The sequence below is a fragment of the Filobacillus milosensis genome, from assembly GCF_004402015.1.
GTDB lineage: Bacteria > Bacillota > Bacilli > Bacillales > Alkalibacillaceae > Filobacillus > Filobacillus milosensis.
The window spans coordinates 111,329-158,246 of sequence record NZ_SOPW01000005.1 but is presented as its reverse complement, the minus strand read 5'-3'; the positions used below and the strand labels follow the sequence as shown (position 1 = coordinate 158,246).

Below are 46,918 nucleotides of genomic sequence, written 5' to 3'. Positions count from 1 at the left end.
TCACTTCTTCAGGATAAAATCGATTTTTACCCATAAAGAAAAACACCTCCTAAATTGTCGAATACTTTTACATACGACATAGGGGGTGTTTTTTCCTGTCTCATATTATTGGGTCACTCTACATTTATGCTTGGGCTTTAAATTTTATTTTTTTGTAACTGGAAAATGAACTTCCAAAATTGAATCAGGGTTGTCCACTTTGAAGCCTTTACCGTAATACTCGCATTCAAATGCACCAGATTTCTGATAATCCGATTTTGGTAACCACTCATTATAAAAATAGTTAAAACCTTTACCAATTTCTTTAGCTTCGCCTTGATACCTTATAATGCAATACTCTTGTTCAGGCAGCTCTTTAACCACCATGCCTTCAGGGATTTCACTAGTATCTGATACAGCCACAGCTACCGTATAATGAAACCGATTCCCCAATTGCCAACCTTTTGGAAATTCAATGAGCCCATACTCTTCATGCTCGTTTACACGGTTTGAAATTTGATCCGATACTTTATTAAACTCTTCCCAAAGCCCTGGAATAGAGTTCGGTACATCCTTTTTCATGATTCCGTACGTTTTAATTTCCATGCCGATTAATATGACTTTGCTGCGTTTTTCTACTTTTACGTCCATATGTACCTCCCGTACCAAGTTTACCCTTATTATATCAGTTCTAAAGTTTTACTATAACTGGTAAACTAGAATTATCAGTAATAGGAGGGATAACGATGGGATTATTTGATGGCATGATGGGAAATGCATCTGAAGTTGATACTCAAGAGGTCCAGGAGGAATTATCCGAACTACTCGCTTCAAGTGAACAAGTCGAGCACGCTTATAAACTGATCCGTGACTTATTTGTTTTCACGGATAAACGCTTAATTCTAGTAGACAAACAAGGGATGACTGGTAAGAAAACGGAATATCATTCCATTCCTTATAAGAGCATTACCCACTTTGCAGTAGAAACAGCCGGTACATTTGATCTCGATGCTGAATTAAAACTTTGGGTATCGGGGAGCTCCACTCCAATTGAAAAGACATTTAATAAACAGCTTAATATCTATAAAGTTCAAGCAGTTTTGGCAGAATACGTATCATAGAGCGGGGATTTCATGTCCCTGCTTTTTTATGGGGAATTTTCTTTATTTATGAGGAATTTCAGAGGACTTATGTGGAATTTAAAAATTTTATGGGGATTTAATCAATTTACTAAGATTATACCTAGTTCCTTTCCCCACTCCAGTGCGTGGTAGTTGGAGATTCTTAAATATTTGCTTAATCACTTCACGATTTTTCACCGCTAAAAAATCCTGTGCTTCTGAATTAGATATCGTCTCATTGACTAGTAATGAATAGTCTCTAAGACCACCTATATGAGCATTTCTATCCCCTTTATCACACCTTAAGCAATACCACGTCCCCCACTTCCTATCCACCGGCAAATATCCACACCCCTTACAACGCACACCTTTCTTTAAATCTTCATACACCAATCCAAACTTCTTCATCAAGTCCTCATTATTGGGTGTATGGTCACGTAAAAATAAGTCTTTCATTCGTACCATTTCTTCACAGGATAATACCCTGTCAGTGACAGTACGACAGAGGTTTTGATATTTAAAAATGAATTCTTGGATTGGTACAACCTTTCCTAAATGAAAGGTATCATTCGCATCAATACGTAAAATGCCATTGCGGCTGGCAGATACGACTAACGAATAGATCGGAACATCTAGAAATCCATGAAGTTGCAAATAATTCTCGAGTTGAAATTTATGATGGGAAACTTGAAGGAGAGGGTTAGGGAAGGATTCGGAAACATCTTTCAGCACGCGAATCATCTGTTTGGTGTCTTTATTAAAATATAGGTCTCCGGATATATTTTTCACCTCAACAATTAAAATGAACTGTGGCCTGAGTAAAACAGTATCCATTTGGAAGTAGTAGCTACGCCAAGGTAACCTCAAATCATAAAAGCACTGCAGTGTTTCATCATCAACCAAATTAACATAGTAATCCATCGAGCGTTCACCACGATCGCCGATACTCACAACTCTTAGTTTTTCCTCTATGTCTGAAAGACTACTATGGGTCTCTATACATCGTCTACTTAATGCTTCTAGCCTCCACAACTTCACTGGTAAATCATGATCTTTAGCGATCAATTACATCAGTCCTTTACTTTATAATACAAAATTATAAAAATTTTATAAAAGTTTGACAAGTACTTTTGACCCAACACTAAAACACGAAATTCGGCCCTCTTATCTCACGTCTAAAAGCCGATACAACGCATAAACATGTAAGGCAAACAAATTTTAGGAGGTATTTATGCTGAAGAAAATTTCTTTGTTAAGTCTGTTGTTTATTCTTATTTTTGGCAGCTTGTTCACAACCGTCAACGCCAAGAACATCTCAGACCCTAGACCTTCAAGTGAAGCTGAATTAGATGGGTCCATTTCAATCATGGGTAAAGCGACAAATGGAAATGAGGAGACACCAGGTGAATGGTATATAGGAGCCACACCATCAAACTTGGATCCAGCTAAACCGGTTCTCCTTTTCGTTCATGGGTTAAACAGCACAGCCCAAGTCTGGTGGGAGGACAGTGATATGTATTCCACGGCTTATAATGCTGGTTACCAATCAACTTTTATTCAGCTGTATGACGCCGGTGGTCAAAACGAGGATATGTGGGACAATGGTCAACTGCTTGCCGACAAAATCCAAGAGATCTTCAGCCATTTTAACGGAAGGCCCATTACAGTTGTTGCCCACAGTAAAGGTGGCGTCGATACACAAACAGCGCTTACATATTACGGCGCGAATCAATACGTAGATAATGTGATCACCTTATCGAGCCCACATCATGGCTCACAATTAGCTGATTTATCCTATAGTTCATCAGCAGGTTGGCTAGCGGACCTTATAGGAGCTAAAGGTGATGGAACTTACTCCATGCAAATGGCAGAGATGGAGGCATTCCGTAATCAAACCGATGTTCAACCTCTTGCGTATTACAATGATTACTATACCTTAGCAGGAACCGCCTGGGGATCGATGTTTACTTCTACTTTCTACGGAGGGATGTACTTATCACAATACGGTTCGAACGATGGTGTCGTTACCGTTGATAGTAGCCGACTGCCTGGAGGTCAAGAATTAGCAGTAGGTGATTGGACGCACACAGAAATCCGATCTGGCATCACCTTCCCTGTGTTTGAAAATTATTTAGCAGATGCACAGGTGACAAACCTAACGTCATCTAAGGAGAAAAAGAAAAACAAGAACATTAAAACTAATCAGTGGGTTGATGGTGGAGAGTTAAAAGGAAATAATCAACTTTCCATGTTTGTTGAAGATGGAGTTGAAGAAATAAATATAAACCTAATGACAGCAAAACAACCTGAATCAATCACACTTGTATCACCATCCGGCCAAGAACATCCTGCAAGCTTCAAATCTACTAAACTTACAGAAGGAATTTTTGTTAATGCAATTAACCACCAAACAGCTATTAAATGGCCTGAATCTGGTGAATGGCATATCGAAGTTAAGGCGCAACCAGATGACGCGTATCTATTATTAACCGACTATAAAACAGATAAAAAATTCAGCTTAAATAAAAGTATTAAACGTAATGCAGCGCTTGACCTAACTTACAATTTAAAGAGTGATTCAAGTAAAGTTAAACCTCAAACCATAGAAACAACCTACCACGTCACAGCTTCAGCTAATCCGATCGAAAGCTATACCTTTTCAAAAAAAGGTAATGCGATACAGCATATTAAACTTGATCAACCTGACCAAGTTTACAATATAACTATTGAGATTGAAGGGCAAACCCGATCTGGCGAAACTTTCAAACGTACGATTATTGAGTCTGTTAAAGTTCCAGGCCCTCCTCATAGATAACTTGAAATCCCCGTTTTTCGGGGGTTTCTTTTTGTTATACTGAAAAAAAGTTTATTAAACTGCAACAATCCCTCCGTTAGTTCGTTAGTTAAGTAGAAACAAAATAGAAAGGAGCGGGCTCGGTGAACGATGAAGCAAAATTTCAAATCAATCAATGGTACGAAGAATACAATAATGACCTTTACCAATATATCTTTTACTTGATTCGCGACCATGACCAAGCCAAGGACCTACTACAAGACACGTTCCTCAAGGCGTATAAAAAATACGATACGTTCAAGCAAGACAACACCAAGGGCTGGCTATTTCGTATCGCAAGGAACGTTACCATTGATTTTGTTAGGAAAAAGCATCCTGTCAGTTACTTAATGGATACACTTCCTGCGAAACAAAGTCACGACAGCGCCCCTGAAAAACACCTTGCACTAAACGAGTCCGAACAAGAACTCTATCAAGCACTCGGCCACCTTAAGCGCTCTTATAGAGATGTCATTGTGCTAAGAAAAATTAAAGAGTTCACTGTTTCTGAAGTCGCTGACATCTTGGGATGGAATGAACAAAAAGTAAGAGTTACCCTTACCCGTGCACTTCAAGCCCTTAAGCGACAGCTCGAAAAGGAGGGATACGAGCATGAAGCATTATAATGACAACGAACTGATCGACCAGCTTAAGAACATTAATGAGAAAATTTATTTGAATGATAACGAGAAGCGTGATGTACTCTTAAATATTAATGAGAAAATCGACACGCAAAAAACTAGGCATGGAGGTTTTTTAGCTAAAACTTTGACCTTTGCTATAACTGGTTTAGCCATCATGTTGTTTATGTTTTTAGTACCTCAATTCATACAACATGACTCGAGCCAAGGTTCACCAGAGGAAACAAAAGCGATCATCCCTGAGAATATAGCAGAAGTACAGCAGCCTCCTTTTGATTATATGTTGCCATCTTACATTCCTTTTTCGGTGGAGGAATCGAATGCTCAATATCAGGTGTTTATCTCCACCATTGAAGAGCGAAAACGAGGCATTTCAATCGATTATATAGCGAATGATAATGAGTCTATTCAAATTCACATAGAAGAATCGGGTACGGATACACTTGAGAACGCAGAAGTTATTGAATCTGACTCTGGCAGAACGTACAAATACTTTGAAAACCCTGATACAAACAGACAGTTTATATCTTTCCAGGACGGTGAACAAACTTACAGGGTCATTGGTGAACTGAGTTCAGAAACTGGGGAGTATCCTTACACCAAAGATGAATTAGTGAAAATCGGAGAGTCTTTTGTACCATTTGAGATTCCTGAAGAAAATAACCAGCACTCAGAAAAATCAGCTATACTGCCAGAGAATTTCGATGAAGTGCAAAAACCTAATGCGGATTATAAATTACCTTCATACCTGCCAAATGAGATTAAGAAATCAGAGGCAACTGTTGAAAATTTAGAAGATCATAAACCGCTCTACCTTAATCAATTCACGGTCAATTACTATAATGATATTGGTGATAAGATTGTCATGGATATCCGTGAAACTGATGCAGGAACCATTGATTATGGTGGCGAAAAAATAGAACGACCTAACGGAAATGTCTATGAGTATGAAAAACATGACAGCCAAAACCATGCGCTTCACTTTACAGAACAAAATGTAGCATACATTGTTTATTCTGTACCTAACCTTGAAACAGACAGTGATTACAATTTATCAAAAGAAGAACTCATCAGAATCATGGATTCACTCGTACCCGTAAACACCCAAAACCTATCGTCCCTACAGTAATTTAACTAAATGGCCTAAGAATTGCAGTTAAAATTCTAGGTCATTTATTATTTTTACTGAAACATGATCGCTATTGATTCGTTAGTTAGGTGGAAGGGAAAAATTAACTAGGAGGTAGTCATATGAAAAAATTTATTTTAATCATATTCGTTTTATTGATATCACTCTTGATTGGATGTGGAACAACTCAAAGCCAAGGAGATCAACAATCATCAGATGAAAAGAATGAAGAACAGAACACAGGTGATCCATCTAATAAAGAAGAAAAATCCAATGAAAACACAGATGAAAAAACAGCAATTTTACCGGATAATAGAGACCAAGTAGAACAACCACCTTTTGAATATAAGTTACCGTCAGAATTACCATTTAAAGTTGGTGAGGCTGAAGCACAAATGTTAAACAATCCTGAAAAATCAACATATCGATACAGTGTCTTGTATATTCCTAAAAATGGTGGAGGGGCAGTTGAAGTTGAAGTTTATGGCGAAGTTTCTGAGGATATCGAACTTAAAAACCCTGAAACCATTAATGGTGTCGAATATGGATTCGAAGAAACAAAAGAATCTCGATTATTGGAGTTCCAGGACGTTAATAAATTCTACTCTTTATATGCAGGGGCAGACCCTGATACTCGTGAATTAAGCATTTCAAAAGAAGAACTTGTTGAAATCGCGGAATCATTCGTTCAAGTTGAAAAATAGTCCCTTTTAAAAAACTTGGCTTATTGCCAAGGTCTTATAACCTCTAATCAAGATGTGCAAAAAAACTTCCATGTGAGAACATACGCTCCATGGAAGTTTTTTTAATAGAATATACGACCTTTCTTTTTGGCCTTCTTAGCTAACATCCCACCTATTAACAGGGATATACCACCAAAGACCCATGCGACTCTTGCTGAGGATTGAAACAAAACATATGTAACCGTTTGTTGCCAATTAGTCATATTAGGTGGTTGAAAGAGTAACGCAATTACGCCACCTACTACAATCAATACACCAACGGTAATGAGAAATCGAGAAAAGAACCTCATTCTTAATCCTCCACAATTCTAATTATTCCGACTTTTGTATTATTCTAACATAAAATCTTGTCGAATAGAATTAAGAAGTTAAAATTTAGCAATAGAAACTTGAATCTATATATTAATTACACTCATATTTCCTTTTAATTTCGGTCTTGAAACCTTTTTTCAATTTTCTTCATCTTTACTCTCTAAATGCTCTGTACAGTTAAACAACTCCAACATCCAATCCTTACCGAGGTATTGAAGTTTTGTTAGGGATGTATTCCCTAAATGGAAATACTCTTCCACATCTTCAACTAATGCATTTAATACTTGTCTTATAAAAGATCCATGTGAAATAATCAAAACATTCTCATCTGGGTGTTTTCCAACTATTTCTTGGAGAAATTCCATTCCACGCTTGACTACACTGTCATAACTTTCAATACCTAAATCCATCTGACGCCAGTTTTCTCCCCATTTTTCAATGCGTTCTGCTTTTGTTGTTCCTTCAATCAGACCACCACTAGCTTCACGAATTCGAGTATCTTCAATAACCTTTGCTCCAATTTGTTCAGCAATAACATTCGCAGTCTGTCTAGCACGCTTTAGGTCACTGGAATAAATGACATCCCAATCTTCTTCTTTCAGTCGTGCTGCTAATTTAGCGGCATCCACTAACCCTTGCTCATTTAAAGGAATATCAGAACTTCCTTGTGCTCGTCCAGCTACATTCCAATCTGTAATCCCATGACGAACCACACCGATTAAAGTCATTAATCACACCACCCAATTCATTAATTGTTATTAAATAATAACATAAAAAAATGCCACTAAATAGCAGCATTTTATATACTAATTTCTGGTACATACCACATCAATTTATTTTTACCTGAATTTTTTGCTTGATACAATGCACGGTCAGCTTTTCTAATTAAATCATCCACTTTAATTCCATCATCAGGTGCAATAGCGACACCAATACTTAATGTCACATGATAGATTTTGCCACGAACCTCCCAGGGTTCAGCAGATGTTCTAATTAATCGCTCTGCAACTTTTATGACATCATCTTCAATGCTAATTCCGTTGATTAGCACATTGAATTCATCTCCACCAATACGAGCAATTAAATCATCATTGCGCAAACTGTTGTGAAGACGTTTAGACAGATGTTGCAAAAATTCATCACCTGCATCATGTCCTAAATCATCATTAATCTGTTTGAAATTATCACAATCAAGATATAAAACCGCTAATTTATCTTTTCCACTAAGCTGCTCGATGCTCTTCTCTAATTCTTTTTTAAAATATCTACGATTTGGAATGCCTGTTAATGGATCATTATTAGCTAAATAGAAAACCTTCTGCTCAGCTTCTTTTCGTTCTGTAATATCTATTAGCACACCTTCAATATATAACAGATTTCCATAATCATCACGTGTCACAGTCGTTCGATCGTCTATCCAACGTACCTTACCGTCTGCAGTAATTAATCGGTACTCTTGTTTATATTGATCCACATGATTCTCTAAATATTCTTCAACTTCCGCCTCAACTCGAGGTAAATCATTTGGATGAATAACCATAGAAAAATCAATATTATCTTTTATGAACATCGCAGGTGTATATCCAAATTGATTAACATTGTTTGATACATAATCTATCGGCCAGCCTTTTTTAGCTTGCCATCGAAAAATGACGGCCGGACTATTCTCAATGACTCGATTAGCCAGCTTTAACTCATCTTCTGAACGCCTTTTATCGATAATGACAGCTGCCAGATTACCAAACTGCTTAAGGAATTCTAACTCATCCTCAGATGGTTTACGACTTTCTTTTGAATGAAAAGCCAACGTACCAAACAACTCATCATTTGCAGAAATGACAGGAATAGACCAACAAGCGTGTAAGCCGTTTGCTTGAGCAATTTCTTTATAATCTTCCCAACGTGGGTCGACCATTATATTTTCAACGATTACTAGCTCTCTATAGTACGCAGCAGTACCACATGAACCAGCAAGCGGTCCAACTTTTAAGCCGTCCATAGCTTTTATATAGGACTCTGGTAACTGAGGCCCAATTGGTTTTTCAAGACTATGTAATTGCTCATTATATTCACAGAAAGATGAATATATATTAGGCATCACATAATCTATGGTCTCAGTTAGTTTCTCTAATATGTTTCTAAGAGTCATGTCCTCAATTGCTAGCATTTCTATTATTTTACTTTGCTCTTTTAGAAAATGTTGAACATTTAGCTGGTTCATGTAGGTCCCCCGCTACAATAAAATTTGCTGTATCGTTATAAAAAATATAACGATAATTATATAAAAACTATACCACTTTTTTAACAGAATGGAAGGTATTCGACAAAAATTTTACAAAAATTTGGATAAATCTAACTTTTTCCATTTTTAATTAGTTACTAAATGGGTATTTTAATAGAAGAGGTGATTTCAGATGTCAGTAAAAATTAAAAGAATCTATGAGGACGCTTCAAAAAATGATGGAAAAAGGGTATTGATAGACCGGGTGTGGCCAAGGGGCGTCTCTAAGGAAAAAGCGCAGCTAGATGAGTGGTTGAAAGAAGTCGCACCAAGTTCAGAATTGCGTAAGTGGTTCGATCACGATCCAGATAAATTTAATGAATTCAAGAAAAAATACAAGAAAGAAATAAAAGAAAATCAAGAGCAAAAAGATGCTCTTGATCAACTTATTAAATGGTCATCTAAAGGAAACTTGACTTTACTTTTTGCTGCCAAAGAAGAGAAGTATAATCACGCGCAAGTTCTAAAAAAATTAATAGAGAAGGAATAAATTATTCAGTCAAAAATTCAGAAATCCCTTTTACTAACCCTTCAGCCAGAGGTAAATTCGGGTTAGAATAGGTTTGCAAATTACCTACTCGATCTTTTGGTGACTCTTTCAGCACGTGATTCATTTCCTCAACCTTCAGTAGTTTTGCATTCGGTTGAGCTGCAGTTAAGTGTGAAGCTTCTTTAACTGAAACTTGTAAATCATGTTCACCTTGCACTACCAAAATTGGTAATTCCAATTCAGAAATTACTTTTTTGGGGTTATATTTCATCCAAGACATCAAGAATGGCTGTATACTTGGTGAGAATAAATTTTGAAGTTTAGGACTCACATCTTCAACCACGTTACCTTGCTTTAACTGCTCAAAAATTTTCTTAGATTCTTCTAATAACTCTTGGTTAAGTTGCTCTTCCAATTGATCAAGCATAACTTGATCAATTGGTTGACCTGCACCAGATAAAGAAACAAAACGATCTGCTCCAACTTCTTGAATTGCCAGCATCCCAACTAATGAACCCTGGCTATGACCCATCACGTATACCTCAGAAAAGCTGTCATTATCCTTTAATTTGTTTAGCCACGCCTTAGCATCATTAACGAAATCCTCAAACCTGATTTCTTCATTTGGAATAACGGCCGCCTGATTCTCACCCGCTCCACGTTTACTATAGCGAACGGAAGCTATTCCTAAATTTGCTAACTCTTCAGCTAACATCTTCAGACTATTATTTTCACCTGGCATTGTTGCTGAATTACCATTTCGATTGGTTGGCCCTGATCCAGGAATAATTAATGCAACTGGGTAAGGCCCTTCCCCTTCAGGAATTAATAATTCACCTTTTAACTCACCGTTTTTCGTTTCTACAGTTAAAAAGTTTGTTTCATCTCTCTCATCTGGTTGTTCTGCAACTTGACCACGATCTAAGTAAAAAGAAAATGATTGACCTTGTTGTGTAAATGTCCCTTCAATCCGGTCCTCATTTTTAAACGAACCGTCAAAAGCTATTTCTTGTCCTGATAAATCCATTTCAAAAGAAACATATTCTTCATCCAACTGAATCTCAGATAAAGAGAAATCCATCAAGTTTTGAACTGGAATACTAATACTGCCGCTCAATTCATTATCATTTTTAAACTTAATAATAATATTTAGTGGTGTATTAGGAACTTCTATGGCTCCGTTCCACACGCCTTCTATTTGAAATTTTTTTTCAGAACTTTCGCTTTCCTTTTCTTTGTCCAAACAAGCCACTAACATTATAACCATTAACAGCAATAACCCCACTACTATTTTTCGCATACTATAGTCCCTTTCAATGTTATTTACTAACAATAACGAAATAGATGACTATAAGGTTTCAAAAAAATTCACTTTTGCTATTGATGTTTTGACTAACAGGTAACCAATTAATCCTCCTAAAGTATTTAAAATCAAATCATCGACATCAAAACTACCAATTACAAATAAAAACTGTAGGCATTCATAGGTAAAACTAAGACAAAAAGCAGCTAACACTGTTTTCTTTAAGTTTCTGAAGCTATTAAAAACTAATGGCACCAAGATACCAAATGGAATAAAACCAATTATATTACCTGCTAGATTTGAGATAATGGTATTTATATGCACTTCCGCTTCAAATAAATAAAAATAGATCGTGTCGAATGGAACAAAATTACTGAAATGAAGAGCCAAATCAAAATCACCGAATCTCTCCACCATCATATTTATTTGATATTTAAACAAAACCCGTTGCGTCAACATTATGATATAAAAACCAAAAACAATATATAAGAATGGTCTTGTTAAATTCTTCATTCGTTACTCCCTTTATATTCTTTTTGAGTAAGAGGATAAATAGATAAACTTTGAATGATCATGGACAAAATAATAGCTCCTATAGTTAACGATAGAATAAGCTCATGATCTGATCCAGAATACTTGTCTTTAAACATGAGTAATAACGCAACAGACACTGTTCCTTTGATTCCGGACCATGTAATTAAATGAACATCCTTAGATTTGAAGTTTTTCTTAAGATTTGGCACAACTTTAAAAATGATTAATAGGACAAGTTCACGCGCGATTAAAGATAATACAAAAATCGCAACCATCCAGCCAAAGTGTTCTATTTTAATTAGATTAAACGCTTCAATCCCCATCACTATAAACAGAATCGAAATAATGACTGGATTGATATTTTGCCAGAATCCATCCAGATAATCTCGATATTGGTCTTGTTCTGAATAATTTTTAATCTCATACGACAACATGAACCCAGCTACCACTGTTGCTAACACACCTGATACTCCAAAGTGCTCAGCCAATAAAAAGCTTCCATACGCTAATACGATACTAACCATAACCTGATATTCACGATGATTTAACCAAAATATGATTTTACTAAGTATAAACCCGAAAATCGCACCAATAGCTACGCCACCTAAAGAAACCAGAAGAAATTCTCCTAAAAATGACAGTACACTGAAACTTTTCTGCTGCGAAAATATCCCTGCTACCACAGTAAATAGCACAATACTCGTCCCATCATTGAGCATGGATTCCCCCTCGACCACATCAGCTAATTGGTCTTTATTGGTGGAAGTTTTTAATATGTTAACGACAGATACTGGATCAGTCGGTGTTAAAATTGAGGAAATCAACAAAGCAGATAGAAAACTTATAGATAATCCGATTCCAACCAGGCCATAAATCATCACAGATAAGGCAAAGGCAGTTAAAAGCATTCCCACCGTGCTTAAAATAATAAATGTACGATAATATTTTTTAAGATCTCTTAAAGGAAATTGATATGCGGAAATAAATAATAATGCCGGTAAAAACCAATGGAAAATCATTTTTTCCGTCAACTTCACATCAGAAAAATAAGGAATAAACGATAATATAATTCCGACTAATAATAGGATTACTGGTACTGGAAAGTATTCTTTTTTCCTATCTATAGCAAACACAATAAAACCTATTAGTATGAAAAATATAATATGGTAGGCACTCATACATCTCACTCCCTACCTTAACTATACCCGTTTCCTTAAAATGAAATCGTAAAGAAAAACCAAATAATCATGGCGAGCTGAATCACAACTTTTGCTACTGAACCACTTAGGAATCCAACAAACGACCCAATCGATGCTTTCAAAGCTTCTTGAGACGTTCGCTGCTGAATCATTTCAGTAATAAATACAGCGATAAATGGTACAAAAAGGATTCCAAAAGGCGGAACAATAAACGAGCCAACGATCACCGCAACCGCTGCGATCTGTTCTCCACGCTTTGATCCACCAAACTTTTTTACAAAATAGCTATTGGCTATAATATCAGCACCTATTAAAATCACGGTAAAAATAATCATAATCGAATAAAAGAACCAAGTTAAATCAGCACCCTCTATGAAAAAGTGATACGTTACAAAACCAAGCCAAAGTACGAGAACGGATGGAATGATTGGAAATATAATGCCCACGAAGCTTAAAATAAAAAATGTAATAATCAAAATCCATATAAGTATATCCATTTAATGTTTTCTCCTTCTTACTTAAATTTTTGAAACGATATATCGAACGATTATGCGTGATAACACACAACCAATCAAAGGTATAAATAGAATTCCCCAAATACCTAATGTCTTAAAACCTAATGCCACACTCAAAATTAGCCATGCAGGTGCCATTCCTAATAAAAATGATTGCTTAGCGACGGGTTGCATGTTCATTTTCTTCCAATTAAATAAATCAATAAAACGATGGGTCATCACCTTTCCCCAGTAACTTTTAAGTAAATTACCTGTCAGCATTAACATTCCAACCCAAAACAATACCTTAAACACATTAGGAAATGTTAGGATTCCAAACAGCCCTACTCCTATAATTTGTACATATAATAGAACCCAGTTTCTGTTCCTTAAAAGTGATTTAAAATAAACTTCCCGATACCCACTTTCAGGCAAATACCCATTAAATATTTTTCTTGAGTTAGGGAAGAGCCAGGGTTTTTTCCTCGTACGACTTGGCGATTCTGCTAAAAACTCTGGTGCGCCTACATAGGTTGATTGTGCCAGAATGATATGCGTCAATTTGCTTCGTTGATTAGCATCTAGCTCAATCTCTTTATAAAACTTAGGTTTAAGTTTTGAAGCTAGATTCAAATAAAAGATATTGATACTGACTAAAAGGATTAGTGAACACAGCGATCCTAAGGTGGTTGTAGATATGAATAATACTGAACTCCCAACAGCATATAATCCAACATATGAAAGTGCACGAGTCCACCTATATTGGTAAACTTTTAAGTCTCTCATAAGTGCGTTCGCTAGATTATGCAGTAAATAACTTACACCACCAAATAAAACTATGTGTATAGGTCCCCATTCCAAATATAAAAGTAATATAGGTGAAAGTATCAGAATTAAAATTACGGTTCGAATAAAGGATATGACTAAATAGTACTGTAATCGATAACGTATTAACTTACGAATTAAACTTTTTTTCTGCCACAGATAAAGCACATCTGCTTGATGTAGAAACGAATGTTGAAAGCCAAGCAATAACAAAAATCCAATAACTAAAGCTAAATTTATCTCATTCACACTATGAAGCCAATCCGCTTCCAACGACCACCAGCTATTATAATGCAGGAAAAATACGAAGAGTATCGGAAGGATTATATAGATTATGACTGCCCAATCAATAGCAACTCGTTGCAAACGACGAAAAAACTTAAGATGATGTTTTAACCTTAGTCTAAACAAATCTTTACCAGTCATAGCGATCGCTCCATCAATACTTCAAAACTATCAAATAAATTGGCACTTTCTAATTGAGCTGTTTCTCTAATATCCTCTAACGTCCCTTGAGCAATTATTTGTCCACCAGACAATAAAATAAACCGATCACAAATTCGTTCTGCCGTATCAAGCATGTGAGTCGACATTAATACGGCCGCCCCTTGTTCTTGTTCTTTCTCTAGCAACTTTAAGAAGTCATTCATTGCCTTTGGATCCAGCCCTATGAATGGTTCGTCAATAATGTACAACTGTGGTTGAGTAAGAAAAGCTAAAACGATCATAAGCTTCTGCTGCATGCCTTTAGAAAATGTACTAGGTAATTGATGGATGACTTGATCTAATCGAAACATTTCAAGAAGAGGCTTAACCCTATTATTCAATGTGGTTTCATCTAGTTCACAAATTGAGGCCGTAAATTGAATATGTTCCCATAATGTTAACTCTTCATAAAAAACAGGTTGTTCCGGGATATAAGAATAGCGCATCTTTTCGTCACCAAATTGTACTGAACCATTTATGTGATCAAGTGTCCCTAGAGTTGCCTTAATGGTTGTGCTCTTGCCCGCGCCATTTGGTCCTATTAATCCTACTAATTCACCTGATTGAATACTAAAGAAAATTTCCTTTATTATAATTTCATTTTTTCCATAACCTGCATCAAAGATCTCAACATCTAAAACGTTCATCATAAGCCCCCTACCATTTAGCCATTTAACTCCATCCTTACAAACTCATATGTACTACCATTTGTCTCTTGCATAAATGTATTAACCTGTTTGAAACCCGTTTTCTCATAAACCTTTATGGCGCGTTGATTAAATGTAGCAACAGATAAACTGAATTTACTAGAGTTAAACGTAGATTTTGCAAAATCCATGCCTGCCTGCAGAAATTCTAATCCATTACCACTTCCAGTAAGGTCCGGTCGCATCCCTAACCCTATATCAATGAATTCACCTTGTTTGTTGAAACTAAAAAATCCAATTAAGTCGTCATTTTGTATAACAGCATAATAATTTTTTCGCTCATATGGATTGATAAATTCATTTAAATCCTCTTCATCTGCTTCCATGTCATAAAACGAATAATCTCCATCGTAATGCCAGTTAAAAGCTATTTCATCAGCTTGATCCTGTGTCATTTCCTGAAACTCATAAGTCATGCTTTTTCACCCGAACTTCTTTCATAAATTCTTTTACGTCTTTTCTAGTTTTTAATATGTACACTTGTTTATTAGGATAGCGACTTAACTTTTCATAAATTAATGGACGTTTTTTTTTCCGAAAATCCCAAACAAACTTGATAAAGTCCCAGTTCAACCGTTCAGTTCCCGCATTCATGTCTGGACGTTTCTTGTTTCGATATTGCCAAACTCTTTTAAAAATACGATACATACAAACCCATCTAGGTAAGTCAAAGAAAACGACAAAATCAGCCCTCTCCAGCCTCAAGTCCAGTGTTCCTGCATAATTTCCATCAATCATCCATGTTTTCTGGTTAACCAGTTTTTTAGTGATTTCTATTTGTTCGTCACGAGGCACACTTACCCACCCCGGTTTCCAAAATATATTGTCCAAATGATAGAGTTCTAGATTTAAAATCTCTGCTAGCTCTGTGGACATAGTTGATTTACCAGACCCTGGTGAACCAATTAATATAACTCTTTTCAAAAACATCACCTCATTAAGGTCTTTGATCCCATGGTTCAAGTTGTCCGATGATATGTATATTCTGTCCGCTTTGAATGGCTTCAATGACACCGTTTGAAATTTCCTTATGTGTCAACCATCTTGAGTGGTTATCTTCAATTTTGAACCCTAGTTGAACTTGATGATATGTGCAGTTCTTCGGAGTAGAGAGCTTTTCTCTGATTGCATGTAAATTTGTACTACTCCCTAACACATGATAAAGATTGAAAGGCTCATCTTGCTTAGATAACTCATTAACTAATACACACATAGGTTCACCTGGTACATTGTGAATCCAGGCTACCACCAGGTCCCAATCAAACGTTTGATTGATTTTTTGACGAAATAACTTTTCGTCTTGATAATCCACATAAATTGGAGTAATTTTATTAGGTCGCTCAAGTAACTGACTCATTTTCCACTTAGTTCGACCAACCACATATACTTCATAATCATGGTCAGAAAGCCAAACAGAGACATTCGCTAACATACCTGAACCACCAATAACTAATGCACGTTTCATCATCTCACCTCTACCCAAAAATTATAACACTAAATTCCAAAATCTTCTTTTAGATTGATAACATGGATTTCGGTTTACTGATACTAATTTTTAATATGAAGAAGCCGCAGCTCCGATCGCTACGGCTTCCTTCCTTTTATTGCTCTAATTCAGTTAAATCAAATGAAATGACTCGGTTTGTGTTAGGGTTGTAAACCACACTACCTCGAACTTGAATGGTTTCTCGAGGAGATTCTAATGTGTATAGATAAGTTTCTTTAGAACGATTAGTAGAAACCTCTTCTTTACCTTCAAATTTATAATTTACTACTCTATAACCGGGATAACCCACTGAAACAATTTCAATCAAATATTTACCAAACTTTTCAGCTTCTAGCTCCGGATTAGCTATTATCTCAACATTAAGAACACCTACATCCGGATTAGCACCTAGTGCTTCAAATGCACGTTTGTGTAAGTTGATACGATTCGGCGGATAACCTTGAACTGTGTCTACAACCTCAACTAAAACTTCTCTTGTATTTTGTGGATTTCTGACTTTAATCGTTTGACCACATTGGAAACCTGCTCTTGGGCTAACTGCCACAGTCATGTATTGATTATCTGACCAAGCGATGTTACATTTTGTTACTTGTCCTCCCTCTGTCCATGTCGCCTGACCTCTTACGACTTGCTGACGAGCGTCAAAAAATGGCGGATATGGAGCTGGTTCAAAAGCTTGATGATTATTGTAATAATATGGATGATTAAACATCATCTTCCTCCTTTAGACCATACTTTTTATAACATATGCCTATGGAAGGTTGACCCGTTACAAATTAATTTCCTACCCAGTCAAAACGTGGTATAATATTGACTGAATATTAAATTATGATGTAACAGGGGGAAAGCAGATTGGGTAAACGTATATTTTATTTCATATTAACTAACATTCTTGTAATGACAACGATTATGATTGTATGGTCCGTCATAACATCGTTTTTTGATATTGGAAGAGTTGGTGGTTACGGCGGTCTAGAAACGCTGGACATCGGCGCGCTTGCTATATTTAGTATAGTTGTTGGTTTTACAGGTGCATTTATCTCATTAGCTATGTCACGTTGGATGGCTAAGAAAATGATGGGTGTACGTGTTATTGATCCGAGTAAAAACATGTCTGCTCACGAACGTGAATTAGTTGAAAAGGTTCACCGTCTATCACGTGCAGCAGGTCTAATGCATATGCCTGAAGTTGGTATTTATAACTCTCGTGAAGTTAACGCTTTTGCAACAGGTCCATCCAAGAAGAAATCATTAGTTGCAGTATCAGCTGGACTTCTTCAATCAATGGATGATGATGCAGTTGAAGGTGTACTTGCTCACGAAATAGCACACGTTGCAAACGGCGACATGGTAACCATGACGCTTTTACAAGGTGTGGTCAACACATTCGTTGTGTTCTTATCACGAATTGTTGCAAGTATCGTATCTGGATTCGTTCGTGAAGAAATGCGTTTTATCGTTCATTTCGCAGCGGTTATTATTTTCCAAATCCTGTTCTCGATTTTAGGATCACTTGTGGTCTTTGCTTACTCTCGTTATCGTGAGTACCATGCCGACCGTGGTGGTGCTGATTTAGCAGGTAAAGATAAGATGATTCACGCACTTGAATCATTAAAACGTCAAGTGAATAACGTGCGTGACCCTCATCAAGATGATAACGCCGTTCAGACACTAAAAATTAATAACAAACGCAGCACGAACATGTTCTCATCTCACCCAGACTTAGATGATCGTATTGCAAGATTACGTGCAAAATAATAAATTAAAAGCATCCTCATAACAACGAGGATGCTTTTTTAGTTGATTAAGCTTTTCTCTCTATTAAATTAACTCCTACACCCATGCATAAAACACCTATTAATACTAAGATGGCTAATGGTTCATAAATATCGGCCAGTCCTTGACCAAACATAGAAACTGCTTTTAATGCCTCCATCGCATAAGTCATAGGAACGACATTAGATATTGCTAATATAATGTCATTACTGACTATTTCAATTGGCCAAAAAGCTCCACCAAGCATAGCCATGCTTACTGTTACGATGGGAACCACAGCATTTAACTGATCAGTTGATTTAATTAGACCTAATATCAACATTCCTATGGCCACTACGGCGAATACGAAGCTTGCTATCGTTAAAATAACTGCACCCATTTGTTCGCCTACATTGTATCCGAAAATATATTTAAACATGAGTACAATCAACACGATCTGAGTAAATCCAATGACATAAGAATAACTCATATGTCCAATGTAAACTTGCCATTTTCTAATCGGTGACAAAATAATTCGATTTAAGGTTCCTGTTCTTTTCTCTTCTGCAATTTTACTCAAACTAAAAATAATGGTATACATTGCAAAAAATAATGACATGCCATATAAGGTCTGAAGCTTTTGATTATAACTTGGTGCTCCTTCTAAAGGACCTGGGGTTACTTTACTAACTATAATCGGAGGCTCTGATAAATATTCTTTAACCTGCTTCCTGAATTGTTCAGGTTCATCTACTTGTGCTGCAGCAGTTGACACACGCTTTTCTTTTAAATATGTCTGAGCTACCACTTGCTTTAGAACCTGTAGATTCTCATCTTCTGCTAACATGAATATTCGAAAGTCGTCTTCCATGACCTGTAATGCATATGGGTACTTTCCAAGAGCGATATCTTCTTTGGATCTATTCTCTTCTGTCGCAAAAAACTCAAACCCTTCAGTTGCTTCATTTAACCTTTCAAGCCAAGCTTTTTGGTTCTGTACAGATGCGTCAAAATAAGTTGGAACACTAACCGCACTACTTACCCTGAACCCACCCATAGCCAATACAAAGACAATCGTCATCACCATCATAGAACCAATCAGAAGGGGTTCTCGTTTTAACCGTTGCCATTGTAATAAGAATAATGCTTTCATTTAAACCACCCTCTTTCTTGGAAATATCATCAAACTTATACTCAAAATAATGATTGTAAATATAAGTAGTTTAATTAATGAAGGTAATATAAAATCAAACCCTAGTCCCTGCGACCACTGAAGGTATGAAGTTAAAGCCAAGCCATTCGGTGTCCAACCACCTAACACACTAATGAATTCCGGTAATTGAGTCTTTGGAACAAAGCTTCCCCCTAAGAAAGCTAAAATACTTACAATCCCTCCAGAGAAGACACCTGTGATTGAACTACTATTTGCACGCATAGTAATGGATGTTAGCAATGCGCCAACACTCCCAATACTTATTGCATAAACAAAAGTAATTAAAGCAATTCCCGCCCACTCTATAATATCGTCCATCATAAACGATCTGAGAACTAGAACTGATATAGTAAATAGAATTACTAGTTGAATAAAGACTAATAACATAGTTGAGATTCCTTTACCTGATAAATACATCATAGGATGTTTTCCAGATAAAATAATTCGATTAAAGACGTTTTGGAAGTTCTCTACGTAACCTTTGTGAGCCATTGTCGATCCAACATATAAAGCAAACATAACTCCCATGGCAAATGTATAATACTGTAGAGGCGACATAGGTTTTTTGTCTGTCACAGACTGAACGTCACCTAGTTCACTACTGTCATTTTCAAACGAAGGGACCACACCCTCTTCCCCTGTTTCTTTTGCTATAGCCGACCCGAGATTCAATTGATTAATGATAATTTCAATAACATCTTCAAAGATACTCGCTGAAAACGAGCTATGGTCGCCAGTCTGAACAATTAACTCGCTACCTTCTCCTTGTTCAAGTACCATTTTCCTTAGAGCTTCATAAGTAAAATCCTCAGGGACAATGAGAATGGCCGATACCTCTTCATTAGATAAAGCACTCAACGCGTCAGTTTCATTCATGCTTTTGATTTGAAACATCTCATTAAATTCATCACTGTTAAATACGTCAGTAATCACATTCACAGGTTGAAATGAATCAACCGCTTCACTTATTTGAGCTTTAGCCTCATCAGGAATTGGTAATTGTTTAACTTCCTCTTTAAAGCGCTTTACGTCTTGTTCGGTTTGACCCTTCTGAACAAACGCTACGCTCGATGATATCCCCTCTGTACTACCAGACATTACACCGCCTAACGCAAAACCTAATATAGAAGTCAAAACAAGAGGCATGAGCAATAAAACGGCCAGCTCTGTTTTATCACGAAATAACACTAGAATATCTTTTTTCAAAAATGACCACATGGCTCATCCTCCTAATCTCTTAATTTTCGTCCCGTTAAATGTAAAAACACATCTTCTAATGTTGGGACTTGAACATTAATACTCGTAATTTGAGCTTCTTCTTTTTCCGCTAAGTTAAAAATCGTTCCTAGCTGCCTGCTCCCTTTCGGAACAATTAACTTAATCCCATTATCAGTTTCCGTTACTTGTAATATGCTTTCATTTTTCTCAAGTTTATTAACTAGGTTCGGATAAGGGCGATCAAAATCTACTATTATCGTTTCTTCACTAGATAGAATGCTTGTTAGTTCTTCTTTTGTACCTGTAGCAATCACTTTGCCATGGTCCATAATGTAAATGCGATCACACAATCGCTCCACTTCTTCCATGTAGTGACTTGTATATAGAACGGTCATTCCTTTTTCTTCTTTTAGTTGACGAACCATTTCTAAAATATAATTGCGTGATTGAGGATCAATCCCTACAGTCGGCTCATCCATGATGATTATTACCGGTTCATGAAGAAGGGCTACTGCAATATTGATTCTACGCTTCATACCGCCTGAATACGTTTTGACTAAATCTTTTTGCCGTTCAGTTAATCCGACAATTTCTAAAACTTCTTGAATTTTTTTATCTAGTTGCTTGCCTTTCAGACCATAAATTTTCCCGAAAAACTTCAAATTCTCAAGTGCCGACAGTTCTTTATATAAAGCAATTTCCTGTGGTACGACGCCTAATACATCTCTAATTTCGTTAGGGTTCTTGATGACACTCTTCCCATGCCACTTCACATCGCCTGAAGTCGGTCTTAATAAAGTGGAAATCATCGATATTGTGGTGGATTTCCCTGCACCGTTTGGGCCAAGTAAGCCAACTGATTCTCCTTGATCTAAATACAGATTTACATCATCTGCAGCCACATTTTGCTTGAACACTTTTTTCAAATTGACTGTTTCTAACATACACGTCTCTCCCTATCTTTCAATCTACTACTAATATATAAAAAATAAGACAGCTGCAACACTGCCTTCAGTCACTAAATATAAAAAAGACCCATGACTTAAGTCATTTTATTTCTATATCACACAATTTTTTTCTTAAACCTTTATTTTTTAAGACGCCATTCCTTACTGGTAGTTAGTATTAATATGAAAACACCGCCAATTAACAATAAAAAAGAAGTAGTGATTGGAAACGTTCCTACTTCCCTTATGGCTGTTCCGAAGATTCCGTACCTACTATCCCATCCTTGTCCAGAAGATCCTAGAACTTGAGAATAATAAGAAGCTGCTATTAATGTCGATCCGTAAACAATGGCACTCATGAGTAATAATGTAGTACCTATAATGGTAAACTTCATTTTGACACTCCCCTTGTTAATTCCTTCTTACTAATTTTACCTAAATGCGTGTATGGTAAAGTATCCATGATTGTTATCTGCTTTGGCATCTGATACCTTGCCACCCTTGTACTTAACCAATTTAATATTTCTTGTTCGGAGATATTCTCCTGTACTGTTACAAATGCATGTAACCTGTGTCCAAATTCATGGTCATCTCTCCCAATTACAGCAACATCCTTTACATGAGGATGCCGATTCAACTCTTGCTCTACGTGAATAGGATAAACATTCTCTCCTCCAGAAACAATCATGTCATCCACCCGTCCACAAACATAATAGTATCCACGCTCATCACGGTAAGCTAAATCACCTGTCCCCATCCACCTTTTCTGACGATTAATCATGGACCAATCGTTTATAATAAAAATTTGACCAATTTCACCTGTATTAACCTCATTCATATGTTGATCAAAGATTTTGATCTGTTGCTTATTTACAGGCTGGCCATTAGTCATAGGTGAATCGTTTAATTCAGTCGGAGTAGCGATTAAATTTAACCCTGTTTCTGATGTACCATAAAGATTGTACAACACAGGACCAAGTTGATCGAAAGTCTCATTTACCAATTTTTCATTCAGTTTAGTGCCACCTGAAGCTATGCATTTAAGATTTTTTATATTATCCAAGTCTGTTTTTAGTAGCCGTTGTAACATCAACGGAACGACGGTCATGAATTCAACTTGATGTTTAGCGATTATGTGACTTGCCTGCTTTGACTCAAAGTCACTACTCACAACAATCTTTTTGCCCAAAGGAATGAACAAAAGCAAAATAGCTATACCATACCCGTGATAAATTGGTGTACCAACATATGCGGTATGATAATCCAATAGTTTTAAACGTTTGATCAGTGCTATAAATGGATTTAAATAATTAAATAATGAAGGTTTATGTACTGCTTCTTTGGAGCGGCCAGTCGTCCAACCTGTTTGAAGAACTAACCTTCCCATTGAACAGCGCTCTAATAATTCTTTGTCATGGTTTAAATGAATGAGTTGTTCAATGGAGTTTTCTATGTGATAAGTTAATAGTTTTTCACCTTTGAAGCTTGAATGTGTAATGATTGACTCAACTTCTTGATCATAAATAAGTAATTTAAATTGCTGTTGTTGTTTTAACAACTCCTCCAATTGATTCTCAGCTATTTCTGCATTAACCAAATATACATCTGCCCCTAATCGTGAAACAGCAAAAATTCCTCTAATTAGTGAGTTATGGTTTTTGCATAAAAATAAGACCTTGTCACCTTTTTCTATGTCATATTGCTCTTTAAGGTGTAAGGAAAGATTTTCTGTTTGATTTAACATTTGAGTATAAGTTAATGTCTCTTTGTCATCTACTAGCGCCACACGCTCTCCGTACTTTTTTTCAGCAAAATATAATAAAGTCATTAAGTTACTACCACTTTTAATTAATACAGTTAATAGATTATATAATGACCTTGGAGTAAATAATCTGATTTTGTATAGAACTTTTATAAGGTTAATGAGCTTCAATTTATCCCACCTTTGAACCAAACCGCTCCCATACACCTCTAAAAATTACTGAAGCTAATTGAGCGAAGATTAACCACCATGGTTGATATTTTCTTCTTTTACTAAAGATTGACTTACCAATAATTTTTGCAACATGCTCAGGAGACATTGCCGGCATATTCTTATAGGCTTTCGTGGGTTTTATCATAGGAGTTTTAACTAAAGGAAGATATATAGATGTAGTCGTAATCCCTGCAGCATTGACTTCAGTTGAAACCGATCGAAACCAAGTATCAAACGCTGACTTCGAGGCCTGGTATGCAGCCCATTTTGGAAAAGGGATGAGTGAATTATTAATGGTTGAAATGTTAATTATCTGACCCTTATTCTGTTCAAGTAAAGGTATTGTAGACAACAATAATTGGACGGGCGCAAAATAATTAATAGCCATTGTCCTTTTGAAATCATGGAATCGATCTAGGGAGTCGAATATGGACCGCCTTATAGATAAGCCTGCGTTACTTACAAAAATGTCTAAACCATTGGGTAAACTATGGAGAAAATGTGTGAAATCCAAAACCTCTTCTTCATTTCTTAGGTCAGCATCATAAACACTTGCTGTTGCAACTTTCTTTTCTATATCGCTCTTTAGCTCTATTAATCTTTCTTTTCTTCTAGCTACCAGGATTAAATGGCAGTCAAAGCCAGCTAAATAAAGGGCTAGCCGCTTACCGATCCCCGAACTTGCCCCAGTAATGAGAATCGTCTTATTCAAAATACTATCACTGAGCTTTTTCCGATTGATTCGTGTATGTAAAAATAATAAAGATTCTAATAAGTTATAGTTATGCATGCTTCCCTCCTGATTTAATTATTGATGTACTTCATGACATCATCTATGTAATGACTTATGGATTGTTTCGTATCAACAACAAAATAATCATGTTTCAAAGGGCGTTGGCTGTTTTTAATGGTATACTGGAAACTTTCTATAGAAGCCGCTTGTGCGATCTGGCTTGGCATCTTTACTCGGTGTTTTAATCGCCTATTAACCTCAATAAAATCGTCTAGATAGCACTCAACATATTTATATTTAATATGAAATTTTTCAGTTAATTCTATTCCTCGACCCACCATCTCCTGATATAAACAAGGGCTATCGAAAATCACGGCATGTCCCTGTGATAATTGGAATTCTATTAATGACCAATCTATGTTATAAGCTATGGGGCCTGACTTTTTCGGATCACCCTCGTAATCTTTTAACAACCCTGATTTAATGACATCATGATCAATAACCACTGCCCCAGTTCGTCTACCAATCTCTTGAGCTAAAGTAGATTTACCCGAGCCAGGAAACCCTGACATTTGTAGGAAAAACATTCTAAACCAACCCATTTCTTATCGCGTAAATTGCTAATTGTGTTCGGTCGCGAAGACTTAATTTGTCTAGTAAAACACTAATATTGTTTTTAATTGTACCGACAGATAAAGCCAGTTCATCAGAAATCTCTTTATTACTTTTACCTTCTCCAATTCGCTTGAGAATGTCTGTTTCACGTGGGGTTATTTGGTGTTGGAGTTTTGGCTGTTCAACCTCTTTTTTCTCTAGTAATCTAGGCATAACTTTCGCCGCCACCTCACCTTGAAGTTGCAACCCACCGGATAAACAACTTTTAATAGATTTGATTAATGACTCTGCATCAGCATCTTTAAGCATATACCCATGAGCACCAATTCGAAGGGCTTCTAAAGCGTACTCATCATCATTAAAAGTCGTTAGCATCAGAACCTTCATCTCAGGCCAACGTTCGCGAATAATTTTAGCCGCTTCAAGCCCATCCATCTCTGGCATTCGAATATCTAAGATTGCAACATCGAACCATTGTTTTTCACAAAACTTAATGGCTTCTGCACCATTTTTCGCCTCACCCGTCACCTCAAGTTCTGAGTCTGTTTCAATCATCATTTTTAGACCCTGCATAACTAAAGACTGATCCTCAGCTAGTAACACGCGCGTCATTGGCTACACTCCCCCTCTTAAGTGGTAATGTTCCTCTTATAATAAACCGATTTTGATAGGTTAAAATCTCTAATCGTCCTTGCACTTGTTTAATACGTTCGCGCATAGATTGCAATCCATATCCTTCATGATAAACATAATTTTCAGTCACTGGATTAGACACTTCAAACCTAAAAACACTTTCACCAGGTGATTCAAATAACACTGAAGCCTCACGCTCTAAACTATGGCGCATCACATTCGTCAAAGCTTCTTGAACAGCTCGATAGACTGCGACAGTCTGATCCACGTCAAGCTCAGCAGAAAACGCACGATTTTTCACAGCAAACTGGATTCGAATGAAGTTCTCTGCTTCTAGTTTTCTAATTAAGCGTATAATCGACGGAAGGCCACCGATCTCTTCATGATCCATAGCTTTAACAGCTTGCCTCGTCTCTTCTAAACTTTCTTTCGCCAATCCTTTTAACATATGAAAGCGCTCTTTAGTATCGGTTCCAACTTCCATTCGAGCTACTTCCAATTGCATAAGTAAATTGGTTAGTTTGTGTCCGACGCGATCGTGAATCTCCCGTCCAATTTGCGTTCGTTCTTCTTGGCGAGCCAGCTTTTCATCAGAGGCTGACTTCAGTTTAATTTTTCTATACTCATGAATTAATGCATCATAACGTGCATCCGCTTCATTGTATTGTTGAAGTTTTGAATAAATAAGTAGTCCAAGCACAATTAGAAAAACAGTATAGATTACTGAAAAAGAAAACGTTACTGGACTTAGTGTCATTAAACAACCTGCAATAATGAGCACTGCCGAGAGTGCATACCATTTCGTTAAACGATAAATCACTTCGCCAGCTAAATATGTAAAAATAATGAGCGCATGTGCTGAGTCACTTATAGAAAAAACAAGAGCTGTTATTATTGCAGCACTACTTAAGGCCAGAGTAGTAGCCAATTGGCTTTTTTTAAATAATGGAAGAAGAAATAACAGACCAAAGAATATTGCACTTCCTAGAAGTTGTAGCGCTGCCACTTGAGATAAATCACCAAGACCGATTGCCCAATTGATTAATAAGAGACCAAGCCAAACCCATACTAAATGTCGTTCCATCCAATCACCTATTAAAGTATTTTTAACTATCATATCATTTATTGGAAGATTTTGAGATAGAAAAAATTAAATAGATTGGCTTCCGCCTCGGTGCGGAAGCCTTTTTTATTTTTTATTGAAGTTGTGATTGCTATTAATTGAGTTGTGGTCGTGAATAATGAAGTTACCTTTGGGATTAACAGAGTTTAATTTGTGAATAATGGAGTTCGTTGGTCGATTAATGGACTAATAAACCTTTTTATTGAAATTTAGCCCAACATAAACTTGATACTTAATATAAGTAGTCCTCCACAAAACTTATAAGCCTTCCTAATTTTATTGAAGTTTTTGTTCTGATTAATGGAGTTGAAGTTTGGATTAATGGAGTTTCATGCTCTATTAATTGAGTTTGCTAATTTATTAACGAACAAATCACTAAAAAACTGCCCGCGTCATTACAGCGCAAGGCAGTTTTTCTCATTCTACCAAATCCACAAGGCAATCAAGGTTGATACGATTAGCCCGAGAATAACTGGTATAAAGTTTTTCCTGGCGAGGTCAATGGCTGAGACGCCACAGAAACCTGCGACAGCTACAAGGGATGACCACGCAACAATGGTTCCGCCACCAGTCCAAATGGATCCCATTTGACCGATCGCAGCTAACGTTGATGGATCAAGTCCGCCATTAGCTAGAGCTCCTGATAAAGATCCTGTTAACGGTAACCCTGAGAAACCAGAGCCATCAAGCCCGGTAATAATCCCGATAACCAAGATTCCAAATGCAGTCAGTACCGCACTTTCAGGAATGGCATTCTGTCCTGCAGCCACCAAGTCAAATAAGAATGCTGGTGGTGTCGCCTCTCCAAGTGATAATATGCTCCCAGAGAAGTCACTACTACCAAGGAAGAAGAATCCTGCTATCGGAATAACTGGACCCATTGCTTTAAATGCAAAGACAAACCCACTAACGATATGCTCACTTATTCGATCAAGCGCTTTAACTTTACCAAAAGCTAGCGAAGCAAACGCAAGTAGGATAACAGCAACCCCACCAATAAGAGCAGCTCCATCTCCACCTTCAAAACCACCTGATCTTCCGCCTTCAAATTTCGTATAAACCATAAAGATCATAACACCCAGCATCGCTAATGGTACAAGTACAGCGAAAAACTTTTTCCATTTTTCACTCGTACTAACAACTTCAGCATCCTCTTGACCTGGAAGTTGCTTTAACGCTTCTAAGTTTTTCGGATCATTAGGTTTCCGAATTTGTTGACGAATCATGAGATAAGCCAAACCAATCGCAAATGCACCTGTAATTAGTGACAAGATTAACGCTTTATCGGCTACTGCAGCTGTTTCAACACCCGCTGCTGAAGCACTCAATGTAGGTGCAACTTGAATGACATAGTCAGAGGCTAAAGCCATCCCTTGCCCAGCGAGCGCCACGACCATGGCGGCTCCCATTACAGGTAAACCAACTCTAACAGCAGCCGGGATAAGTAATGCCCCGATTAACGGTACAGCTGGTGTTGGCCAGAAGAATAATGAAATAACAAATGTAATTCCTACTAATACTAGAAAAGCTACGTGTCCATTTGTCATGATCTTTTGAACGGGCGCAATCATTTGCTGGTCAGCCCCAAGATCTTTTAACGCATGCAACAACGCAACCATGAATGTAATGATTAAAAAGATACTGAATAGTTCTTTTGCCGCGGTTAAGTTCGCATTAAATACGGCGGTAAAGCCCGTGATAATACTACCTTTGTAAATCCAAGCGACGAGAAATGTTCCAAGTAACGTCGGGAGCACAACGCCTTTACGAAACACCATCGTCAAAATTACGACAAGTGTAACAATTGCATACAACCAATGCGACATTGTTAATTCCATGATTGATGTCCCCCTTTTGGAACATCATATGCGCAGACGCCTATGTTGGTGAGCGACCGGCGTGTTGCAACGCAAAAATTTATGATTTAAAAACTGACGGACTATATTTTGCTCAAAGTTGGCATTTCAGTATCTAAAAAACACTCTTTTTTACCGTTCGACAAAAAATTTCTCCATTAATAAAAATTATGTACCCAATACTACTCATTCCTTGCTCAAAGCAGACCCTCAATTAACTCAAAACTAAAAAAGACCTAACCACATTACGCGATTAGGTCATTATCATCCTTATTAAACTGTCACCGCTTCTTTCTTAAAGGCTCTCGCCATTTCAATCAAACGTTTGTTTGATTTCTGTACGGTTTCAAGCTCCTTACCTTCAAGTACAACTTTTCCATCTACCAACTTTTCACCAACGTAGTTACACATTACTCGTGGCTGCCCTGGTACATCTACATTCATGTGGCTAAGAACCTCACGTAAGTGCAACTGCGCTTTAATTGTACCACCTTGACCTGGTGATGCACCCATTACACCTGCTACTTTACCAGCTAATGAGCTTTGGCCACCTGGACGGCTCAACCAGTCAATCGCGTTTTTCAATACTCCTGGCATTGACCCATTATATTCAGGAGTTGAAAACAATACAATATCTGCTGACTCTACCTGATCTTTAAACTTTTTAACACTATCAGGTAGAGGGCTCTCCTGATCTTGATTAAAAAGCGGGACCTCTGAGTAATCCGCATATTCATATTCAATATCTGAAGGTAGCTGTTCAGCTACGAAATCTAGTAATTTTTTATTCACTGAATCTTTTCGATGACTGCCGTTAATACCGACAACTTTTAATTTTTGATCCATGCTCTCACCTCTGTTGTATTTACTAGTTTTTATCTTAAGAAAAATTGTCGTTTAAACGCAAGTGATTTGTTTGAGATGGTAAAATCTACACCCCCAGGTGGATCATTTATTACTTTAGTAACCCCCTAACAAAACAAGCCTCGATTGTACTTTTGGAAGGGCCCTTTTCAAATTTTTACTTTTTAAGATGTTTTTTGTTAATTTTTGACGATTTTGTATAAGAAAATTAAATTTTCTTACCTCTTACTCTAAAAAATTAATATAAAAGCGATGTGACAGTTTTAGAACTCCACTATAAAGTAGTTTTTGAAAAGGGGGGCGTATGCATGCCAGATATGTTACAAGACCAAACCAATGACTTCAGTGAGGTATTGAATCAATATGAAAGCATGATTTACCACCTCATACACAAGCTTAATATTCAGGACCGGGACGGGGAGTTTTATCAAACAGGACTTGTTGCGCTTTGGGAATCTTACCGAAAGTACTACGGTCGTGATACGTTTTCAAAAATCACTTTCATTACCATTAAAAGTCGAATGATTGACCTCATACGCAAGAGAAGTCGCATAATTGAACGGGAAGCAATGGGTGAATTTATGAAAGAAGATGCTGAGTATGACTCATCTATAGAGAACTATGACCCGGAATTTTGGAATGTTGTTCGTGCTTCCTTATCAGAAAAGCAATGGACCTTTGTTAAAAAGAGAATTATACAAGGCAAGTCATTAAAAGAAATAGCTTACGAGGAAGATACTACAATTGATGCGGTTAAAGGATGGGGTAAGGAAGTAAAACGAAAATTACGACCTGTTCTTGAACCGTATTTAACATAGATAATGACCGGCAATCATGTCGGTCTTTTTTTGTGGTCTGAAAACAAAATCCGACTAGAGTTGGAACGCAATTCAACCTTTCTCCCGTTTTGAAAGCCTTCTTCAACGGGTAAACTAAAAGTGAACAAAGAAAAAAGGAGGCGATGAATCATGTTTCTATTTGATACTCAGTTACACAGTATCATGTATAAAGATCGTCATAAACGATATCAAGAGCAACAAGAGCACCTACGCAAAGTACGTAAAAGTCACTAATTAAGTTAGGCAACATTCGTTGATTTTAATTAGAGAGGAGTACAAAATTGGTATCTGTGTTCGATTCTTTAAGATGACAAGAACCTTCAACCCAAATGATAAGTTGAAGGTTCTTTTTTATGACTTTATAAGTTTCTGTTGATATCCCACTCATGAATTTCAAATCCACGCGCACCGTGATCGACATAAGGATCTTGTTTAACAAAAGTAATGGCTTCATCTAAATCTCGAGCTTTATAAATAATCAATCCTCCGTCACCGTCTGTAAAACGGCCATATAGTGGAACGATACCTTCTGCATGCATCTTCTCAATAAATTTCAAATGCTCTGGTCGGTATTGATTGCTTTTTTCTTCGTCTTTCATTGGTAAAAATACTGCGAAATGTTTCATTGTATTTGGTCCTCCCATAATCGATTAACTCTCAGTAAATTATTATCCTCAAATTCTAATTTTAAAACATCAGGCATCGCAAGTGTTTTCCAAAAGTCAAAATCAAACCTAGAATCAAAATATTGCATGATTAACGTCATAATATTTCCGTGCGTTCCTATAACAATACTTTTACCGCGGTACTGATTTAAAACTTGATTCAACGTATTCACACCTCTTTTTTGAGCTGCATGATTGGACTCCCCACCTGGTAAAGATAAAAATTCATCTCTCCAAACCTGTTGGATTGCTGAATCAAAGTCTTTAACAGGTTCTCCTGCTAGACGACGCTCTTTGAATCCATCTAAAACCTCAACTTCCAGGTCACGGTCCTTAGCCACGCCTTCCACAGTTTGTACAGCACGTTTATAAGGACTTGACAGCACAACATCAAATTTATAATCCTTTAAAATGTGTCGTACATCTTGAGCCTGAAGAAAACCTTTTTCAGATAACGGACGTCCTAATTCATCAGGTGTATATGTAGAATGAGCATGACGAACGAAGTAAACTAAAGTCAATTAACTCTCTCCCCTTTTTTTTCGATCTCCTCAATATCTTGCAACAGTAACTTTTTACTATCTTCAACTTTAATTAAATCAGTAAACTCTTTTGCCATAACTAAGTTCTTTTCTTTTTTCTCTGTATTATTAAGTAGCATTTGCGCTCGAGCCATTGCTTCATAACCATACGCGATAAAAAATGGTGGTAACTCTGCTTTTCGACTGACATCAATACAACGCTGTGCGTAGTGTTCAGCCTGCGGGCCATTTCCTACTACTGCGTATACACGCGAAAGCTGCCAATACCCAATTGAAAGATTCTGATCAGTATGATCTTCCACTTGAGTCCAGTGCCAGAATGACGAATGACACATTTGAACCATTTCTTCATTTTGTGCATCCGTACGTTCTGTTAAGTCTAATAAATCCCAAACGTTATTAAAACAATTTACTGCCAGTTGTTTATGTGTATATGTTTCCATATGTATTTCTCCCCTTCTTGCACTTATGGTATGTCAATTATATCCCAGGATGAGATAATCCCCAATAATGATTCATCAGACTTTCCACTGTGCGTAATCAAAATTGCATCAATACGATTTTCTTTATTGACTTGTTCTTTAAAAATATCCTCTGCTTCATAAATGGTTAAATCACGCGACACAAACTGATAATTATCCGGCCCTTCTTCATACCCCAAAATTTCTTCCAGCTTTGTATCTTCTCTCGATAATACATCATCTTCCACCGTTTTAGCTAACCAATTCGTTATTCCATTTCCTGTGATCAGACCTTTAAACTCTTCCCCTTCATATACTGGAAACTGAGAAAACGACGACTCTTTAATCACGATTAATATGTCAGTAAGTGAATCAGATACGCTAAACGATTTAACCTCTCGCGAAAATCGAGGGATGACCTTTTTTGGTTCAGTTAATTCCTGCATGACATTCTCAATTTTCTCAACAGTAGATTCATGGGGTTCTGCAATCACATACTCAGGTTCTGTCCGCTCATGGACAATCGCATTACGTAAAACCGCAAATTCCAACAAATCATCCTTAAACCGCTGCACAATCTTGTGATTTTGAGACACTTTATTTACCGCCTGGCTAAATCCTGTGTGGTGCCCATTTCCGCCTAAATGATCATTTAAATATTTTTCAATTTTATTAAAAGCAAACAAAAAGCGCTCCGAATCCTTCATGTCACGTCCCCTTTCATAGGATTATTGTGACACTAAAAACCAAATGTCATTCTTCCAGCTTCTTCACTTGTATTTTTCATTAGACCACAACTCAACTCCTGTTCACCAAACAAAAATTTACAAATTTTGCAGGATTGGAACCAATGTATATGGAATTAATTAGTTAACTACTCAAGTTGAAAATTTAGTACTTAAGTTTTTTGCTTAGTACTCAAGTTTATATAACTAATACTTAGTTTTAAAGGAGTTTTATCATGAAAGCTTTACTTGTTATAGACGTACAAAACGGGATTGTGAACGCTAAGGACTTTTCAGAAGAACTAAAGAATATTGAAAAAATCATACAAGACTTTAAACACCAAAATCTGCCGGTCATTTTCATGCGCCACATTGATCAGGAAGAAGAAAGTCCGCTTCACCGAGAATCAGAAGGTTCGAAACTGTATCAACCCCTGGCACCTTATGCCGACTACACCATCGATAAATCGACTCCAAGTTCTTTTTATCAAACCGACTTAACAGCGACTTTAGATAAACTGGACGTCGATCACGTGTTCATAACAGGATTTAATACAGAATTTTGTTGTCTATTCACAGCTATTGCTGCCTTTGACCGGGGTTATAAAGTCACTTTTATTGAAGACGCAACTGGCACAGTGAATGATGAAGATACCTATGAAATGAAAGGATTAGACATCAAAGACTTTATTGGAACAGCGCTACATTGGACGAATACTATGGAAGTTTTGGAATATGAAGAATATATAGAGGACTATAGATAAGGAGCAAATCCATGGCCAACACTTACTTCTTTACAGGATTTCCCGGTTTCATTGCTAATAACTTAATTCGCCACCTCATCAGGAAGCAAGAAGTGAACCATATTTACTTACTCGTTTTACCTCATATGATGGAAAAAGCTGAGCAGGTAGTCCAGTCCATCGCAAATGATGAGAATATATCATCTGAGCAATTTCAACTTTTATCAGGGGATATTACACAACCAGACTTAGGGATTGAGGAATCCATTCAACCCTATTTGCAAGAACAAATCACTCACGTCTTTCATTTAGCAGCAATCTACGATTTAGCCGTGCCAAAAGCCATTGCCTATAACGTAAATGTAAATGGCACACGTCATGTTAACGATTGGGTGCAAAAACTTACAGCACTAAAACGATATATTTACTTCAGTACAGCCTACGTTTCAGGCAAGCGTACAGGAAAAATTCTTGAAACAGAGCTCGATCAAGGACAAACATTTAAAAACCATTATGAAAGCACCAAATACGAAGCCGAAGTATTAGTCGACGCACTTAAAGAACAAGTACCCACAACGATTATACGCCCAGGTGTAGTATGCGGCGATTCCAAAACAGGCGAAACCATTAAGTTTGACGGCCCGTACTTTATGTTAAATTTATTTGATTCATTAAAAAAATTTCCCTTCATCCCATACATAGGGAAAAGCCAGGCATATGGCAACTTCGTCCCAGTTGACTATATTTTTCTCGCAACAGTTTATCTGGCTCATGCCGAGGTATCTGCAGGTCGAACATATCATTTAACCGATCCCAACCCATACCCGATGAGAGACGTTTACGCGATGTTGATGGAGGAATACTTGAAGCGAATGCCTAAAGGCACCATACCAACTAGGGTTGCTAAAGCAGGACTTTCACTAAGCTACATGCGTAAATGGCTTCGTGTCGAGAAGGAGTCACTCGACTACTCACGTCTCATCGCTGAATACGATTGTACACAGGCCCAACAAGATCTAAAAGGTTCTGGTATTGAATGCCCTGATTTTAAAGATGTGGCACCAGTTATGGTGAATTTTTATCGCGAAAACAAAAACAACCCAAATTATCAAATTCACATCAGCTAGTTATTCACAGAAGTTGTCGATTGCTGAACTTATGCACAACGATTTTTGAAAGTTTTTGATGAAATAGTGTGAAAAATACTCATTTACACACAGTCTGTTGATAAACCTGTGAATATATGGGGACAAATCTACATTTATTGGGGATAGCTTATGGAAAACTTGCGGATAACTCAAGATAATGTTGAGATAACCACATTTCCGTGTGGATAATTTCGATTTTAATGTTTTTATCTGTGGATGATGTTAATAAGTTGTGTATAAGAAGGTTAATAATCAACACTTACCTTTAATACATTTTTAGTACCACTATTAATTACTATATTTTCACAATAATTACACATCAATAACATATTGTAAGAATTATGTAAATTATGTTAATCTTATAAAGAATTTGTTAATAACACCTTATACATAAGTTTTTCGGTGTTAAATAATTATTTGGGGGAATAAGCACATGAAGATTGTTGGCTTTTTCATGATTTTAATCCCTGTATTGGTCGTCGCTGCAATCTTAGGGGTTTTGTGGTGGGTTTGGATGAAATTTCGCTACAAGACAGCGAAATCAAACGAAGCACTAATTATTGCGGGTCCTAGATTAGGTAACCCGGAAAAAGAAACAAACATATTTACCGACGATGAAGGTCGTTCCATGAAGATTATTCGTGGTGGTGGACATTTACTTAAAATGCACCAAACAGCAACACCGGTAGACTTAAACTCGTTTCAGTTAAAACTAACGACACCGCGTGTCTACACGAATGGCGGCGTTCCAATTGTTGCTGATGCCGTTGCTATGGTAAAAGTAGCCGACACGTTAAAAGGTATTGCACTATATGCTGAGCAATTCCTGGGCAAGAAACAGAAAGAACAAGAAGAAGAGATTTCGGAAGTTTTAAACGCGAATCTGCGTGCGATTTTATCAAAAATGACGGTCGAACAGATTAATGAAGACCGTGAAGAATTTAACCGACAAGTAACAGAGGTTGCCCAACAACAATTAGATGAAATGGGTTTCAAAATCACATCTCTAGGTTTACAAGACTTACGTGATGCTGATGAAGAAAACGGTTATTTAGATAACTTAGGTCGTCCACGTATTGCGGAAGCTCGTAAACGTGCTGAATTAGCAGAATCAGACGCGGATAAAGAAACACGTATTCACCGTGCGACGAACGATCAAGAAGCGAAAGAACAAGAATTTGAACGTCAGACTGAAATTGCTGAATCGAAGAAGTCCAAAGACTTAAAAGATGCAGCAATCAAAGAAGAAACTGAACGTGCTCGTGCGAAATCAGAGCAGTCATACCAGTTAGAAAAAGCTCGATTAGACAAACAAGTTCAGGAAGAAGAATTGAAATTAATCGCTCAACAAAAAGAAGAGGACCTACGCTTGAAACACCTAGAGCGCGAACGCCTAGTTAAGCTAGAGGAAGAAGAAGCTAAGGTACGTAAAGCAAAAGCTGACGCTGATTACTATGAAACAACTAAAACAGCTGAAGCAGAAGCAAGAAAAGCACAAATTGATGGGGAAACAAAAGCTAAAATTAATCGTGAACAAGGTCTTGCTGAAGCAGAAGTTATCCGTGAAAAAGGTGAAGCAGAAGCAGAGGCTAGACGTAAGCTAGCTGAAGCAATCTCTGAACATGGTGACGTTGTCATTGCTGAGAAACTCATCGAAATGCTTCCAGCTTATGCACGCGAAATTGCACAGCCACTTGCTAACATTGATTCTGTTAAAGTCATTGATAGTGGAAATGGAAATGGCGTCAATGCTTATGGACAACAAGTAACAAGCACAATGGCACAAATTCAGGAGCCATTAAAAGACTTAACAGGAATTGATATTTCAAAACTTTTATCAGACCTCGCTAACCGCGGAAACACACATACCGTGATTCGCGAAGCAGATGAAAAAGAAGAATCTAAAGAATCGTCCAGCGATTTATTAACTCTTGAAGAAGAGGAAGAAGCAACACAGCAAGAATCAAATAAAGAATAATCGAAAGATAAGAAATACACATGGGAAGACATTCTCATGTGTATTTTTACATAAGAGGTGTTTAAAATGTTCGAAATCTTACTTGTGATTTTAGTTTTCGCGGCAATGTTTTGTTCAATATTTGCATGGTACAACACAAAAATATTAATGGATGATTTAGAAGATATTAAAGATCATTTAGGGATTGAGAAAAAAGAAATTAAAAGCTTTTTGGATAAAGATTTAGATGGTTAAAAGGAGTGTGCTTTTGTGTATAAGTTACTCACTGCACTGTTAGTGTTTTCATTATTGATGGCAGGGTGTAAGGATGAGTTTAAAGACGATCATTTATCTGATTTAGAATGGTTTGATTCTAAAGAAGAGGCTCTTGATCATCATACCTCCCCTTCTCATGAATTAACTCTCATCCAGACTATTAATGATGAGGAAATTATTTTAGCAAGCTTGAATGGTCACACATTTTATATGGCTGAGATAGTTGAACGAAATAAGAAACACGCAGTAGCCCAAATTACCGCGTCTTACTCTTTAAATAATACAGTTGGTGGAGAAATTGGATTTAGTTCACTTAATAAGCATAGCTATAACATTAAGTTTTCAAAAGACCAAGAGCAAAACCACCTTCCCGCTTCCTCCAGTGAGAAGTTTTACTTCCATATAACAACCGAACAAAAACATTCAGATGATGTCACCGTTATTTTAAATGGTATTGAATCTGTTGAAACATTTAGCAACTAAAAGAAAAGGACTTAGATATATTAAACGATCTAAGTTCTTTTCATACTCTTTATTTAATCACGAACAATCCCGTGACTTGACCCCGTCAATACTTCTTTGCCATGTTGATTCGTATATGTCGATATCATTTCTATCCGTTTGCGACCTTCTTGCTGCTCAACCTTTGTCAATTTCAGCTCGCATGTGATCGTGTCGCCAGTAAATACAGGTCGAATAAATTCGTTAACCATCTCTCGTGCTATGTAATTCAAATCCCCACCAATTTTCGTGGCTATACTGGCTGTTAATAATCCCTGGACCATTAATCTTCCTTTTTCATCAGGTTCGACATGGTGATTACCCTGATCCCCTGAAATTTTTCCGAACTCAATAACATCATCGTTAGTAAATGTTCGCTCCCATGTGAAAATGTCATTTGTTTTTATCATAAGCACTTCTCCCTCCGCTGTTTGTATTAGTATATCAAAACCTCCGGAATTTTCTCACTATTCAGGCTATAAACCCTAATATACCAAGGGTCTGACGCTAAAATCAGCCTTTAGAATGAGCGTAAATCAATCTGCATACCGTTCAGAAAAACCCCTCTACCACGTAAACTATGAGTAGAAGATAACAAATGGAGGTTTTAAAGATGTTTGATATATATAATGCGAATTTAACAAGAATGAATGATATTAGAAATGAATGTATGGATCAACGACAAAAGTTCAAAGAAAACAAAACTCACAAACCACACATTTTCCGAAATGTTTTTACTAAAAAGCCACAGGGTAAACTGGCTTAGGGAAAGAGTATTGGCTCCCCGATACTCTTTCTTGAACAAAATGTGAAAAGATTTCCAAGAAAGTCCAAAAATCAGACTTAAGTCTGAAGCCAAGATTCAATCTCGGTACTATAATAACGTTTGGCTTAAGGAAATTTTAGCCATAGGAGGGATTTTAATGTTTGATATTAGCTCAACAACAACTCGCATCAAAGACATGCGCGATCAATACATCAGAGAACAAAAATTCAACAAGAAACAAAAATAAAATCTTAACACTACTCAATTTTATGACATCATACACGAAAGGCTGAAGGTCGCCTTCACCTTTCGTTTAATATAAATTTTCAAAATATTATAATAAATAACTACAATTCGCTATCCGCTCTATGCGGGTAGCTTTTTTCTTGGTAATCTATAAAAAAGAAACGAGGTTTTACTGTGAGCAGAATCCCATATTATGAGCAAGAATCATTTCATTTCAGACCAGAGGTTCATGTCAAAACACGAATTAAAGAAATCGCTAACTCATCTGATATCGGGGCAAAAATAGCTTTAGGGTGGGAACATAAACTTGAAGAATTGTTGAATGAAAAGTACCCCGTAAATCATCCAGTCGGTAAAGAAACTTTTTCATTATATGGCGATTTCCCTTCTGGTATTTTTGAATATGCCTTAGATATTGATGGAGCAACAATGTTAATTAAAGAAAAACAAATGACTCCAACGATATTTAACCCTGGCGATATTATTCACGCCGTCGATCAAGGTAATGTTAATACAGATCCAAGCAAAATTAATCCCAACCATAAGAATCCTGTTATGATAGTAAAAAGCCAAGTACTTACAGATAATCAGTTTTATTGTATTAATGGTAATCACCGAATCAATGAAGCATTTAAATGTGGTGCTAATGATATTGAGGTTTACGCTTTTGAAGAACTGGATATTGTCCCAATATTTTACGATCAATTAAGTGAGGCAATCTATTACTTAGAAAATGATTATCAATATCTGGTCGAGGGGAAGCCTCTTCCTAAAGGATTTAATTTAGGAGCGTACATAAAAAAATAGGAGTTTGTTATATACGAACTCCTATAATCTCTTATATAATAAATAAAATATATCTACTAAAACCCCTGCGATTATTGCAAGAAAGACATTACTGAAAAATTGATTTCATCTGAAAATAGGTTATAGCCCAGCCATACATTATTGGGTTCCAGAGTATAAATTAACGTATATGGAAAAGGAAAGCATATTCATATCTACTAATTCCTTCATCCGCATAATGACCAGGTAAAAATAACGGTAGAGCAGCTAAAACTAAGCTTATATATACAATTCTTTCCTTGGTCATCCAAATCTACCACCCTTAAATGTTTAGTGCCATCCGCTTAGTTTTTAACATATATCCAAAGAAATCCTCATCATATTCTTCAATTAATTCAAAGCCCTTAGCTTCATAAAATTGTTCTCCAACCGTGTTCCCCTTCTCCACTTCGACAAAAATTCTATCGAACTGTTTCAATTCTTTTATGCCGGCATCAAGCAGCATCGTGCCAACACCCTTACCTTGCGCGTGAGGCAAAATATAAATTGCACCTAAATCAGCGCGTTCTCCATCTGTAAAAAAATTAGAATAACCAACAATCTCCCCTTTTAGTTCTGCAACAAACAAAATGGAGTGCTCTACTTTTGCTTTCATCGTCTCATCTGAATAGGCACGACTAATAAACTCATCTTGAATCTCTCTTGGAATTAAACCGTCATATGTATTGTGCCAGGTTTCTTTTGCCACTTTTTGTATATATGGAATGTCATTTTGAATAGCTTTTCTAATGGTGATTTTATTGGTCATTTAATTTCCCTCCGTACAACATTAGTACATACTGCAACCACCTGTTAACATGGCTAAAAATAGCCCCAGAACCATTAGGATTAATGCCGCCTTCCCATAATTATTAAGGTTTTCATTATCATGGCCAAAAGCTAATACTAATACTGTAATAATATTTACAATTGGTATTGCAGTTAGGATCAGTATTAAAATCCAAGCTCCCAAAGATACAACTTCATCATCAGTGTAATTATGATCACTTTTGAACCCCCGATTTTTTTGTTGTTCGTTTATCAGGTAGTCTTGATGGTTACGATAATCCATTAATACTCCTCCTTATTTTTTATCCTCAAACACTTAACATCGTATCGTTTTCTACATTAATGTATCTAACATTTTCAAAATTATGTTCAACCGCATTTTGATATAACTGTTGAAGCATTTCCTCTTGTTTACAAAAAATTTCTACATACTGCTGATCAATGATTAGCATGGACAGTTCACAATCACTCTCCATAAACTCACCAAAAGTCTTAATCATTTTTATTTCAGAACCTTCTGGAAAAGCTTTAATATCTGCGAATATTAAATAGTAAGTATTGTCTTCAAAGTATGATTGTAAATTCGAGCTGTTCATATGGTTGATTTCTTCTGTAAAAAGAGGCACTATATCTTCCGGTAATGCGAATTTATTCTCAGTCTTTTTTAAATAAGACTCAACATCATCGAACCACCAGTTATACTTGCTCATATTGATAGGTTTTAAGATTTCCCCGAGATAATTTCCATACTCATTTGGGATTTGGAAACTAAGAGCTTTCATACAATCTAACCTTTCTTAGATTATTTCTTATACGACTTTTTCTATTAAAGGCTGTATCCGCTCAATAACCCTTTTAGGCAAAGCATTATTTATGGCATTCTCCAAAATGCTTGGATGTTTGACACCATTTAATTTAAAGTAATTCTCAATCATGGCAACCTTCTTTTCTCTACCCGGTATTAATTGATAGAGTATGTACCAGCTCTCTAATGTACAAAACGGCACATCTACACCTTCTACATCGTAAAATTCAATTTGTTGTTCTTCGAATGGAAGGACGTAAACCCCATCTTCATGTCTAATTTTAAACTCCCCCATCACATCCATCGATAGATCCAATATATTAAACTCATAATAATAAGTTGTTGCATAGGGATCTAGTGGGGTAACAACACGCTCTTCGCCTAATTTGACCAACTCTCCTAATATTTGATTAACCCCATCTCTATGAACAATAATATCCATATCATTCACTTGATTAATGATGTCGCGTTGCTTTAATAGGAGAGATCCACCTACTGCCCATTTTGAATTAGTTTTGTTTAAATGATTAGCGACTAATGCTACAGTTTGATTGTTTATTGTTTCCACCCTACTTTCTATGTAAATAAACGATTTAATATGATGTTTATTCCTTCTCATAATTCTGATAATTAACTAAATGTTACCATATTTTATAAGTAAAGTAATGAACATCTAAAAAAATAACCTAATAAACCATTCACGAAATGACAACACCTTCATCACAAAGTTGAACCGGTCAATATTTTAGGCTTTCCGGACTTCTTTTCAGCGTTTCCGGACATATCTTAGTGATTTCCATGGTCGAACCTTGTCGAAAACACTTAAAAACAGTAGTTTTCCGGGCTTTCATTCACTACTTTCGGACTTTTTCCCAAAAAAAACCCCAACCCACAATAAGGTTGGAGCTTATCTACATTATTTTAATACAAACTGCGTTTCACTGTAGCCGTCACGAGATTTATTGACTTCAAGTATTGCTGGTATGGCTGATTTCAGTTCCTGCACGTGCGAAATCACACCAATCATGCGTCCGGATTTCTGCAGGTCAATCAACGTATCGATGGCCTTATTCAATGACTCATCATCAAGAGATCCGAACCCTTCATCGATAAACATTGTCTCAATCGACACACCACCTTTAAAGCTTTGGATGACATCAGACATCCCGAGTGCGAGACATAATGAAGCGTTAAACTTTTCGCCTCCAGACATCGTTTTCACATCGCGATCCTGACCTGTGTAAACATCATACACATCAAGTCCCAGACCACTTTGACGACCGCGTGCTTCCTGGCGATCACTGCGCTTCAAATAGAACTGCCCATTCGATAAGCGCTTCAACCGAGCATTTGCCGCATCAACAATCTGATCTAAATATTCGATTTGTAAATACCGCTCGAATGAGATTTTACGATCATTTTGACCACGAACCACATCATACAAATCAGCAATGCGATTAAGCGATTTCTCCTGTGCATCAACTTGCTCACTCGCTTCAACGATTCGCACCTTCAAATCAGCCACATCTTTTTGACTTTGAACCGTGGCATTATATGCTTGTAACACTGATTCATACTGATCCTGCGCTTCTTTGAGCTTTAACTCATATGCGCCTAACTCGACTTTTTCCTGATCCGTTAACTGCTCACGAAGCTCGCCAAGCCGTGCATTAACTGTCGCTAACTGCTGGTTAAACGACTCAATCGCATCTTTCAACGCTTTACGCTCTTCTTCCGTTCGTTTCGCGTTTCGATACTCTTCTTCATTGGAAAAAGCGCCGTCAGTCAGTGCTTGCTGGAAGACTTGCTCCGCCTTCTCAAGTTTAGCCTTTGCCTCTTGTAGCGAAAGACCACCATTCTGATTATGAGTGGTAGCCTTCGCAACCTGCTCACGTGCCGTATTCAGCTGCTGTTGGGCTTTCTCCCAAGCCTGTTCTAACTCCAGTTTTTTAGCTTCTGTTTCTTTTATTTTTGCTTCAAGGACACTTAGTTCACGAACGTTTTCTGGCACAGAATCAAGAAGCCCGTCATAAGTGACCTTAGCTTTTTCGTATTCAAGCTTTTGTTCTTCATATTGTTTTCTTAAATTTTCTTTATTCGTTTCAACTTTTTTAATTTCGTCGTTTAGTTGCTCAGAACGTTGTCGATACGCTTTTAGATTTTCTGAAGTGTGGTTAAGCTGTTCAACTTCTTTTTTAAGCGTTTTACCCTTTTCGACTAACCAATCAAATGTTTGATTGATATTTTCGAATGAGATGTCGTACTCTTTTATGACTTCTTTCTTTTCTTCCAGTTGGTCATTCTTCGCTTTGTACTTGGCAACCACTTCGGTATACGCTTGGTACTTTTTATCATATATTGCTTTCGCATGATCAAGTTCTTCTTTTGAAGGTGTTTCAATAGCAATTTCAGCCTTATTCGAATGGTCAACACTACCACAAACAGGGCAAGGTTCACCATCATTAAGATGTTCAGCTAAGATTCCTGCCTGTCCATGAACCCATGCTTGTTCCTTTTGTTCAAAGAATTGCTTTGCTTCTTTATAAGCTTGTTCGTTCGCTCTTAACTGTTGACTAAGTTCACCATGTTCACCCGTTAATTTAATATAACTTTGAATCTCACGGCATTTTTCTCGTAGTAGTTGTAATTCTTCTTGTTTTTTAGGTAGTTGATCGACGGCTTCTGTTCCTTCATTAATCTGTTTCTCAAGTTTCTCTTTTTCTTGTTGTGTTTCAGTTAAATGAGTTTCAATAGACTTATATTGAGTGGCATTTTGCTTCATGGCGGCTGCCGCTTCATCGACAAATTTTTTCTTAGAATTTAACTCTTCCACTTTTGGGCGAAGGTCTTTTAAATTCTCAACCTGTTTAGAAATTGCTTCTCTTTCACTTTTTCGTTCTTCTTCGGTTTTGAAGTGGGATTCAGCCTGTTCTAATGTCTCGTTTGCAGTCTTTAGAGCCTGCTCTGCATCTGCTTTCGCTAGTCTTTTCTGAGCTTCATCCTGGCGCAATTCTTTCACATGGGATTCATGCACCTCAATCTGGCTGGCGCGCTCACTTTTTTCTAATAAAACCTGTTGTTCTTTAATTGAGGGTTCTTTCGTTTGCAGTTCAGAACGTTTCTTTTCGTATTGTGCTAATTCCTCGAATTTTTCATTTAAGGCTTTAGCTTTTTGGTATTGGTCCTGCATCTTTTGAACGTGTTCGGAAGCTTGACCTTTTTCTTTCTGCTTAACTTCGACTTGTTCTTTATAAAACTTGGCTTCGCCTTCAAGACCAATAACAAGCTGGTTCATATTGAAGTGATCTTGTTGCAGCACCTGAAAAAGTTGTGATTCCTCGCGTTCGGGTAGTTTTGAACGAATCTCTGAAACGTAGTGGTCACGCATCTGTTTAATGCGCTCAAATTCGTCTTCTGCTTCTTTCTTCTTCTCCTTAAGGCGGTCGGTGATTTCCTGGTAAGGATAGGTTTGGAATATACGACGCAGGATTTCTTCTTTATTTTCCGTCTTGGAAGTAAGGAGTTTACGAAATTCTCCTTGAGGAAGCATGACGATTTGGGAAAACTGATCCTTAGTTAAGCCTACAAGTTCTTCTACACGCTGGTTAATTTCAGAGACCATTTGGCGGTCAACACAAGGAACTTCGCCAGTCTCTTCTAATTGGAAGAATTCATATTTCTCACCGGTTGCGGTTTTATTTCCTTGTTTAACATGACCGAGCTGACGTAAGATTCGGTAGGTTTTACCGTGTAATTCAAAAACCAGCTCAACACTTGTATGTACTTCATCATTCGCAAAGTCACTGCGTAGCATTTTATAATCCTGGCGGTCTTCCCCGCTCGCTGATCCGTATAAGGCAAAGCAGATGCCATCAAAAATCGTTGTTTTGCCGGCTCCGGTTTTACCGGAAATCACAAACAGACGATTTTCTTCAAGCTCTGAAAAATTTACGATTTCTTGATCTTTATATGGGCCAAAGGCGGTCATCGTTAGTTTTATCGGTTTCATCGTTTTCCCTCCTTATTTCGTCACTGCCTCGCGTTTTTGGTTTAATACATCATCTAATACTTCTTTAAAAATGTCTTCTGTTTCATTAGCCGCGGCCTCGCCTTTAACTTCTTCATAAAATGCTTGGAATAATTCAAAATCACTCAACTTATGGCGTTCAACTTTTTCAGTTCCGTCCGAATCTTCAGTTGGGCTCACGATTAGTTTTCGTTCAACGTGCATCGCGTTCGGATAAACAGATCGAATTTTTTCCATCGGATATAAGACAGGTGTTTCATCAAGTAATCTAACAAATACGTAATCTTCGCTCATATCATGCTTCAAGAGCTCGTCCATAGTTGCTTCAATGGTTCGCATATCACGACGTGGGATAAGCTCACGTTTTTCCACAGATGTTGAGCCATCTTCAGCTAGGTCTACCACTAAATAACCCTTTTTATGGTTCTCTTCTGAAATTGAATACTTAAGTGGTGAGCCGGCATAACGAATCGTTTCATTTCCCACATGGTGTGCCTGGTGCAAATGGCCAAGGGCTGTATAATGAAACTTTTCAAAATGTTTGGCATCGACATGCTCTGCACCCCCGATGGATAACGGACGTTCGGAGTCACTGGTATTGTCTTCAGGCTCACCGAATGGCGTAACAAATTGGTGACCGACTAGGATATGACGTGCATTCGAGTCCATTTTTGATGAGAGTTCTTCGATAATTCGACGGGATGCATCATCATGACTTCGAATGTCATCGTCTTCAAATATATAACGAACGACACTTGGATCGACATAAGGGATTAAATGAAAATGGACCTCACCGTGTTCATCTGATAAAACCACGGGCACTAGCTCTTTACCTAACTGGCCAACGATATGTAGACCTTGATCACGCATGATTTTAGAGCCAAAGTTCAGACGCCCTGGGCTGTCATGGTTACCTGCAATCGACACCACTGGAACCTTTAAATCTATAATAATTTCTCGAAGGATATCATCTAGTAAATTTACTGCATCGGTTGGTGGTACTGCACGGTCATACAAATCACCTGCGATGACAACCACATCTGGTTTTTCATTACGAACATCTTCAACAAATTGGCTAAGGACATGCTTTTGATCCTCTGTCATATAAACGCCTTGAACAAGCTTCCCTAAATGCCAATCAGCTGTGTGGAAAATTTTCATCGATTTTCATCCCTTTCTAGTAAACTACTATTATTTTAACATGTGATGATCTTGATTTTGGTAAATTATAGCCACAAAAGTTAACTTGAAATTTATGGAAATATATTTTTTTATAATATTAAATTAATTATTGGAATAAAATGATAGCACTTGGATTAAGACATGTTATGAAAGCGGTTAATCATCGCTGTAATGCCTTTTCAGAGAGCTAGTTAACTTGACAATATTCATTTCAGTTACTAGAATAATATACTAGGAATACTGCGTATGGAAGCGTTAACATCAAAAAATCTATTATATTATGGGGGGAATTTTTGTGAAGAAGTTGTTTGGATTTTTAGCAGTTTTATTAGTATCAACTCTAGTACTAGCAGCTTGTAGTGGGGGAGCTGGAGACAAAGCTAAAGTAGCAATTGGTCCAGCTGGTAGTGCGACAAACACAGTAACGACTGAAATTTTAGGTGCTTATGGACTTGAAGCAGGCGAACATTACGAAGTGTACGAAGAAGGTTTCGGCGACGCAGCTGATTTACTTCAAGATGGAAACATTGATATTTCTTCTGGTGTATTAGGCTTACCAGCAAGTAGTATCAACAACTTACAGGCATCTGTAGGTGATGTTAAATTCCTATCAATCTCTGATGACGTTATTGGAGATATTGAAGAGAAGACAGGTTATATGCGTTTCACGATTCCAGCAGACTCTTACGATTTCCTAGAAGAGGACGTTCAAACTGTAACTGCTTATGCAATCCTAATGGGTAACACTAATACGATCAGTGAAGAATTAGGATATCAACTAGCAAAAGCAATGGTTGAAAACTCAAGTGAAATCACTCACGCTCAAGGTAAGCAAATGATTCTTGATAACGCTTTAAGAGGTTCTGAAGGACTTCCAATCCACCCAGGTGCAGCAAAATACTATA

The 46,918-nt window shown here is 37.1% G+C and carries 53 protein-coding genes (1 of these 53 only partly in view); 15 read left to right on the top strand and 38 right to left on the bottom strand.

The genetic code is table 11. The features are described from left to right. Positions 1–144: 144 nt before the first annotated feature. Positions 145–630: a GyrI-like domain-containing protein gene (locus E3U55_RS06810; protein ID WP_134339680.1), complete on the bottom strand. Its 486-nt coding sequence runs from the start codon at positions 628–630 to the stop codon at positions 145–147. A gap of 95 nt (positions 631–725) precedes the next feature. Here E3U55_RS06810 and E3U55_RS06805 point away from each other — a divergent pair, with 95 nt between their 5' ends. Then, the gene (locus E3U55_RS06805) at positions 726–1,100 is read left to right on the top strand and encodes a PH domain-containing protein (RefSeq protein ID WP_134339679.1); all 375 of its coding nucleotides are present in this window, start codon (positions 726–728) and stop codon (positions 1,098–1,100) included. Positions 1,101–1,187: 87 nt separating this feature from the next. On the opposite strand, the gene E3U55_RS06800 is transcribed toward E3U55_RS06805, so the two are convergent. Next, entirely contained in the window at positions 1,188–2,165 is a 978-nt protein-coding gene (locus E3U55_RS06800) for a nuclease-related domain-containing protein (RefSeq protein ID WP_134339678.1), read from the bottom strand. Between the two features lie 166 nt (positions 2,166–2,331). Between E3U55_RS06800 and E3U55_RS06795 the strand changes: the two genes are divergently transcribed. From E3U55_RS06795 to E3U55_RS06780, 4 genes are all read left to right on the top strand, one after another. Beyond that, positions 2,332–3,915: an esterase/lipase family protein gene (locus E3U55_RS06795; protein ID WP_134339677.1), complete on the top strand. Its 1,584-nt coding sequence runs from the start codon at positions 2,332–2,334 to the stop codon at positions 3,913–3,915. A gap of 122 nt (positions 3,916–4,037) precedes the next feature. Then, on the top strand, positions 4,038–4,559 hold the full coding sequence (locus tag E3U55_RS06790) for an RNA polymerase sigma factor (RefSeq protein ID WP_228547491.1): 522 nt from the start codon (positions 4,038–4,040) through the stop codon (positions 4,557–4,559). Continuing rightward, the gene (locus tag E3U55_RS06785) at positions 4,546–5,703 is read left to right on the top strand and encodes a hypothetical protein (RefSeq protein WP_134339676.1); all 1,158 of its coding nucleotides are present in this window, start codon (positions 4,546–4,548) and stop codon (positions 5,701–5,703) included. The genes E3U55_RS06790 and E3U55_RS06785 overlap by 14 nt, the downstream gene beginning before the upstream one ends. 122 nt (positions 5,704–5,825) lie before the next feature. After that, a complete protein-coding gene (locus tag E3U55_RS06780; protein ID WP_134339675.1) occupies positions 5,826–6,407 on the top strand; it encodes a hypothetical protein in 582 nt (193 codons plus the stop codon). Positions 6,408–6,508: 101 nt separating this feature from the next. Here the strand turns inward: E3U55_RS06780 and E3U55_RS06775 are convergent, their stop codons facing one another. The 3 genes from E3U55_RS06775 to E3U55_RS06765 all read right to left on the bottom strand — a co-directional run bounded on the left by E3U55_RS06775 (position 6,509) and on the right by E3U55_RS06765 (position 8,979). Further along, on the bottom strand, positions 6,509–6,736 hold the full coding sequence (locus E3U55_RS06775) for a hypothetical protein (protein WP_134339674.1): 228 nt from the start codon (positions 6,734–6,736) through the stop codon (positions 6,509–6,511). A 159-nt stretch (positions 6,737–6,895) separates the two neighbouring features. Continuing rightward, a complete protein-coding gene (locus E3U55_RS06770) occupies positions 6,896–7,486 on the bottom strand; it encodes a histidine phosphatase family protein (protein ID WP_134339673.1) in 591 nt (196 codons plus the stop codon). A gap of 71 nt (positions 7,487–7,557) precedes the next feature. Next, positions 7,558–8,979 carry a sensor domain-containing diguanylate cyclase gene (locus E3U55_RS06765; protein ID WP_134339672.1) on the bottom strand — a complete coding sequence of 474 codons (1,422 nt, stop codon included), beginning with the start codon at positions 8,977–8,979 and terminating at the stop codon, positions 7,558–7,560. A 193-nt stretch (positions 8,980–9,172) separates the two neighbouring features. Here E3U55_RS06765 and E3U55_RS06760 point away from each other — a divergent pair, with 193 nt between their 5' ends. After that, the gene (locus E3U55_RS06760; protein ID WP_134339671.1) at positions 9,173–9,529 is read left to right on the top strand and encodes a DUF488 domain-containing protein; all 357 of its coding nucleotides are present in this window, start codon (positions 9,173–9,175) and stop codon (positions 9,527–9,529) included. A 1-nt stretch (position 9,530) separates the two neighbouring features. On the opposite strand, the gene E3U55_RS06755 is transcribed toward E3U55_RS06760, so the two are convergent. From E3U55_RS06755 to E3U55_RS06710, 10 genes are all read right to left on the bottom strand, one after another. Beyond that, complete coding sequence (locus tag E3U55_RS06755) at positions 9,531–10,829, bottom strand: alpha/beta hydrolase (RefSeq protein ID WP_134339670.1); 1,299 nt, start codon at positions 10,827–10,829, stop codon at positions 9,531–9,533. A gap of 48 nt (positions 10,830–10,877) precedes the next feature. Beyond that, positions 10,878–11,345 carry a VanZ family protein gene (locus E3U55_RS06750; RefSeq protein ID WP_134339669.1) on the bottom strand — a complete coding sequence of 156 codons (468 nt, stop codon included), beginning with the start codon at positions 11,343–11,345 and terminating at the stop codon, positions 10,878–10,880. Then, entirely contained in the window at positions 11,342–12,544 is a 1,203-nt protein-coding gene (locus E3U55_RS06745; RefSeq protein ID WP_134339668.1) for a cation:proton antiporter, read from the bottom strand. Before E3U55_RS06745 ends, E3U55_RS06750 begins: the two co-directional genes overlap by 4 nt. A gap of 35 nt (positions 12,545–12,579) precedes the next feature. Further along, positions 12,580–13,062, bottom strand: coding sequence for a DUF456 domain-containing protein (locus E3U55_RS06740; protein WP_134339667.1), 483 nt, complete (start codon positions 13,060–13,062; stop codon positions 12,580–12,582). Positions 13,063–13,083: 21 nt separating this feature from the next. Beyond that, the gene (locus E3U55_RS06735; RefSeq protein WP_134339666.1) at positions 13,084–14,310 is read right to left on the bottom strand and encodes an ABC transporter permease; all 1,227 of its coding nucleotides are present in this window, start codon (positions 14,308–14,310) and stop codon (positions 13,084–13,086) included. After that, positions 14,307–15,017, bottom strand: a complete 711-nt coding sequence (locus tag E3U55_RS06730; RefSeq protein ID WP_134339665.1) for an ABC transporter ATP-binding protein — start codon at positions 15,015–15,017, stop codon at positions 14,307–14,309. The genes E3U55_RS06735 and E3U55_RS06730 overlap by 4 nt, the downstream gene beginning before the upstream one ends. 17 nt (positions 15,018–15,034) lie before the next feature. Then, complete coding sequence (locus tag E3U55_RS06725; protein ID WP_134339664.1) at positions 15,035–15,493, bottom strand: GNAT family N-acetyltransferase; 459 nt, start codon at positions 15,491–15,493, stop codon at positions 15,035–15,037. Continuing rightward, a complete protein-coding gene (locus E3U55_RS06720; RefSeq protein ID WP_134339663.1) occupies positions 15,483–16,001 on the bottom strand; it encodes a DNA topology modulation protein in 519 nt (172 codons plus the stop codon). The genes E3U55_RS06725 and E3U55_RS06720 overlap by 11 nt, the downstream gene beginning before the upstream one ends. 13 nt (positions 16,002–16,014) lie before the next feature. Next, positions 16,015–16,542, bottom strand: a complete 528-nt coding sequence (locus tag E3U55_RS06715) for a Rossmann-fold NAD(P)-binding domain-containing protein (protein ID WP_194840835.1) — start codon at positions 16,540–16,542, stop codon at positions 16,015–16,017. A 136-nt stretch (positions 16,543–16,678) separates the two neighbouring features. After that, positions 16,679–17,296, bottom strand: a complete 618-nt coding sequence (locus E3U55_RS06710; RefSeq protein ID WP_134339661.1) for a DUF3889 domain-containing protein — start codon at positions 17,294–17,296, stop codon at positions 16,679–16,681. 140 nt (positions 17,297–17,436) lie between these two features. Here E3U55_RS06710 and htpX point away from each other — a divergent pair, with 140 nt between their 5' ends. Further along, complete coding sequence (gene htpX, locus E3U55_RS06705) at positions 17,437–18,342, top strand: protease HtpX (RefSeq protein WP_134339660.1); 906 nt, start codon at positions 17,437–17,439, stop codon at positions 18,340–18,342. Positions 18,343–18,388: 46 nt separating this feature from the next. Here htpX and E3U55_RS06700 read toward each other — a convergent pair whose 3' ends face one another. The 11 genes from E3U55_RS06700 to E3U55_RS06650 form a co-directional block, all read right to left on the bottom strand. Beyond that, on the bottom strand, positions 18,389–19,492 hold the full coding sequence (locus E3U55_RS06700) for an ABC transporter permease (RefSeq protein ID WP_134339659.1): 1,104 nt from the start codon (positions 19,490–19,492) through the stop codon (positions 18,389–18,391). Then, positions 19,493–20,770, bottom strand: a complete 1,278-nt coding sequence (locus E3U55_RS06695; protein ID WP_134339658.1) for an ABC transporter permease — start codon at positions 20,768–20,770, stop codon at positions 19,493–19,495. 11 nt (positions 20,771–20,781) lie between these two features. Then, a complete protein-coding gene (locus E3U55_RS06690) occupies positions 20,782–21,714 on the bottom strand; it encodes an ABC transporter ATP-binding protein (RefSeq protein ID WP_134339657.1) in 933 nt (310 codons plus the stop codon). Between the two features lie 143 nt (positions 21,715–21,857). Then, positions 21,858–22,112 (bottom strand): phosphatase, encoded by a 255-nt coding sequence (locus E3U55_RS06685; protein WP_134339656.1) that lies wholly within the window; start codon positions 22,110–22,112, stop codon positions 21,858–21,860. Then, the gene (locus tag E3U55_RS06680) at positions 22,109–23,650 is read right to left on the bottom strand and encodes an AMP-binding protein (protein WP_134339655.1); all 1,542 of its coding nucleotides are present in this window, start codon (positions 23,648–23,650) and stop codon (positions 22,109–22,111) included. Before E3U55_RS06680 ends, E3U55_RS06685 begins: the two co-directional genes overlap by 4 nt. 1 nt (position 23,651) lies before the next feature. Beyond that, positions 23,652–24,482, bottom strand: a complete 831-nt coding sequence (locus tag E3U55_RS06675) for an SDR family NAD(P)-dependent oxidoreductase (protein ID WP_134339654.1) — start codon at positions 24,480–24,482, stop codon at positions 23,652–23,654. Positions 24,483–24,496: 14 nt separating this feature from the next. Further along, entirely contained in the window at positions 24,497–25,012 is a 516-nt protein-coding gene (locus E3U55_RS06670) for an AAA family ATPase (RefSeq protein ID WP_134339653.1), read from the bottom strand. 1 nt (position 25,013) lies between these two features. Beyond that, on the bottom strand, positions 25,014–25,652 hold the full coding sequence (locus E3U55_RS06665; protein ID WP_134339652.1) for a response regulator transcription factor: 639 nt from the start codon (positions 25,650–25,652) through the stop codon (positions 25,014–25,016). Then, entirely contained in the window at positions 25,630–26,757 is a 1,128-nt protein-coding gene (locus tag E3U55_RS06660) for a sensor histidine kinase (protein ID WP_134339651.1), read from the bottom strand. Before E3U55_RS06660 ends, E3U55_RS06665 begins: the two co-directional genes overlap by 23 nt. A gap of 461 nt (positions 26,758–27,218) precedes the next feature. Then, positions 27,219–28,634 carry a hypothetical protein gene (locus E3U55_RS06655; RefSeq protein ID WP_134339650.1) on the bottom strand — a complete coding sequence of 472 codons (1,416 nt, stop codon included), beginning with the start codon at positions 28,632–28,634 and terminating at the stop codon, positions 27,219–27,221. Between the two features lie 291 nt (positions 28,635–28,925). Next, complete coding sequence (locus E3U55_RS06650; protein ID WP_134339649.1) at positions 28,926–29,498, bottom strand: NADPH-dependent FMN reductase; 573 nt, start codon at positions 29,496–29,498, stop codon at positions 28,926–28,928. 326 nt (positions 29,499–29,824) lie between these two features. Between E3U55_RS06650 and E3U55_RS06645 the strand changes: the two genes are divergently transcribed. Next, entirely contained in the window at positions 29,825–30,334 is a 510-nt protein-coding gene (locus E3U55_RS06645; RefSeq protein ID WP_134339648.1) for a sigma-70 family RNA polymerase sigma factor, read from the top strand. 380 nt (positions 30,335–30,714) lie between these two features. On the opposite strand, the gene E3U55_RS06640 is transcribed toward E3U55_RS06645, so the two are convergent. The 4 genes from E3U55_RS06640 to E3U55_RS06625 are packed head-to-tail and all read right to left on the bottom strand — an operon-like array spanning position 30,715 to position 32,730. Further along, entirely contained in the window at positions 30,715–30,981 is a 267-nt protein-coding gene (locus tag E3U55_RS06640; RefSeq protein ID WP_134339647.1) for a YciI family protein, read from the bottom strand. Beyond that, a complete protein-coding gene (locus E3U55_RS06635) occupies positions 30,978–31,541 on the bottom strand; it encodes a histidine phosphatase family protein (protein ID WP_134339646.1) in 564 nt (187 codons plus the stop codon). The genes E3U55_RS06640 and E3U55_RS06635 overlap by 4 nt, the downstream gene beginning before the upstream one ends. After that, positions 31,538–32,005, bottom strand: coding sequence for a hypothetical protein (locus tag E3U55_RS06630; protein ID WP_134339645.1), 468 nt, complete (start codon positions 32,003–32,005; stop codon positions 31,538–31,540). Before E3U55_RS06630 ends, E3U55_RS06635 begins: the two co-directional genes overlap by 4 nt. A gap of 23 nt (positions 32,006–32,028) precedes the next feature. Beyond that, positions 32,029–32,730, bottom strand: a complete 702-nt coding sequence (locus E3U55_RS06625) for a CBS domain-containing protein (RefSeq protein WP_134339644.1) — start codon at positions 32,728–32,730, stop codon at positions 32,029–32,031. Between the two features lie 254 nt (positions 32,731–32,984). Between E3U55_RS06625 and E3U55_RS06620 the strand changes: the two genes are divergently transcribed. From E3U55_RS06620 to E3U55_RS06605, 5 genes are all read left to right on the top strand, one after another. After that, positions 32,985–33,512 (top strand): cysteine hydrolase family protein, encoded by a 528-nt coding sequence (locus tag E3U55_RS06620; protein ID WP_134339643.1) that lies wholly within the window; start codon positions 32,985–32,987, stop codon positions 33,510–33,512. Positions 33,513–33,523: 11 nt separating this feature from the next. Next, positions 33,524–34,618, top strand: coding sequence for an SDR family oxidoreductase (locus tag E3U55_RS06615; RefSeq protein ID WP_134339642.1), 1,095 nt, complete (start codon positions 33,524–33,526; stop codon positions 34,616–34,618). Between the two features lie 454 nt (positions 34,619–35,072). After that, positions 35,073–36,617 (top strand): flotillin family protein, encoded by a 1,545-nt coding sequence (locus E3U55_RS06610; RefSeq protein ID WP_134339641.1) that lies wholly within the window; start codon positions 35,073–35,075, stop codon positions 36,615–36,617. A 66-nt stretch (positions 36,618–36,683) separates the two neighbouring features. Then, on the top strand, positions 36,684–36,851 hold the full coding sequence (locus E3U55_RS17300) for a hypothetical protein (protein ID WP_153801912.1): 168 nt from the start codon (positions 36,684–36,686) through the stop codon (positions 36,849–36,851). 15 nt (positions 36,852–36,866) lie between these two features. Beyond that, a complete protein-coding gene (locus E3U55_RS06605; RefSeq protein WP_134339640.1) occupies positions 36,867–37,355 on the top strand; it encodes a hypothetical protein in 489 nt (162 codons plus the stop codon). 53 nt (positions 37,356–37,408) lie between these two features. Here E3U55_RS06605 and E3U55_RS06600 read toward each other — a convergent pair whose 3' ends face one another. Then, positions 37,409–37,783: an FAS1-like dehydratase domain-containing protein gene (locus E3U55_RS06600; protein ID WP_134339639.1), complete on the bottom strand. Its 375-nt coding sequence runs from the start codon at positions 37,781–37,783 to the stop codon at positions 37,409–37,411. Positions 37,784–38,559: 776 nt separating this feature from the next. Here E3U55_RS06600 and E3U55_RS06595 point away from each other — a divergent pair. Beyond that, positions 38,560–39,192 carry a hypothetical protein gene (locus E3U55_RS06595; protein ID WP_134339638.1) on the top strand — a complete coding sequence of 211 codons (633 nt, stop codon included), beginning with the start codon at positions 38,560–38,562 and terminating at the stop codon, positions 39,190–39,192. Positions 39,193–39,352: 160 nt separating this feature from the next. On the opposite strand, the gene E3U55_RS17805 is transcribed toward E3U55_RS06595, so the two are convergent. The 7 genes from E3U55_RS17805 to E3U55_RS06565 form a co-directional block, all read right to left on the bottom strand. Continuing rightward, entirely contained in the window at positions 39,353–39,478 is a 126-nt protein-coding gene (locus tag E3U55_RS17805; RefSeq protein WP_267195381.1) for a hypothetical protein, read from the bottom strand. 15 nt (positions 39,479–39,493) lie between these two features. Further along, positions 39,494–39,979 (bottom strand): GNAT family N-acetyltransferase, encoded by a 486-nt coding sequence (locus E3U55_RS06590; RefSeq protein ID WP_134339637.1) that lies wholly within the window; start codon positions 39,977–39,979, stop codon positions 39,494–39,496. Between the two features lie 21 nt (positions 39,980–40,000). Continuing rightward, the gene (locus E3U55_RS06585; RefSeq protein WP_134339636.1) at positions 40,001–40,282 is read right to left on the bottom strand and encodes a hypothetical protein; all 282 of its coding nucleotides are present in this window, start codon (positions 40,280–40,282) and stop codon (positions 40,001–40,003) included. Positions 40,283–40,307: 25 nt separating this feature from the next. Beyond that, positions 40,308–40,781: a DUF2691 family protein gene (locus E3U55_RS06580; RefSeq protein ID WP_134339635.1), complete on the bottom strand. Its 474-nt coding sequence runs from the start codon at positions 40,779–40,781 to the stop codon at positions 40,308–40,310. Between the two features lie 27 nt (positions 40,782–40,808). Next, positions 40,809–41,372, bottom strand: coding sequence for a nucleotidyltransferase family protein (locus E3U55_RS06575; protein WP_134339634.1), 564 nt, complete (start codon positions 41,370–41,372; stop codon positions 40,809–40,811). A gap of 348 nt (positions 41,373–41,720) precedes the next feature. Further along, the gene (locus E3U55_RS06570; protein WP_134339633.1) at positions 41,721–44,813 is read right to left on the bottom strand and encodes an AAA family ATPase; all 3,093 of its coding nucleotides are present in this window, start codon (positions 44,811–44,813) and stop codon (positions 41,721–41,723) included. A gap of 12 nt (positions 44,814–44,825) precedes the next feature. After that, positions 44,826–45,992, bottom strand: a complete 1,167-nt coding sequence (locus E3U55_RS06565; RefSeq protein ID WP_134339632.1) for an exonuclease SbcCD subunit D — start codon at positions 45,990–45,992, stop codon at positions 44,826–44,828. A 316-nt stretch (positions 45,993–46,308) separates the two neighbouring features. Here E3U55_RS06565 and E3U55_RS06560 point away from each other — a divergent pair, with 316 nt between their 5' ends. Further along, positions 46,309–46,918, top strand: partial view of a TAXI family TRAP transporter solute-binding subunit gene (locus E3U55_RS06560; RefSeq protein WP_228547490.1) — the 5' portion only. The gene runs 395 nt beyond the window's last position; only the first 610 of its 1,005 coding nucleotides appear in the window; its start codon is at positions 46,309–46,311; its stop codon lies beyond the right edge, outside the window.

What these genes read in the sequence shown, in the direction of transcription:
- E3U55_RS06810 (WP_134339680.1), bottom strand. Translation starts at nt 630, where the DNA reads ATGGACGTAAAAGTAGAAAAACGCAGCAAAGTCATATTAATCGGCATG.
- E3U55_RS06805 (WP_134339679.1), top strand. Translation starts at nt 726, where the DNA reads ATGGGATTATTTGATGGCATGATGGGAAATGCATCTGAAGTTGATACT.
- E3U55_RS06795 (WP_134339677.1), top strand. Translation starts at nt 2,332, where the DNA reads ATGCTGAAGAAAATTTCTTTGTTAAGTCTGTTGTTTATTCTTATTTTT.
- E3U55_RS06785 (WP_134339676.1), top strand. Translation starts at nt 4,546, where the DNA reads ATGAAGCATTATAATGACAACGAACTGATCGACCAGCTTAAGAACATT.
- E3U55_RS06780 (WP_134339675.1), top strand. Translation starts at nt 5,826, where the DNA reads ATGAAAAAATTTATTTTAATCATATTCGTTTTATTGATATCACTCTTG.
- E3U55_RS06775 (WP_134339674.1), bottom strand. Translation starts at nt 6,736, where the DNA reads ATGAGGTTCTTTTCTCGATTTCTCATTACCGTTGGTGTATTGATTGTA.
- E3U55_RS06770 (WP_134339673.1), bottom strand. Translation starts at nt 7,486, where the DNA reads ATGACTTTAATCGGTGTGGTTCGTCATGGGATTACAGATTGGAATGTA.
- E3U55_RS06765 (WP_134339672.1), bottom strand. Translation starts at nt 8,979, where the DNA reads ATGAACCAGCTAAATGTTCAACATTTTCTAAAAGAGCAAAGTAAAATA.
- E3U55_RS06760 (WP_134339671.1), top strand. Translation starts at nt 9,173, where the DNA reads ATGTCAGTAAAAATTAAAAGAATCTATGAGGACGCTTCAAAAAATGAT.
- E3U55_RS06755 (WP_134339670.1), bottom strand. Translation starts at nt 10,829, where the DNA reads ATGCGAAAAATAGTAGTGGGGTTATTGCTGTTAATGGTTATAATGTTA.
- E3U55_RS06750 (WP_134339669.1), bottom strand. Translation starts at nt 11,345, where the DNA reads ATGAAGAATTTAACAAGACCATTCTTATATATTGTTTTTGGTTTTTAT.
- E3U55_RS06745 (WP_134339668.1), bottom strand. Translation starts at nt 12,544, where the DNA reads ATGAGTGCCTACCATATTATATTTTTCATACTAATAGGTTTTATTGTG.
- E3U55_RS06740 (WP_134339667.1), bottom strand. Translation starts at nt 13,062, where the DNA reads ATGGATATACTTATATGGATTTTGATTATTACATTTTTTATTTTAAGC.
- E3U55_RS06735 (WP_134339666.1), bottom strand. Translation starts at nt 14,310, where the DNA reads ATGACTGGTAAAGATTTGTTTAGACTAAGGTTAAAACATCATCTTAAG.
- E3U55_RS06730 (WP_134339665.1), bottom strand. Translation starts at nt 15,017, where the DNA reads ATGAACGTTTTAGATGTTGAGATCTTTGATGCAGGTTATGGAAAAAAT.
- E3U55_RS06725 (WP_134339664.1), bottom strand. Translation starts at nt 15,493, where the DNA reads ATGACTTATGAGTTTCAGGAAATGACACAGGATCAAGCTGATGAAATA.
- E3U55_RS06715 (WP_194840835.1), bottom strand. Translation starts at nt 16,542, where the DNA reads ATGAAACGTGCATTAGTTATTGGTGGTTCAGGTATGTTAGCGAATGTC.
- E3U55_RS06710 (WP_134339661.1), bottom strand. Translation starts at nt 17,296, where the DNA reads ATGTTTAATCATCCATATTATTACAATAATCATCAAGCTTTTGAACCA.
- E3U55_RS06700 (WP_134339659.1), bottom strand. Translation starts at nt 19,492, where the DNA reads ATGAAAGCATTATTCTTATTACAATGGCAACGGTTAAAACGAGAACCC.
- E3U55_RS06695 (WP_134339658.1), bottom strand. Translation starts at nt 20,770, where the DNA reads ATGTGGTCATTTTTGAAAAAAGATATTCTAGTGTTATTTCGTGATAAA.
- E3U55_RS06690 (WP_134339657.1), bottom strand. Translation starts at nt 21,714, where the DNA reads ATGTTAGAAACAGTCAATTTGAAAAAAGTGTTCAAGCAAAATGTGGCT.
- E3U55_RS06685 (WP_134339656.1), bottom strand. Translation starts at nt 22,112, where the DNA reads ATGAAGTTTACCATTATAGGTACTACATTATTACTCATGAGTGCCATT.
- E3U55_RS06675 (WP_134339654.1), bottom strand. Translation starts at nt 24,482, where the DNA reads ATGCATAACTATAACTTATTAGAATCTTTATTATTTTTACATACACGA.
- E3U55_RS06670 (WP_134339653.1), bottom strand. Translation starts at nt 25,012, where the DNA reads ATGTTTTTCCTACAAATGTCAGGGTTTCCTGGCTCGGGTAAATCTACT.
- E3U55_RS06665 (WP_134339652.1), bottom strand. Translation starts at nt 25,652, where the DNA reads ATGACGCGCGTGTTACTAGCTGAGGATCAGTCTTTAGTTATGCAGGGT.
- E3U55_RS06660 (WP_134339651.1), bottom strand. Translation starts at nt 26,757, where the DNA reads ATGGAACGACATTTAGTATGGGTTTGGCTTGGTCTCTTATTAATCAAT.
- E3U55_RS06655 (WP_134339650.1), bottom strand. Translation starts at nt 28,634, where the DNA reads ATGGAATTAACAATGTCGCATTGGTTGTATGCAATTGTTACACTTGTC.
- E3U55_RS06650 (WP_134339649.1), bottom strand. Translation starts at nt 29,498, where the DNA reads ATGGATCAAAAATTAAAAGTTGTCGGTATTAACGGCAGTCATCGAAAA.
- E3U55_RS06645 (WP_134339648.1), top strand. Translation starts at nt 29,825, where the DNA reads ATGCCAGATATGTTACAAGACCAAACCAATGACTTCAGTGAGGTATTG.
- E3U55_RS06640 (WP_134339647.1), bottom strand. Translation starts at nt 30,981, where the DNA reads ATGAAACATTTCGCAGTATTTTTACCAATGAAAGACGAAGAAAAAAGC.
- E3U55_RS06630 (WP_134339645.1), bottom strand. Translation starts at nt 32,005, where the DNA reads ATGGAAACATATACACATAAACAACTGGCAGTAAATTGTTTTAATAAC.
- E3U55_RS06625 (WP_134339644.1), bottom strand. Translation starts at nt 32,730, where the DNA reads ATGAAGGATTCGGAGCGCTTTTTGTTTGCTTTTAATAAAATTGAAAAA.
- E3U55_RS06620 (WP_134339643.1), top strand. Translation starts at nt 32,985, where the DNA reads ATGAAAGCTTTACTTGTTATAGACGTACAAAACGGGATTGTGAACGCT.
- E3U55_RS06615 (WP_134339642.1), top strand. Translation starts at nt 33,524, where the DNA reads ATGGCCAACACTTACTTCTTTACAGGATTTCCCGGTTTCATTGCTAAT.
- E3U55_RS06610 (WP_134339641.1), top strand. Translation starts at nt 35,073, where the DNA reads ATGAAGATTGTTGGCTTTTTCATGATTTTAATCCCTGTATTGGTCGTC.
- E3U55_RS17300 (WP_153801912.1), top strand. Translation starts at nt 36,684, where the DNA reads ATGTTCGAAATCTTACTTGTGATTTTAGTTTTCGCGGCAATGTTTTGT.
- E3U55_RS06600 (WP_134339639.1), bottom strand. Translation starts at nt 37,783, where the DNA reads ATGATAAAAACAAATGACATTTTCACATGGGAGCGAACATTTACTAAC.
- E3U55_RS17805 (WP_267195381.1), bottom strand. Translation starts at nt 39,478, where the DNA reads ATGACCAAGGAAAGAATTGTATATATAAGCTTAGTTTTAGCTGCTCTA.
- E3U55_RS06590 (WP_134339637.1), bottom strand. Translation starts at nt 39,979, where the DNA reads ATGACCAATAAAATCACCATTAGAAAAGCTATTCAAAATGACATTCCA.
- E3U55_RS06585 (WP_134339636.1), bottom strand. Translation starts at nt 40,282, where the DNA reads ATGGATTATCGTAACCATCAAGACTACCTGATAAACGAACAACAAAAA.
- E3U55_RS06580 (WP_134339635.1), bottom strand. Translation starts at nt 40,781, where the DNA reads ATGAAAGCTCTTAGTTTCCAAATCCCAAATGAGTATGGAAATTATCTC.
- E3U55_RS06570 (WP_134339633.1), bottom strand. Translation starts at nt 44,813, where the DNA reads ATGAAACCGATAAAACTAACGATGACCGCCTTTGGCCCATATAAAGAT.
- E3U55_RS06565 (WP_134339632.1), bottom strand. Translation starts at nt 45,992, where the DNA reads ATGAAAATTTTCCACACAGCTGATTGGCATTTAGGGAAGCTTGTTCAA.